At 60.9% G+C, this 56,885-nt stretch carries 54 protein-coding genes (1 of these 54 cut by a window edge); 32 read left to right on the top strand and 22 right to left on the bottom strand.

Annotated features, from left to right (window positions below; translation table 11 throughout):
- Positions 1-142: 142 nt before the first annotated feature.
- The 3 genes from hpaI to AC1DZE_RS03550 all read right to left on the bottom strand — a co-directional run bounded on the left by hpaI (position 143) and on the right by AC1DZE_RS03550 (position 3,619).
- Complete coding sequence (hpaI, locus tag AC1DZE_RS03540) at positions 143-946, bottom strand: 4-hydroxy-2-oxoheptanedioate aldolase (RefSeq protein WP_477671962.1); 804 nt, start codon at positions 944-946, stop codon at positions 143-145.
- A 74-nt stretch (positions 947-1,020) separates the two neighbouring features.
- A complete protein-coding gene (locus AC1DZE_RS03545) occupies positions 1,021-2,574 on the bottom strand; it encodes a UxaA family hydrolase (protein ID WP_477668461.1) in 1,554 nt (517 codons plus the stop codon).
- A 28-nt stretch (positions 2,575-2,602) separates the two neighbouring features.
- On the bottom strand, positions 2,603-3,619 hold the full coding sequence (locus AC1DZE_RS03550; protein ID WP_477671960.1) for a Bug family tripartite tricarboxylate transporter substrate binding protein: 1,017 nt from the start codon (positions 3,617-3,619) through the stop codon (positions 2,603-2,605).
- Positions 3,620-3,779: 160 nt separating this feature from the next.
- Between AC1DZE_RS03550 and AC1DZE_RS03555 the strand changes: the two genes are divergently transcribed.
- Entirely contained in the window at positions 3,780-4,763 is a 984-nt protein-coding gene (locus tag AC1DZE_RS03555) for a LysR substrate-binding domain-containing protein (protein WP_477671959.1), read from the top strand.
- A gap of 114 nt (positions 4,764-4,877) precedes the next feature.
- On the opposite strand, the gene AC1DZE_RS03560 is transcribed toward AC1DZE_RS03555, so the two are convergent.
- From AC1DZE_RS03560 to AC1DZE_RS03625, 14 genes are all read right to left on the bottom strand, one after another.
- Positions 4,878-5,675, bottom strand: coding sequence for an enoyl-CoA hydratase (locus AC1DZE_RS03560; protein ID WP_477668464.1), 798 nt, complete (start codon positions 5,673-5,675; stop codon positions 4,878-4,880).
- Positions 5,676-5,732: 57 nt separating this feature from the next.
- Positions 5,733-6,557 (bottom strand): acyl-CoA thioesterase, encoded by an 825-nt coding sequence (locus AC1DZE_RS03565; RefSeq protein ID WP_477671958.1) that lies wholly within the window; start codon positions 6,555-6,557, stop codon positions 5,733-5,735.
- A gap of 28 nt (positions 6,558-6,585) precedes the next feature.
- Positions 6,586-7,464 carry an alpha/beta hydrolase family protein gene (locus AC1DZE_RS03570; protein ID WP_477668466.1) on the bottom strand — a complete coding sequence of 293 codons (879 nt, stop codon included), beginning with the start codon at positions 7,462-7,464 and terminating at the stop codon, positions 6,586-6,588.
- Between the two features lie 43 nt (positions 7,465-7,507).
- Positions 7,508-8,365 carry an alpha/beta hydrolase family protein gene (locus AC1DZE_RS03575; RefSeq protein WP_477671957.1) on the bottom strand — a complete coding sequence of 286 codons (858 nt, stop codon included), beginning with the start codon at positions 8,363-8,365 and terminating at the stop codon, positions 7,508-7,510.
- Positions 8,366-8,455: 90 nt separating this feature from the next.
- Positions 8,456-9,655, bottom strand: a complete 1,200-nt coding sequence (locus AC1DZE_RS03580; protein WP_477668468.1) for an acetyl-CoA C-acyltransferase — start codon at positions 9,653-9,655, stop codon at positions 8,456-8,458.
- A 23-nt stretch (positions 9,656-9,678) separates the two neighbouring features.
- Positions 9,679-10,185, bottom strand: coding sequence for a DUF4442 domain-containing protein (locus tag AC1DZE_RS03585; RefSeq protein WP_477671956.1), 507 nt, complete (start codon positions 10,183-10,185; stop codon positions 9,679-9,681).
- 17 nt (positions 10,186-10,202) lie between these two features.
- On the bottom strand, positions 10,203-12,617 hold the full coding sequence (locus tag AC1DZE_RS03590) for a 3-hydroxyacyl-CoA dehydrogenase/enoyl-CoA hydratase family protein (protein ID WP_477671955.1): 2,415 nt from the start codon (positions 12,615-12,617) through the stop codon (positions 10,203-10,205).
- Between the two features lie 2 nt (positions 12,618-12,619).
- The gene (locus AC1DZE_RS03595) at positions 12,620-13,504 is read right to left on the bottom strand and encodes an alpha/beta hydrolase family protein (protein WP_477671954.1); all 885 of its coding nucleotides are present in this window, start codon (positions 13,502-13,504) and stop codon (positions 12,620-12,622) included.
- 24 nt (positions 13,505-13,528) lie between these two features.
- On the bottom strand, positions 13,529-13,963 hold the full coding sequence (locus AC1DZE_RS03600; RefSeq protein ID WP_477699781.1) for a DUF2147 domain-containing protein: 435 nt from the start codon (positions 13,961-13,963) through the stop codon (positions 13,529-13,531).
- Positions 13,964-13,992: 29 nt separating this feature from the next.
- On the bottom strand, positions 13,993-15,789 hold the full coding sequence (locus tag AC1DZE_RS03605) for an acyl-CoA dehydrogenase C-terminal domain-containing protein (protein WP_477699782.1): 1,797 nt from the start codon (positions 15,787-15,789) through the stop codon (positions 13,993-13,995).
- Between the two features lie 16 nt (positions 15,790-15,805).
- Positions 15,806-16,525 carry a TetR/AcrR family transcriptional regulator gene (locus AC1DZE_RS03610; protein WP_477648938.1) on the bottom strand — a complete coding sequence of 240 codons (720 nt, stop codon included), beginning with the start codon at positions 16,523-16,525 and terminating at the stop codon, positions 15,806-15,808.
- A gap of 253 nt (positions 16,526-16,778) precedes the next feature.
- Positions 16,779-17,627 carry a fumarylacetoacetate hydrolase family protein gene (locus tag AC1DZE_RS03615; RefSeq protein ID WP_477668474.1) on the bottom strand — a complete coding sequence of 283 codons (849 nt, stop codon included), beginning with the start codon at positions 17,625-17,627 and terminating at the stop codon, positions 16,779-16,781.
- Between the two features lie 23 nt (positions 17,628-17,650).
- Complete coding sequence (locus AC1DZE_RS03620; protein WP_477668475.1) at positions 17,651-18,397, bottom strand: SDR family NAD(P)-dependent oxidoreductase; 747 nt, start codon at positions 18,395-18,397, stop codon at positions 17,651-17,653.
- Positions 18,394-19,128: an SDR family oxidoreductase gene (locus tag AC1DZE_RS03625; RefSeq protein ID WP_477668476.1), complete on the bottom strand. Its 735-nt coding sequence runs from the start codon at positions 19,126-19,128 to the stop codon at positions 18,394-18,396. The genes AC1DZE_RS03620 and AC1DZE_RS03625 overlap by 4 nt, the downstream gene beginning before the upstream one ends.
- A 123-nt stretch (positions 19,129-19,251) precedes the next feature.
- Between AC1DZE_RS03625 and AC1DZE_RS03630 the strand changes: the two genes are divergently transcribed.
- The 11 genes from AC1DZE_RS03630 (at position 19,252) to manD (ending at position 30,909) form a co-directional block, all read left to right on the top strand.
- Complete coding sequence (locus AC1DZE_RS03630; RefSeq protein WP_477668477.1) at positions 19,252-20,001, top strand: FadR/GntR family transcriptional regulator; 750 nt, start codon at positions 19,252-19,254, stop codon at positions 19,999-20,001.
- Positions 20,002-20,074: 73 nt separating this feature from the next.
- Positions 20,075-21,040 carry a tripartite tricarboxylate transporter substrate binding protein gene (locus tag AC1DZE_RS03635; RefSeq protein WP_477668478.1) on the top strand — a complete coding sequence of 322 codons (966 nt, stop codon included), beginning with the start codon at positions 20,075-20,077 and terminating at the stop codon, positions 21,038-21,040.
- 254 nt (positions 21,041-21,294) lie between these two features.
- Positions 21,295-22,293, top strand: a complete 999-nt coding sequence (locus AC1DZE_RS03640; protein ID WP_477699783.1) for a sialic acid TRAP transporter substrate-binding protein SiaP — start codon at positions 21,295-21,297, stop codon at positions 22,291-22,293.
- Between the two features lie 78 nt (positions 22,294-22,371).
- Positions 22,372-22,947 (top strand): TRAP transporter small permease, encoded by a 576-nt coding sequence (locus tag AC1DZE_RS03645; RefSeq protein WP_477668480.1) that lies wholly within the window; start codon positions 22,372-22,374, stop codon positions 22,945-22,947.
- Positions 22,948-24,342 (top strand): TRAP transporter large permease, encoded by a 1,395-nt coding sequence (locus AC1DZE_RS03650; RefSeq protein WP_477648930.1) that lies wholly within the window; start codon positions 22,948-22,950, stop codon positions 24,340-24,342.
- 99 nt (positions 24,343-24,441) lie between these two features.
- Complete coding sequence (locus AC1DZE_RS03655; RefSeq protein ID WP_477668481.1) at positions 24,442-24,840, top strand: hypothetical protein; 399 nt, start codon at positions 24,442-24,444, stop codon at positions 24,838-24,840.
- Between the two features lie 10 nt (positions 24,841-24,850).
- A complete protein-coding gene (locus tag AC1DZE_RS03660; RefSeq protein ID WP_477668482.1) occupies positions 24,851-26,377 on the top strand; it encodes a UxaA family hydrolase in 1,527 nt (508 codons plus the stop codon).
- 11 nt (positions 26,378-26,388) lie between these two features.
- Entirely contained in the window at positions 26,389-27,450 is a 1,062-nt protein-coding gene (locus tag AC1DZE_RS03665) for a malate/lactate/ureidoglycolate dehydrogenase (protein WP_477668483.1), read from the top strand.
- An 87-nt stretch (positions 27,451-27,537) separates the two neighbouring features.
- Entirely contained in the window at positions 27,538-28,284 is a 747-nt protein-coding gene (locus AC1DZE_RS03670) for an SDR family NAD(P)-dependent oxidoreductase (RefSeq protein ID WP_477668484.1), read from the top strand.
- 7 nt (positions 28,285-28,291) lie between these two features.
- The gene (locus AC1DZE_RS03675; RefSeq protein ID WP_477672194.1) at positions 28,292-29,692 is read left to right on the top strand and encodes a mannitol dehydrogenase family protein; all 1,401 of its coding nucleotides are present in this window, start codon (positions 28,292-28,294) and stop codon (positions 29,690-29,692) included.
- Between the two features lie 5 nt (positions 29,693-29,697).
- Positions 29,698-30,909 carry a D-mannonate dehydratase ManD gene (manD, locus tag AC1DZE_RS03680; RefSeq protein WP_477672193.1) on the top strand — a complete coding sequence of 404 codons (1,212 nt, stop codon included), beginning with the start codon at positions 29,698-29,700 and terminating at the stop codon, positions 30,907-30,909.
- A gap of 137 nt (positions 30,910-31,046) precedes the next feature.
- Here the strand turns inward: manD and slmA are convergent, their stop codons facing one another.
- From slmA to AC1DZE_RS03705, 5 genes are all read right to left on the bottom strand, one after another.
- Positions 31,047-31,691 (bottom strand): nucleoid occlusion factor SlmA, encoded by a 645-nt coding sequence (gene slmA / locus AC1DZE_RS03685; protein WP_477668486.1) that lies wholly within the window; start codon positions 31,689-31,691, stop codon positions 31,047-31,049.
- A gap of 162 nt (positions 31,692-31,853) precedes the next feature.
- Complete coding sequence (locus AC1DZE_RS03690; protein WP_477672196.1) at positions 31,854-33,311, bottom strand: ATP-binding protein; 1,458 nt, start codon at positions 33,309-33,311, stop codon at positions 31,854-31,856.
- A gap of 107 nt (positions 33,312-33,418) precedes the next feature.
- Complete coding sequence (locus AC1DZE_RS03695) at positions 33,419-34,123, bottom strand: response regulator (RefSeq protein ID WP_477672192.1); 705 nt, start codon at positions 34,121-34,123, stop codon at positions 33,419-33,421.
- 289 nt (positions 34,124-34,412) lie between these two features.
- A complete protein-coding gene (gene argB / locus AC1DZE_RS03700; protein ID WP_477672191.1) occupies positions 34,413-35,324 on the bottom strand; it encodes an acetylglutamate kinase in 912 nt (303 codons plus the stop codon).
- A gap of 107 nt (positions 35,325-35,431) precedes the next feature.
- On the bottom strand, positions 35,432-36,535 hold the full coding sequence (locus tag AC1DZE_RS03705) for an MraY family glycosyltransferase (RefSeq protein ID WP_477668488.1): 1,104 nt from the start codon (positions 36,533-36,535) through the stop codon (positions 35,432-35,434).
- Positions 36,536-36,715: 180 nt separating this feature from the next.
- On the opposite strand from AC1DZE_RS03705, the gene AC1DZE_RS03710 reads away from it, so the two are divergent.
- The 20 genes from AC1DZE_RS03710 to AC1DZE_RS03805 form a co-directional block, all read left to right on the top strand.
- Positions 36,716-37,078: a MarR family EPS-associated transcriptional regulator gene (locus tag AC1DZE_RS03710; RefSeq protein ID WP_457281197.1), complete on the top strand. Its 363-nt coding sequence runs from the start codon at positions 36,716-36,718 to the stop codon at positions 37,076-37,078.
- Positions 37,071-38,495, top strand: coding sequence for a mannose-1-phosphate guanylyltransferase/mannose-6-phosphate isomerase (locus AC1DZE_RS03715; protein ID WP_477672471.1), 1,425 nt, complete (start codon positions 37,071-37,073; stop codon positions 38,493-38,495). The genes AC1DZE_RS03710 and AC1DZE_RS03715 overlap by 8 nt, the downstream gene beginning before the upstream one ends.
- A gap of 3 nt (positions 38,496-38,498) precedes the next feature.
- Positions 38,499-39,584, top strand: a complete 1,086-nt coding sequence (gene gmd / locus AC1DZE_RS03720; RefSeq protein WP_457281199.1) for a GDP-mannose 4,6-dehydratase — start codon at positions 38,499-38,501, stop codon at positions 39,582-39,584.
- Positions 39,585-39,586: 2 nt separating this feature from the next.
- Positions 39,587-40,519: a GDP-L-fucose synthase family protein gene (locus AC1DZE_RS03725; RefSeq protein WP_477672470.1), complete on the top strand. Its 933-nt coding sequence runs from the start codon at positions 39,587-39,589 to the stop codon at positions 40,517-40,519.
- A complete protein-coding gene (locus tag AC1DZE_RS03730) occupies positions 40,516-41,682 on the top strand; it encodes a DegT/DnrJ/EryC1/StrS family aminotransferase (protein ID WP_477672469.1) in 1,167 nt (388 codons plus the stop codon). Before AC1DZE_RS03725 ends, AC1DZE_RS03730 begins: the two co-directional genes overlap by 4 nt.
- Before the next feature lie 15 nt (positions 41,683-41,697).
- The gene (locus AC1DZE_RS03735; RefSeq protein WP_477672468.1) at positions 41,698-42,372 is read left to right on the top strand and encodes an FkbM family methyltransferase; all 675 of its coding nucleotides are present in this window, start codon (positions 41,698-41,700) and stop codon (positions 42,370-42,372) included.
- 152 nt (positions 42,373-42,524) lie between these two features.
- Entirely contained in the window at positions 42,525-43,298 is a 774-nt protein-coding gene (gene rfbF / locus AC1DZE_RS03740; protein ID WP_477668495.1) for a glucose-1-phosphate cytidylyltransferase, read from the top strand.
- A complete protein-coding gene (rfbG, locus tag AC1DZE_RS03745; protein WP_477672467.1) occupies positions 43,295-44,371 on the top strand; it encodes a CDP-glucose 4,6-dehydratase in 1,077 nt (358 codons plus the stop codon). The genes rfbF and rfbG overlap by 4 nt, the downstream gene beginning before the upstream one ends.
- Before the next feature lie 54 nt (positions 44,372-44,425).
- Positions 44,426-45,259 carry an NAD-dependent epimerase/dehydratase family protein gene (locus AC1DZE_RS03750; protein ID WP_477672466.1) on the top strand — a complete coding sequence of 278 codons (834 nt, stop codon included), beginning with the start codon at positions 44,426-44,428 and terminating at the stop codon, positions 45,257-45,259.
- 74 nt (positions 45,260-45,333) lie between these two features.
- Positions 45,334-46,656 carry a lipopolysaccharide biosynthesis protein RfbH gene (rfbH, locus tag AC1DZE_RS03755; protein ID WP_477699784.1) on the top strand — a complete coding sequence of 441 codons (1,323 nt, stop codon included), beginning with the start codon at positions 45,334-45,336 and terminating at the stop codon, positions 46,654-46,656.
- A gap of 8 nt (positions 46,657-46,664) precedes the next feature.
- Complete coding sequence (locus tag AC1DZE_RS03760; RefSeq protein WP_477699785.1) at positions 46,665-47,711, top strand: NAD-dependent epimerase/dehydratase family protein; 1,047 nt, start codon at positions 46,665-46,667, stop codon at positions 47,709-47,711.
- Positions 47,708-48,514, top strand: coding sequence for a transketolase (locus AC1DZE_RS03765; protein ID WP_477668500.1), 807 nt, complete (start codon positions 47,708-47,710; stop codon positions 48,512-48,514). Before AC1DZE_RS03760 ends, AC1DZE_RS03765 begins: the two co-directional genes overlap by 4 nt.
- Positions 48,511-49,434, top strand: a complete 924-nt coding sequence (locus AC1DZE_RS03770) for a transketolase family protein (protein ID WP_477668501.1) — start codon at positions 48,511-48,513, stop codon at positions 49,432-49,434. Before AC1DZE_RS03765 ends, AC1DZE_RS03770 begins: the two co-directional genes overlap by 4 nt.
- 3 nt (positions 49,435-49,437) lie before the next feature.
- On the top strand, positions 49,438-51,246 hold the full coding sequence (locus AC1DZE_RS03775; protein WP_477699786.1) for an ABC transporter ATP-binding protein: 1,809 nt from the start codon (positions 49,438-49,440) through the stop codon (positions 51,244-51,246).
- Positions 51,243-51,803: a dTDP-4-dehydrorhamnose 3,5-epimerase gene (rfbC, locus tag AC1DZE_RS03780; protein ID WP_477668503.1), complete on the top strand. Its 561-nt coding sequence runs from the start codon at positions 51,243-51,245 to the stop codon at positions 51,801-51,803. Before AC1DZE_RS03775 ends, rfbC begins: the two co-directional genes overlap by 4 nt.
- Entirely contained in the window at positions 51,800-53,026 is a 1,227-nt protein-coding gene (locus tag AC1DZE_RS03785; protein ID WP_477699787.1) for a methyltransferase domain-containing protein, read from the top strand. The genes rfbC and AC1DZE_RS03785 overlap by 4 nt, the downstream gene beginning before the upstream one ends.
- A 125-nt stretch (positions 53,027-53,151) precedes the next feature.
- Entirely contained in the window at positions 53,152-54,231 is a 1,080-nt protein-coding gene (locus AC1DZE_RS03790) for an FkbM family methyltransferase (RefSeq protein WP_477699788.1), read from the top strand.
- Complete coding sequence (locus tag AC1DZE_RS03795; RefSeq protein WP_477699789.1) at positions 54,228-55,055, top strand: NAD-dependent epimerase/dehydratase family protein; 828 nt, start codon at positions 54,228-54,230, stop codon at positions 55,053-55,055. Before AC1DZE_RS03790 ends, AC1DZE_RS03795 begins: the two co-directional genes overlap by 4 nt.
- The gene (locus AC1DZE_RS03800; RefSeq protein ID WP_477668507.1) at positions 55,052-55,879 is read left to right on the top strand and encodes a cephalosporin hydroxylase family protein; all 828 of its coding nucleotides are present in this window, start codon (positions 55,052-55,054) and stop codon (positions 55,877-55,879) included. Before AC1DZE_RS03795 ends, AC1DZE_RS03800 begins: the two co-directional genes overlap by 4 nt.
- Before the next feature lie 42 nt (positions 55,880-55,921).
- Positions 55,922-56,885 carry the 5' portion of a TIGR00180 family glycosyltransferase gene (locus AC1DZE_RS03805; RefSeq protein ID WP_477699790.1) on the top strand. Its footprint extends 254 nt past the window's final position, so 964 of the gene's 1,218 nt are visible here — the first part of the coding sequence; its start codon is at positions 55,922-55,924; the stop codon falls past the right edge of the window.

A 56,885-nucleotide genomic window follows, 5' to 3' on the forward strand; every position in this document is an offset into this window, starting at 1 on the left:
TGAGCATCAAGGAATCTTGGCGCAGGTCGGCGCAATCGCTATCTTTTTGATAGCTTATTGCGCTTGATTCACACCGGCAGAACTCCGTTTTTACTTAAAGAAACTGCGGATTTTCCGGATCACCTGTTCCAGCAGATTGGCGTCAGTAGGCAGCGCCAGGTGCTGCTGCCTGTGCGCCACCAGATGGAACAAGGTCCGAAGCCAGGCGCCTGACGGCGTTGGCATAGACCAGGACGTCAACGCCGGTCGCCACAAAGGTGCAGCCCAGCGCCAGGTAGCGCCTGGCGAGCGCCGGATCCGAAGTCAGCGTACCGGCCGCCTTGCCCGAAGCGATGATGGTTTTCATGGCCCGCTCGATCGCCGCCTGCACTTCGGGGTGGCCCGGCTTGCCGCGAAAGCCCATGGAAGCGGCCAGGTCGGCTGGGCCGATGAACACGCCATCGACTCCGTCCACGGCGCAAATTTCCTGCAGGTTGTCCAGAGCGGCGACGGTTTCCGCCTGCACCATCAGGCAGACCTCGCTGTCGGCCTTGTCGAGGTAGTCGGTGCGTGCGCTCCAACGCGAAGCGCGCCCCACAGCACTGCCGACGCCGCGGATGCCCAAGGGTGGATACCGTGTGGCGTTGACGATGGCCTGTGCCTGCTCGGCGGTGTCGATCATGGGGATCAGCAGGTTCTGCGCGCCGATATCGAGCAATTGCTTGATCAGCGGCACATCACCGGCCACCGCACGCACCACGGGCTGCGAGCGGTAGGGCGCAACAGCCTGGAGCGCGGCCAGCGTGCTGCGCAGATCATTGGGCGCATGTTCGCCGTCGATCAGCAGCCAATCGAATCCGGCCGTGGCGCTGACTTCTGCAAGGTAGGGGTCAGCCATGGAAAGCCACAAACCGATTTGCTGCTGGCCGCGAGCAAGCGCTGCCTTGAACGGATTGCCTGGAGTCATGAACTCATCCTTGAAAGAGTTGAAGGTCGAGAAGGCGCAGTGTTGCATACCCCGGCCTGTTAAGTTGGCAGGCCCTAGCTCACGATGCCCAGATGCCAGGGCACGAATTCGTGGTCGCCCAGGCCCAGCGCCTCGCTTTTGGTGGGCTCGCCCGAAGCGTGGCGCAGGATCTGTTCGAAAATCCGTTGCCCCATCTGCGCAACGTCAAGTTCGCCGTCGAGGATGGCGCCGCAATTGATGTCCATGTCTTCTTCAAGGCGCTTGAACATCGGCGTGTTGCTGGCCAGCTTGATGGTGGGCGCGGGCTTGGAGCCGAACATCGAGCCGCGGCCGGTGGTGAAGCAGATCAGGTTGGCGCCGCTGGCGATCTGGCCGGTGGATGCCACCGGGTCATAGCCGGGGGAGTCCATGAAGACAAAGCCGTTCTGGGTGATCGGTTCGGCATATTCGTAGACGGCCTGCAGCGGCGTGGTACCGCCTTTCATGGCCGAACCCAGCGACTTCTCGAAAATGTTGGCAAGTCCTCCCGCCTGGTTGCCATGCCCGACCACGCCGTTGAACTGCGCGTTCTGGCCCGCCGTGTACTTTTCCCACCAGGCCAGCCGGTCCAGCAGCTTCTGCCCCACTTCGGGCGTGACGGCGCGGCGGGTCAGCATGTATTCGACGCCGTGAATTTCAGGCGTCTCGGACAGGATGGCGGTACCGCCGTGGCGTACCAGCACATCCATGGCCGCGCCGAGGGCCGGGTTGGCCGTGATACCCGAAAAGCCGTCCGAGCCGCCGCACTCAAGCCCGATCTTCAAATGACTGGCGGGAACTGCCTGACGCCGGGCGGCATCCGCTTCTGGCAGCATTTCATAAATAGCGGCGATACCAGCCTCTATCGTGGCACGGGTGCCGCCGATCTCCTGCATCACCATCGTGCGCATGAGCTTGCTGGTCTCCAGGCCTTGCGACTCCACCAGCGACGAGACCTGGTTGCGCTCGCAGCCCAGGCCGACGATCAACACACCGGCCAGATTGGGATGGCGCGCGTAGCCGGCCAGAGTGCGGCGCAGCACATCAAAATGCTCGCTGGGGGAAGACATGCCGCAACCGCTGGTTTGCGCAAAGGCGGCCACGCCGTCCACATGGGGAAAAGCTGCCAGCCGTTCGGGGGTGAAGTGGGCGGCAATATTTTTGATGACAGTAGCGGAACAGTTGACCGAAGACAGGATGCCAATGAAATTGCGGGTGCCCACGCGGCCGTCCGGGCGCACAAAGCCCATGAAAGTGGCGCGCTCGGCTTGCGGCACATAGTCCACCGGCCGAACGTCCCGGCCGAAAGCCGGGTCGCGTTCAAAGTCCACCAGTGCCATGTTGTGCGAATGCACGTAGTCACCCGCCTCGATGTCGCGCGCAGCCACGCCGATCACCGTGTCGTACTTCAGGATGCGCTCGCCCTCCGCAATGCGGCGGGCCGCGATCTTGTGCCCGGCGGGCACCTGCGCGCGCGCGCGTGCGCTGATTTCGGGCAACTCCTGGCCCAGCGACAGCACGGTTTTGGCGACCAGCACGTTGTCGTTGGCATGCAGGCGGATCAAGGGGCTGACGGCAAGGGAAGTGATGAAAGGGGCGGTAACGGTCATGGTTCAGTTCAGCGTTCGGGCCAAGGTTCTAGCTCTTCATCAGCTCCCTGAGCTTGAGCTTGTCGATCAGGGCTGTTTCTTTCTGGTACATGCCAGCGACGTACTTCTCGTAGTCAGGCCCGTCCAGGTAAAGCACCGGCGCATCGATCCTGTCGGCCACCTGCTTGAATTCGGGGCTGGCCACGGCCACACGGAAGGCCTCGCGCAGCTTCATCGCAATGGCCGGGTCCAGGCCCTTGGGTGCACCGATGCCGTTGGGTGCATCCACCACGACGTTGTAGCCCAGCTCCTTGAGCGTGGGCGCATCCTTGAACCGCGAGGCGCGGCGCTCGCCCCAGGTGGCCAGCAGCCTGAGCTTGCCCGCCTCGACATGCGGCGCCCAGGAGCTGGAATCAGCCAGCAGGTCCACATGCCCGCCGAGCACGGCCTGTAATGCCTCGGCGCCGCCCTTGTAGGGAACATGATTGAACTGGATGCCGGCGGCAAGCGCGAACTCTTCCATGCCCACATGCGTGGCGCCGCCGACGCCCGCATGGGCATAGGTCACCTTGCCGGGATTGGCCTTGGCAAAAGCCACCAGTTCCTGCAGCGACTTGAAGCGCGATTCAGCGGGGGCAGCAATACCGAAAGTCTGGCCCGAGGTTCGGGCCAGATAGGTCAGGTCCTTGAGCGGGTCCAGCTGCAGCGTGCCCAGCTGCGAAAAACGTGTGACGGAAATAGGGATCTGGCCGATGGTGTAGCCGTCGGGTCTGGCGGAGGCCATGGCCTTGGTGCCGATCATGCCGGAAGCGCCCACCTTGTTTTCCACCGCAATGGCCTGGCCCAGCACGCGCGAGGCGACCTGGCACAGGGCGCGCATGGACTGGTCGGCAGTGCCGCCGGCAGGCCACGGGCAGATAAAGGTAATGGGCCGCTCGGGGTAGCCCTGGGCCAAGGCGCACAAAGGTTTTACCAACGCTGCAGCACCGGCCACGGCGCTGCCGATCAGCAGGCTGCGGCGCCTGGCGTTAAACGAAAAAGGGGAAACCTGGGGGGAAGTCTTCATGGGGTTTGTCTGCCTCTGGGTGAATGTGTTGCTGCTGCATTGGTGGCAACCGTGGCGGCTGCGTGACTGCATTTCTTGTTGCCCCGATTCTTGCCATGTTCTTCATAACAATCCAATCGAATAATGGAATTGCTTCATAGCCTTTGGGTTAACATGATTCATGACCCAGATTGACCGTGTCCTGCGTTCCAACATCAAGCTGCGCCACCTGCAACTGGTAGTGGCGCTGGACCAGTTCCGCCACCTGGGCCGAACCGCCGAGTTCCTGTCGGTCAGCCAGCCCGCCGTGTCGAAAATGCTGGCCGAAGTCGAAAGCATGCTTGGGCTGGCCCTCTTTGACCGCTCCACCCGCGGCACCGAACCGACCTCCAGCGGCGAGGCCATCGTCCGGTTTGCCCGTTCGGTGCTGGCCGAGTACGAGCGCACGCGCGATGAAATCTCCGCCGTGGCCAGCGGCGCGGCGGGACGCACCCGCGTGGGTTCGATGGTGGCGGCGATGCCGGTGCTGCTGGCCGGCGCCGTCAAACTGCTCAAGCAGCGCTCGACCCTTGCGACGGTGCTGGTGGAAGAAGGCGACCTGACGCGGCTTTTACCCCGGCTTCGCATGGGCGAACTGGACCTGTTCGTCGGCCGCCTGGAGCCCGGTTATGCCGCCCCCGATCTGGTGACGGAGGCCCTGTTCGACGAGCCCATGGTGGTGGTGGTCAAGCGTGGCCACGCACTCGCGCGCAAGAAAAATCCAGGCTGGAGCGATCTGGCCGGCATACCCTGCGTGCTGCCCCCGCCCTGGGCATCGCTGCGCGTGAAGATCGAACAGACCTTCTTTCGCCATGGTCTGAATCCGCCCACCGACATCATCGAAACATCGTCTTTCCTGGCGCTTAGCACCTTTGCGCAACAGCGTGACGCGGCCGGCTTCCTGGCGCGCTCGGTCGGCTTGCACTTCCAGCGGGAAGGCCTGCTGGATGTCCTGCCTATCGAGGTTCCGATTGAACTCCCGCCTGTCGGACTCATCACCGTGCGGGGACGGCGGCTGACACCCAGCAGTGAGCAATTGATGGACTGTCTGCGCCTGACGGCGGAGTCCGCCCGGCAGCCTGCTCTGCGACCCAAGGGCCGCAAACCCGCGGCACACAAGCGGTGAAGCGCGGCGTAAGCCGGAGCTGAGTGCTCTTCTTCCGGTCCCGGAAAAAACCGGGCGGCGCTTTTAGCGAAAGCTGCCGGCCCGCTACGCGGCCCCGTCCTTCGGACGCAGACTTCAGACTGCGCTGAAGTCTGGCCGGCGCTTTTCCATAAAGGCGGTGAAGGCTTCGCGCGCAGCGGGTTCGCCCAGCATGCGGCCAAAGCTCGCACCCTCTTCGGCCATCCGCTCGGCCACCACGGTGGCGTTGCCTTTTTTCATGAGGCGCTTGGTTTCCATCAGCGCGCTGAGCGGTTTGGCGACCAGCTTTTGCGCCTGCCGCTGGGCCAGCGCATTGGCTTCGGCGGGCGGCACGATGCGGTTGATCAGCCCGATTTCCAGTGCGGTCTCGGCCATGAAGGGTTCGCCTAGCAGCAGTGCCTCGGCGGCGCGCGGGTAACCCATGAGCTGCGGCACCAGAAAGCTCGACGCAGCTTCAGGACACAGGCCCAGGTTGACGAAAGGCATGGAAAATGCGGCGTTGTCGCCCGCATAGACCAGGTCGCAATGCAGCAGCAGCGTGGTGCCTATGCCGACTGCGGGTCCGCACACAGCGGCTATCAGCGGTTTGGGAAAGCTGCTGATGCCGCGCAGGAAACGGAAGACCGGCGAATCGGGCGTTGAAGGCGGCTTGTTCAGGAAATCGCCGATATCGTTACCGGCGGAAAAAATCGTTTCATGCCCCTGGATCACCACCACACGCACGGCTGCATCGTGGTGGGCCGACTCCAGTGCGTCGGCCATGGCGCCATACATGGCGGAGGTGATGGAATTTTTTTTGTCCACACGGTTGAGCGTGATGGTCATCACGCCCGCGTCGACGTGGCTCAGGATTTCGGGAATGCTGCCGGTGGAAATAGGGGTGGGAGTGTTCATGTGTTTTCCGTTAAGACGCAAGTGTAGGGGCCAGCCATGCATGCTGCCCCCGCGGGCCTATTCTTTGTAATAAACAACCTGCGTACTGGTAGCCAGCAGTACGCCCGCTTCGCTCCACAGCTGCGCGGTCTGGTCAAAGAAACCATTGCGAAAGGCCTGGGCCCTGGCTTGCCCCAGCAAATAGCCTTCACCGCATTCAGCCAATTGCCGGCCGTCGGCGTGGAAGTACGTGGTGATCGACACCGTACCGGCGGGTACACGCGTGGCACGGCGCAGCCAGACCCGCGGATAGAACACGTCTGACATGGCCGCCAGCGCCGGGAAATCGAGCGGCCGCGGCGGGTCGTCGCGCACCCACAGCTGCGTGAGGCTTTCATCGCCGCTGCCGTCCCAAACCTGCGGTATGGCGCCGCGCACCGGCCGCATGTCGTAGCGATTCGTCCATGCGGAGGTCGAAAACCGCAGCCTGCCTGAAGCGTCGGCCAGCGTGACCGCGGGCATGGGTGTGTCGTTGGCACTCCAGGTCTCGCGGCGCGCAGCCGTAACGGCTGTGGCGGTCATCACAGCGCCTCCGGCATCGCCGTCCTGCGACAACTCCACCAGCCAATGCTGGGTGGAACGGTTGGTGCGAGCCGGCCTGGCCGTGACGGTGAACGGGCCTTCTGCCATGGCCGCTGCGTAGTTCACAGTCAGCGCCACCGGCTCGCCCAGCAGGGCCGGGTGCAACAGGATGGCACGCAAGGCTGTGGCCGCTGTGGTTCCGCCGAACGGCCCCACCATGTTCCAGTATGCGGGGCTGCTGTGACCCAGCCAGGTGTGGGGCCTGTCGCTGCCGGCGGCTTCCAGCCTGAGCGCGTCGTCAAAAGAATGCGTGCTTGTCATGTCGGCAGGTGTGATGGAGCTTTCCGGTTCAAACCGGGGCTTTGGCGGCACCGGTCATGCCGTCGATGATCTGCTGGGCACGGGGCCACAAGGTCTGGTTGAACTGTTCCCGGAAGAAGCCAAAATGCCCGATGCGCCTGACCTTGAGATCTGCCGGCGCGATGCGTTCAAAGCTGCGCGGTGCATTGCTGTACAGGTTGATGAGGTTTTGCGTGCCGCGCCAGGTCATCAGCTCGTCATCTGTCATGGACAGCGCGGTCACCGGAAAACTGACCCGCCCATAACTCAGCCGCGCGCTTTCTCCCTCGGCCCCCACGCTGTAGTGCGGATCCAGGCACCACTTGCGCCACTGCAGCATCACGCCGGCTGGCAGGTCGCCAACTTTCTTTAACCTGCGCCCGGGGAAATAACCACAAAGGCGCGTGGCCAATGGCACCAGCACATACCAGAAGTACAAAATCAGGCGCCTGAGCTGCGGTGCGTTGTCGCGCCAGTACCCGCTTCCTGCCGCGATGCTGACGAGGCCATCGATCTTGTCCTGATTCTTCAGGAAACCCGGCAGCTGCGCGCCTAGGCTGTGACCCAGCAGGTAAAGCGGTGCATCCGGCAAGGCTGCCTTGGCGGCATCCACCACAGCCTCATAGTCGGCGGCCCAGTCGAGCAGGTCGGCCTTGAAACCACGCAGGCTGCCGCTGGCGGTGTTGGGCAAGGACTCGCCCGAACCCCGGTAGTCAAAAGTGGTGACGCAAAAGCCCTGGGAAGAAAGCCACTGCGCAAACGGTGCGTAATAGTCTTGCCGCACCCCCATGGCGCCACCGATGACCACGCTGGCACGCGCAGGCGAAGAAGGCGCATAAACGCGAGTGGACAGTTGCGCCGTGCCTGAACTGAGGATCTGCATCTGCATCACATGCTCCTGGAAATGGATGAACTGAACTCGGGCACGCGCATCACGCGTGAAGGTGTTGCACCAGTTGGGGCCAGAAGCTGGCACGCAGCTTGTCGCGAAAGTAGCCGAAGTGGCCTATATGCCTGACACCCAGATTTCCCGGGTCAAGGGTCATGCATTGCACCGGTTCACGTCGCGCACCGAACAAGGCCACAAACCGGTCTGACGACCACTGTGAAAAGACCTCGTCATCGCTTGAGTTGAAGTAGGTGATGGGCGTCTGCACGCGTTCAAAACGTTCACGCTGATGGGCTTCACGCGCCAGGTAGTCCGGATGGCGGCACCAGCGCGTCCATTGCCGCATCACACCTGCGGGAATGTTGCCAACCTTGCGCAGTTTCCGGCCCGGGAAATAACCGAACAACGGTACCAGCAAGGGCGCCCAGATCTGCGTGGCGGCAAACAGGCCCCAACGCGGCACCGCTTTGCGCAGGCGCGGCCAGTAACCGCTGCCACTGGCAACCAGCACGGCACGCTGAAAGAAGTGCGTAGTTTCGGAGCTGGCAAACAATTGCCCGCCCAGGCTGTGCCCCAGGTAGTAAAGCGGAAGGTCCGGCACACGTTGCCGCAGGAACCGGGCAGCGGCGCTCACGTCCTGCTGTCCCCAGGTGTCGAAGGTGGCATCGGTGGACGCCACGCGCTCACCGCCGGAGGCAAAAGTGCCGCGGTAATCGAGTGTTAGCACGGTAAAGCCTTGCGTGGCCAGCCAGCGGGCGAAGGGCTCGTAATGTTGCTGGGGCGTGGCCATTGCACCGGCCAGCAGTACACCGCCGCGGGCCTCGCCTCCCGCGAGATCCGCTGCAAACACCGTCGCTGCCAGCGCCCAGGAGTCCTGGGTCAGAACCGTGATTCGCTCCATCTTCTGTCTCCAGTCAGGAAAAGCCCAGTCTGCCCCGCAGCTGCCATAACCGCTGCCGCAAGCGCGACAGTGGGGCCGCCGCCGACGGCCTTACACGCGCTCGAAAATACCCGCAGCGCCCTGACCCATCCCCACGCACATCGTGACCATGCCGTACTTGAGCTGGTGGCGATGCAACGCATGGATCACCGTCGCGGCGCGGATCGCACCGGTCGCGCCCAGGGGATGGCCCAGCGCGATCGCGCCGCCCATGCGGTTGACCTTGCTGGCATCGAGCTTGAGCGTGTTGATGACGGCCAGCGACTGCGCAGCAAAAGCTTCATTCAGTTCGAACCAGTCGATGTCTTCCTGCTTGAGGCCGGCGTAGCGCAAGGCGGCAGGAATGGCTTCGATGGGGCCTATGCCCATGATCTCGGGCGGCACACCCTTGGCGGCGTAGCTCACAAAGCGGGCCAGCGGCTTCAGGCCGAAGTCCTTGACCGCCTTTTCGCTGGCCAGCACCAGCGCACCCGCGCCGTCCGACGTTTGCGAACTGTTGCCGGCGGTGACCGAGCCGCGCGCGGCAAACACCGTCTTGAGTTTGGCCAGGCCTTCGAGCGAGGTGTCGGGGCGCGGGCCTTCGTCCAGGCTCACCGTGCGGGTCTTGGCGACGACTTCACCGGTTTCCAGGTTGGCGGTGCGGTCGGTCACTTCGACGGGCGTGATCTCGTTGGCGAATTCGCCAGCCTGCTGCGCCTTGATGGCCTTGAGGTGCGACTCGAGTGCGAACTGGTCCTGCGCTTCGCGCGAGACTTTCCATTGCTGGGCGACCTTCTCGGCCGTCAGGCCCATGCCATAGGCGATGCCGACGTTCTCGTCGTTCATGAACATACTGGGCGAGAGCGAGGGCGAGTTGCCCGACATGGGCACCATGCTCATACTCTCGGTGCCGGCGGCGATCATCACGTCGGCTTCGCCCACGCGGATGCGGTCGGCCGCCATCTGGATGGCCGACAGGCCGGAGGCGCAAAAACGGTTGACGGTGATGCCGCCCACGCTGGTGGGCAGGCCCGCCAGCACCGCGCCAATGCGTGCCACGTTCAGGCCTTGCGGGCCTTCCGGGATAGCGCAGCCGCAGATGATGTCTTCAATCGCCTTCGGATCCAGCGAAGGCACTTGCGCCAGCGCCGCCTGCAGCGCCTTGACCAGCAGGTCGTCGGGCCGCATGTTGCGGAAATAGCCGCGGCCCGAGCGCCCGATGGGCGTGCGGGTGGCGGCGACGATGTAGGCTTCCTGGACTTGTTTGGCCATGATGGTTTCCTTCAATTTCTCAGTTAACTTTTCCGTGGGCCGGAGGGAATCCAGGCCCAGACAAATTCGCATTCGACCGGGTTGATACCGGCTTCATCGGTCACGATGACCGGCACGGTGACTTCACCCTTGTCGCTCGCCTGCATGGCCGCGCGCTGCTCGTCGCTCAACGTGGCCACGGCGCGCAGAGCGCCAGTGGCGCGCTTCTTGAACGCCATCTTCAGCTCCTTGGCCAGCGGAATGCAGTCGTCGCGCACATTCATGCCCACCACCATGCCGGTGGCGGTTTCGGCCAGCAAGTTCATGGCCGAGGCATGCACGCCGCCTATGTGGTTCTGCACCTTCTTCTCGTTTTTGATGCCGATCTCGACCCGGCCAGTGCCCATCTCAATAAAGTCCAGGCCGGCGGTGCCGGTAAATGGCACAGCGCGACGCAGCACCACGCTGCGGAACCAGCCCCGGGCAAACGCCGGTACTTCCTCAAGCCGCTGCAGCTGCCGCGCCAGACGGTTGGGTTGTTGATCGCTCATGGCGGATTGGTCGGTCATCAGTTACGAACAGGTTTGCCGGTGCTCATCATTCCCATGATTCGCTCCTGGGTTTTGGGGTGCTCCAGCAACGAGCAGAAGGCCTTGCGCTCCAAGGTCATCAAATACTCTTCAGTCACCAGCGTGCCTGCATCCACGTCACCGCCGCAAACCACGTTCGCGATCAGGCTGGCGATGTGGAAGTCGTGCGCGCTGATAAAGCCGCCGTCGCGCATGTTGACCAGCTGGCCCTTGATGGTGGCCAGGCCGCTGCGGCCCACCACCGGGAACTGGCGCTTGTGCGGCGCGCGGTAGCCCGAATTGAACAGTGCGCGCGCTTCGTTCAGCGCGACGAACAGCAGCTCGTCCTTGTTCGGCACGATCACGTCACTGTCGAGCAGATAACCGATCTTGCGGCTTTCGATCGCGCTGGTGCCGACCTTGGCCATGGCCGCGGCGGTAAAGCCTTCGGTCAGGAAGGGCAGGATGTCCTTGTTGGTCGAAGTGCTGGCGTTTTCCGCGGCGCGGCGCGCGATGTAGGTCAGGCCGCCGGCGCCGGGCACCAGACCCACGCCGACTTCGACCAGGCCGATGTAGCTTTCCATCGCAGCCACGCGCTTGGCTGAATACACCGCCATTTCGCAGCCGCCACCCAGCGCCAGGCCGCGAATGGCCGACACCACAGGCACGGCCGCGTAACGCAGCTTGAGCATCACGTTCTGCAGTTCGGCCTCTGCCCCTTCAATCGCCTTGGCGCCGCCCATCATGAAGGCGGGCAGCATGGCCTGCAGGTCGGCGCCTGCGGAGAACATCTCGTCGTTGGACCAGATGACCATGCCCTTGTAGCTTTTCTCGGCCAGGTCCACACCCATCGCCAAACCTTCAGCCACGTCGGGGCTGATGGCATGCATCTTGGTCTTGATGCTGGCGATCAGCACGTCGCCATTCACACCGTCCAGCGTCCAGAGGCGGATCGCGTCGTCTTCATGCAGCGTGGTGCCTGCCGTCTCGAACGCGGGCGCCTTGGCGCCGAGCACGTCTTCGGGGAAGAACTGGCGCTCATAGACCGGCAGCTGGCGGCGCGGGATGAATTTTTTGGCTGAAGCGCTCCACGAACCTTCGGCCGTATGCACGCCACCGGCGTCGGCCACCGGACCCTTGAACACCCAGTCAGGCAGCGGCGCTTTGGACAGCGCCTTGCCGGCGTCAATGTCTTCCTGGATCCAGGTAGCGACCTGCTTCCAGCCGGCTTGCTGCCACAACTCGAAGGGGCCTTGCTTGGAACCAAAACCCCAGCGCATGGCGAAGTCGATGTCGCGTGCGGTTTCGGCAATGCTTTCCAGGTGCACGGCCGCGTAATGGAACTGGTCGCGCAGGATGGCCCAGAGGAAGCGCGCTTCCGCGCCCTCGGCCTCGCGCAAAAGCTTGAGGCGCTCGCCCGCGGGCTTTTTCAGCATTCGGCCCACGACTTCATTGGCCTTGGCGCCGGCGGGCACGTATTCCATGCTCTCGGGGTCCAGGCGCAGGATGTCGCGGCCCTGTTTTTTGTAGAAACCGGCGCCGGTCTTCTGGCCCAGGCTTTTCGATTCAAGCAGCTTGGCCAGCACGGGTGGCGTGCCGTAGACATCGGAAAACGGGTCTTCTACCTTGCCGGGGCCAAGGTTGTCTTGCAGCGTCTTGATGACGTGGGCCATGGTGTCCAGGCCCACCACGTCGGCGGTGCGGAAGGTGCCTGAGCTGGCGCGGCCCAGCTTCTTGCCGGTGAGGTCATCGACCACGTCATAGGTCAGACCGAAAGTTTCGGCCTCCTTGATGGTGGCCAGCATGCTGGCGATACCCACGCGGTTGGCGATGAAGTTGGGCGTATCGTGCGCACGGATCACGCCCTTGCCCAGCGCGCTGGTGACAAAGGCCTCCAGGTCGTCCAGCACCTTGGGTTCGGTGGTCGGCGTGTTGATCAGCTCCACCAGCGTCATGTAGCGCGGCGGGTTGAAGAAATGAATGCCGCAAAAGCGCGGCTTGATGGATTCAGGCAGCGCCTCGCTGAGCTTGGTGATTGACAGGCCCGAGGTGTTGCTGGCCACGATGGCACCTTCGGCAATGAAGGGCGCGATCTTGTGGTACAGGTCGGTCTTCCAGTCCATGCGCTCGGCAATCGCCTCGATGATGAGGTCGCACTCCCTGAGCAGCTCCATGTTCTCTTCGTAGTTGGCCTGCTGGATCAACGCCGCGTCTTCTGGCACGCCCAACGGGGCGGGTTTGAGCTTCTTGAGGCCTTCGACTGCCTTGATGACGATGCCGTTCTTCGGACCTTCCTTGGCGGCGAGGTCGAACAGCACCACCGGCACCTTGACGTTGACCAGGTGGGCGGCGATCTGCGCACCCATAACGCCGGCGCCGAGCACGGCGACTTTTTTGACTTGGAATCGTGACATGGTTAAGACCTTGTGGGAGATGACTGGTTGAAAAATTCGAGCACCGCGCCCCAATAGCGCTGCGGCTCGTCGCGCATGCCGTGGGTGTGGTCGGCGCGTTCGAGGATCAGGCGCTGGATGCGTTCAGGCCGTGAAGCAGCCTTCTGCAAGGCATCGCCGAAATGCACCGGCGTCCAGCGATCGCCCCGGCTGTGGATCAGCAGCACGTCCACGTCGCGCATGTTGGCAAGGTGGTGTACGGGCCGCAGGCGCAGCTCGCCCTGCGGATTGATGCGCCGGCTTATGTTGAGCACCGCATGGGCAACAGGGTAGGCTTTCCAGAAATCGGGCAAGGTGGGCGAGCAGGCTTCGGCCACCACCTTGTCATAGGGAAAATCCGCTTCATCAATGGCGCTCAGCGTATTGATCGCGCCGAAAGATGCCGTTAGCGCATGCACCGGCAGCCCGGCAAAAGCGCCACGCGCCCAGCAGCCCACCGATATCACGTCACCGGGGTAATCGAAGTTGGTCGACGGGCTTTCACCGAAACCGTTGAAGTCGAAAGCCACCACATGAAAGCCTGCGTCCAGCAACGCCTGGGCATGGCCGTGGCGCAACCAGAAGCCCTTGCAAGCGAAACCCATGGGATGGGCACACACCACCACGCCACGCGCCGGTAGCGGCGTGCGCGCGACGATGGCCTCCAGCCAGCTCGTGCTGCGGCTTGCAATCTGTACCCGCTCCCAGCCTTCTTGCGGCACGTCCGCGGGCCAGCGCCAGGGTTTCATGAAGCGGCCGAAAAACGGCTTTTTCAGCAGGTGGTGCCCCCACCAGCGGCGCGCGGCCGGCGGAGTGCTGCCACCGGCACCGAAAGGCAGTGACCGCAAACGGGAAATTGCTTCACCCATGGCTTGCCCGAACTTTCAGCATGTTCATTGCACACGCACCCAGGTTTGGGTGCGGCCAAAAGGCCCGATGGAGCCGCGGACTTCCATCTTCTTGCCACCCTCAATCGGGGTCATCTTGAGGGAGTAGCTTTTGCCGTTGTCCGGGTCAAGAATCTTGCCGCCTTCCCAGACGTCGCCATCGGGTGACTTCTTGGCACCCCGAATGATCTCAAGGCCCAAGCGCGGCTTGTCCTTGCGGTCGTCGGAGCATTCGGTGCAAACGTCGTCGGATTTCGCGCCGGGGGACAGGCGCTTTTCGACTTTGCCGTTCAGCACACCGCCGGCTTCAGCAATGCGGATTTCGACTTTGGGATCGCCGGTTTTTTCATCAAAGCCGCGCCAGAGGCCGACCGGCGTGTTCTGGGCCAGCGCCGGGATAGCCATCAAGCCCAAAACGATCATCAGCAGTTTGCGTTTCATGGTGTCTCCCGTTGATTTGTTCAAAAGACTCAGGCCAGCGCTTCGTCGGTTTCCATCAGCGCCTTGCTGCCCGAGCGTGCGGTGCGCATCAGCGTTGCGGTTTCGGGGAACAGCTTGGCGAAGTAAAAACGTGCGGTCTGCAGTTTGGCTACATAGAACTTGTCGGTGTTGCCCGCGGCGATTTCACGCAGCGCGGTTTGCGCCATCAATGCCCAGAAGTAGCCAAACACCAAGTGGCCGGCCACGCGCAGGTAATCGACGGCGGCAGCGCCCACTTCGTCGGGGTTCTGGAAGCCCTTGAAGCCCAGCTCGGTGGTGAACTTGGTCATCTGGTCGGCCAGATAAGCCAGCGGGTTGATGAACTCGGCCATCTTCTCGTTGACGCCTTCCTCGGCGATCAGCGCGCCGATGACCTTGCCGAATTTCTTCAGCGTGGCGCCGTTGTTGCCCAGTACCTTGCGGCCCAGCAGGTCCAGCGACTGGATGGTGTTGGTGCCTTCGTAAATCATGTTGATGCGGTTGTCGCGCACAAACTGTTCCATGCCCCACTCTTTAATGAAACCGTGGCCGCCGAAGACCTGCATGCAGGCGTTGGTGGAGATGTGGCCGTTGTCGGTCAGGAAGGCTTTGACGATGGGCGTGAGCAGGGCGACGATTTCGCCGGAATCCTTGCGCACTTTTTCGTCGGGGTGGTGCAGTTCCTTGTCGAGCAGCAGCGTGCAGTAAATCGCCAGCGCGCGGCCGCCCTCGGCATAGGCCTTGGCTGTCAGCAGCATCTTGCGCACATCGGGGTGCACGATGATGGGGTCAGCCGGTTTGTCTTTGGCCTTGACGCCGGAGAGCGAACGCATCTGGATGCGGTCTTTGGCGTAGGCCAGCGCATTTTGAAAGGCCACTTCGGTCAGGCCCAGTGACTGGTTGCCCACGCCCAGGCGGGCGGCATTCATCATCACGAACATGGCGGCCAGGCCCTTGTTGGGCGCGCCCACCATGGTGCCGACAGCGTCTTCGAGCACCATCTGCGCGGTGGCGTTGCCGTGGATGCCCATCTTGTGCTCCAGGCCGCCGCAGTAGATGCCGTTGCGCGAACCGAGGGCGCCGTCCTTATTGATGTTGAACTTGGGCACGGCGAAGAGGCTGATGCCCTTGCTGCCTTGGGGCGCGTCAGGCAGGCGGGCCAGCACCAGGTGCACGATGTTGGCGGCCATGTCGTGTTCACCGGCACTGATGAAGATCTTGTTGCCGGTCAGGCGGTAGGTGCCGTCAGGCTGCGGCTCGGCCTTGGTGCGCAACAGGCCCAGGTCGGTGCCGCAATGCGGCTCGGTCAGGCACATGGTGCCCGTCCATTCGCCGCTGGTGAGCTTGGGCAGGTAGAGTTTTTTCTGCTCGTCGGTGCCGTGCGCATGCAGGGCTTCATAGGCGCCGTGCGACAGGCCCGGGTACATGGTCCAGGCCYGGTTGGCCGAGTTGAGCATTTCGTAGAGGCACTGGTTCAGCACAAACGGCAGGCCCTGCCCGCCGTATTCCGGGTCGCAGCTGAGCGCGGCCCAGCCGCCTTCGACGTACTGCGCGTAGGCTTCCTTGAAGCCCTTGGGCGGCGTGACTTCGTGCGTGGTCTTGTCGAGCTTGCAGCCCTCTTCGTCGCCGCTGATATTCAGCGGAAAGGTCACCTCGGCGGCGAACTTGCCGGCTTCTTCGAGTACCGCGTTGATGGTGTCCACGTCAACGTCTGCATGCTTGGGAATGGCCTTGAATTCATCGGTGACCTTGAGCACTTCGTGCATGACGAATTGCATGTCGCGCAGGGGCGGGCTGTACTGGGGCATGGTGGATTCCTTTTGCTTAAACTGGTTTGGAAGGGGATGCCTTGCCGGAAGCTTTCTTCGGCAAGGTGGAAAGGGAGGCGTCGCTGCCATAGCGCGCCAGGATGTTGGCAAAGCCGGTATTGGCGCGGTCCATGGAGCCCGGTGTCTTGAGGAAGCGGGCTTCGTAGTGCAGCGCCAGGATCAGGCCGTGGATTTCAAACGCCATCTGGTGCTCATCAGCGTCAGCATGCAGGTGACCGGCCTCTTTGGCCTGCACCACGGCGCGGTACATGGCCGCCAGCCAGGTGCGAACCGAGCCCGCCAGCGCGTCGCGCACCGGGCCGGGCCTGTCGTCAAATTCAACGGCGCCGCTGATGTACAGGCAGCCCGAATCGATTTCAAGCGAGGTGCGTTTCATCCAGTTATGAAACAGCGCCGCCAGACGAGGCAAGCCGCGCGGCTGCTGCAGGGCAGGGAAGAAAACCTCTTCTTCAAAGCGCACGTGGTATTCACGGATGACGGAGATCTGCAGCTCTTCGCGCGAGCCAAAATGGGCGAACACGCCCGACTTGCTCATGCGCATGACCTCAGCCAGCGCGCCTATGCTCAGGCCTTCCAGCCCGATCTGTGTGGCCAGGCCCAGGGCGGCGTCCACAATGGCGGCCTTGGTCTGCTGGCCTTTTTGCTGGCTTTTGGCCACGGCGCTGCCCGTTGCCGGGGCGCGGGAGGCTTTAGCGGGAAGTTCTGTGATGGCCATGAGGTGCTACAAAATAAAACGAACGGTCGTTCTATTTTGCAACACTTTGATGACCATCAGCAAGCAGGGGTTGTTTAGCCCCTGCTTATAGGGACCCAGTTCTAACGCCAGGGAGGGTAACTACCTAGCCCTTCAGTGACGTAACCCAATGAAGGTATTTCACCAGTGGGGGCCGCGGGTCCGGCTTCGCCGGCCCCAGGCACCGCCCCCTGGAAGGGGGGAGCAGGCTACACGAAGTGAGCCTGAACGGGGGTTACTTTTTATACGCCACCACCACCTGGTGCTGCTCACCCAGGCCTTCGATGCCCAGGGAGATTTTGTCGCCCTTCTTCAGGTACACAGGCGGCTTCATGCCCAGGCCCACGCCGGGCGGTGTGCCTGTGGTGATGACGTCGCCGGGCTCCAGCGTCATGAACTGGCTGACGTAGCTGACGATCTTGGCGACGCTGAAGATCATGGTCTTGGTGTTGCCTTTTTGAACGCGCTTGCCGTTCACCTCCAGCCACAGGCCCAGTTTTTGCGGGTTGGGCACTTCGTCACGCGTGACCAGCCAGGGGCCGAGCGGGCCGAAGGTGTCGCAACCTTTGCCCTTGTCCCAGGTGCCGCCGCGCTCAATCTGGAACTCGCGCTCGCTCACGTCGTTGATGGTGCAGTAGCCGGCCACGTAGTCGAGCGCCTCCTTTTGCGACACGTAACGCGCGGTCTTGCCGATGATCACGCCAAGCTCGACTTCCCAGTCGGTCTTGACCGAGCCCTTGGGCAGCATGATGGGATCGTTCGGGCCCTGGATGCAGCTGGTGGCCTTCATGAAAACCACCGGCTCGGCGGGAATCGGCAAGCCCGATTCGGCCGCATGGTCGGCGTAGTTCAGGCCGATGGCGATGAACTTGGGCACGCCATTGACCGGGCTGCCGTAGCGCGGCGAGCCTTTGACCAGCGGCAGCTTGTCGGCCTTGAGCTTGCGCAGTTTGGCAATCGCCGCATCGCCAAGCTGATCCGGGCCGATGTCCTTGATGACAGCGCTCAGGTCGCGCAGCTTGCCATTGGCATCAATAAGGCCGGGCTTTTCCTTGCCGGGGTTGCCATAGCGAACGAGTTTCATGGTTTTTCCTTCTGGTTAATGATTCAGTATGTAGAACGTCCGCCCGACAGATCGAAAACGGCGCCGGTTGAGAACGAGCAATCTTCAGTGCACAGCCAGCCAACCATGGCGGCTACCTCATCAGGCGTTCCGAAGCGGCCCATGGGGATTTTAGAAAGCATGAACTGTATGAACTCGGGCGTCATCTGCTCAAAAATCGGCGTTTTCACCGCGGCCGGTGTGATGCAATTGACGCGTACACCGGTATCGGCGAGTTCCTTGCCGAGGGATTTTGTCAGGGCGATCACCGCGGCCTTGCTCGCGCTGTAGGCGCTGGCATTCGGGTTGCCCTCCTTGCCGGCCACCGAGGCAATATTGACGATGCGGCCATAGTTGCGCGCACGCATGTGCGGCACGAGTTCACGGCAGCAGAAGAACAGGCCGTTGAGGTTGACCTGCTGCACCTGCATCCATTGCTCGGGCGGGTAGTCCCACAGCTTGACGTTGGGGCCGGTGATGCCGGCCGAGTTGACAAGCGCATCGATGGCCGGGTTATGCGCAACGGTTTGCTGGACCGCGTCCACCACGCTGGCATGGCTGGCCACATCGACGGCCACGGTATGCACCCCGGCGCCCAGCGCGCCCCTGGCCGCGGCCAGTGCCTCGGGGTTGATGTCCCACAGCGTCACCGTGCCGCCCGACGCCAGCATGCGCTGAGCCACGGCAAAACCCAGGCCGACCGCACCACCGGTGATGACCGCATGGCGCCCTTTCAGGTCCAGCTGGTTCATATGGTGATGCCGCCGTCCACGTTGTAGGCCTGGCCGGTCACGAAAGCAGCCTCGTCGCTGGCCAGAAAGACCACCAGCGGCGCAATTTCATGTGCCTGGGCCAGGCGCCCGAGCGGCTGGCGTGCGATGAAGGCCTTGCGGGCCGCCACGGGATCCTCGTTGGCATTGATACGGTCCTGCAGCGAAGGCGTGTCTACCGTACCAGGGCAAATTGCATTGCAGCGCACGCCATCGGCCACAAAGTCGGCCGCGACGCTTTTGGTGAGGCCAATCACGGCCGCCTTGGTGGTGCCATACACAAACCGGTTGGGCAGGCCTTTGATGCTGCTGCAGACGCTGGCCATGTTGACAATGCTGCCGCCCTTTTTTGCCTGCATGCCGGGCAGCACGGCCTGGATCATCCAGAACTGGGCCCGCACGTTGAGGTTGAAGGCGAACTCAAGGTCGGCATCGGTGGCCTGCAGGGCTGTGCCCCCGTGGACAAAACCGGCGCAGTTAAAAAGAATGTCCATGGGCGGCAGGCCACCTACCAGTTTCTGGATCGCCGCCTTGTCCAGCACGTCCAGGGGCAGCGCCGTGATGTTGGCCGCCCCTTTGTAGCTTTCCAGCAGCTCGGGCTTCAGGTCGGTGGCCCAGACCTGCGCGCCTTCGGCCGCCAGCGCCAGCGCAGTGGCATGGCCGATTCCCTGGCCGGCTGCGGTCACCAGCGCTTTTTTTCCTTCAAGTCTCATCTTCACTCCTACAGGGTTTTGCCGGATGTTGTCCCGGGGGTTTCATGGGATTATCAATTGGTCTTACCACTTGTCCAATTCTGGCTAACCCTTAAAGCCCCCACCTTTTCATCCTTTTCCCCCATGCCCCTGCAAACTGTCGAACCGCAACGCCTTTACCGCCAGATCGCCGAGCAGTTGCGCACGCTGATCTCGGCCGGCGAATGGGCCGTGGGCGCACGTCTCCCCGCCGAGCGCGACCTGGCACGGCAGTTGGGCGTGAGCCGGCCTTCGGTGCGCGAAGCGCTGATCGCGATGGAGGTCGAAGGCTGGGTCGAAGTACGCACCGGCTCGGGTGTCTATGTTCTGGACCGAAGCAAGCCCGCCAGCCACGACGGCAATGGAAGTGGCCGGGCCGCGCAGATCTCGCCGGACGAATGGGGTCCTCTTGAATTGATACGCGCCCGCCGCGTGGTGGAAGGCGAAGTCGCCGCCATGGCCGCGACCCAGGCCAAGCGCAAACACATAGACGCGATGGACAAGGCCATCGCCAGCATGCAGTTTGACGCTGACCGCGGCGTGCTGCCGCTGGAAGGCGACCGCGCTTTTCATACCGCCGTCGTCGAGTCTTGCGGCAACGTGGTGCTGATTGAAACCATCCAGCGCTTCTGGGACTCGCGCCGCGGCCCGTTGTTCGAGCGGCTGGGCGGGCATTTTGAAACCGTTGAATCGTGGCGCTCGGCGATTGCCGAGCATCAGGCCATTTTTGATGCGGTGCGCAACCATGAACCGGATGCCGCGCGTGCAGCCATGCATGCACACATGGACCAGTCGCACAAGCGTTTCAGCGTGAGCTGGAGCCGGACCAAAAACCAGGAGGTGCAGAAGAAATGACTCGTCACGATTTCTTTCAGCACCCACCTCACCCCGGATTTCCCTTCCAACTAAAAACGAAAGCGAGACAAGCATGAAGTTTCTGACACCGCGCAAATTGCTGGCGACAGCCCTCCTGGCGCTCACCAGCCTCTGCGGCAACAGCTGGGCGCAGGCCTACCCGAACAAGCCCATTGAAGTGATGGTGGCCTTCCAGCCTGGCGGCGGCACGGACTCGCTGGCGCGCGCCTATGCCGAAGCCGCCAAAAAATACACCACGCAATCGCTGGTGGTCTACAACAAACCCGGCGCCAGCGGCGCTATTGGCCTGGCCGACGTGGTCAACGCCAAGCCCGACGGCTACAAGATTGCCATGCTGTTTGTGGAGGTAACCATCCTGCCGCACATGGGCATCACCAAGATCACGCAGGACGACTTCATCCCGATTGCCCGCCTGAATGCCGACCCGGCTGCCATCACCGTGAAAGCGGACTCGCCCTACAACACGATTGAAGAGTTCCTCGCCGCCGCCAAAAAGACCGGCAGCGACGTGAAGGTCGGCAACGCCGGCAATGGCTCGATCTGGCACCTGGCGGCCGCCTCGCTGGAAGAAAAAACCGGCGCCAGGTTCAACCACATCCCCTACCAGGGCGCCGGCCCCGCCGTGCTGGCCCTGCTGGGTGGTCATGTGGACGCGGTAGGTGTGAGCCCGGCTGAGGTTGCCGTGCATGTGGCGGCCGGCAAGCTGAAGATTTTGGGTGTGATGGCCGACCAGCGCGTCAAGGGTTTTGAGAACGTGCCCACCCTCAAGGAACGCAACATCGACCTGTCCATCGGCACCTGGCGCGGCCTGGGCGTGGCCAAAGGCACACCGCCTGAAGTCGTGGAAACCATCCGGACTTTCAGCAAGAAGGCGGCCGAAGAGCCCATCATGCGCGAAGTGATGGACAAGCTGAACCTGGGCTACGCCTATGCCGACGGCCCCGCCTTCAAGGCGCAAATGGTGCGCGACAACGACAACTTCAAACAACTCGTGACCAAGCTCAACCTGAAGAACTGAGCAATGAGCCTGTTCAATGTCTAAACGAGGCCGCGCAAGCACCTTCTCGGGATGGGATGCAAGGCGCGGTGCGACGCCCATAGCCCGGCTATGGGCTAGCGCCGCAACGACGCAGACCGCCCGAGAAGGCATTTGCCCAACGCGGCCTCGTTTAGACATTGAACGGGCTCTTAGACCCCAGGCTTCACGACGGTGCGCGCTGGCGCGCATCGTCGATTTCCTTTCTGCCAGCAACCACCCTTCGAGGAGACAACATGAACGCATTCAATACAAAAAGATTCGCTATCAAAACCATAGCTGCTTGCGCCCTACTGGCAGGCACTGTGGGCTTTTCCGGCATCGCATCGGCGCAGACCAAGCTGAAATGGGCGCACGTCTACGAAACCTCCGAGGCCTACCACAAGTGGTCGGTCTGGGCAGCCGACGAAATCAAGAAACGCACCAGCGGCCGCTACGAGATTCAGGTGTTCCCGGCTTCCACGCTGGGCAAGGAAAGCGACATCAACCAGGGCCTGCAGCTGGGCACCGTCGACATCATCATCTCGGGCGCATCGTTTGCGGCCCGAAGCTTTCCGCGGATCGGCGTGGCCTACTACCCCTACACCTTCCGCGACCCGGAGCACCTGCTGAAATACGCGAAGAGCGATGTCTTCAAGGAACTGACCGAAGGCTACAAACAGAAGACCGGCGTGCAAACCGTCGCCGTCACCTACTACGGCGCGCGCCACTCCACCAGCAACAAGCCCTTCAAGACCTGTGAAGAGATGAAGGGCCTGAAAATGCGGGTGCCCGACGTGCCGGCCTACATGGCCCTGCCTCGCGCCTGCGGCGCCAACCCGACGCCGATCGCCTTTGCCGAGGTTTACCTGGCGCTGCAAAACGGCACGGTCGATGCACAGGAGAACCCGCTGCCCACCATCGAGGCCAAGAAGTTCTATGAGGTCCAGAAGAACATCATCCTGACCGGCCACATCCTCGATTCGCTGGTCACGCAGATCGGCCCCCACGTCTGGACCAAGCTCAGCGATGCCGACAAGAAAGTCTTCACGGATATGATGCAGGAAGCGGCCGCCAAAGCCACGGCCGACATCCAGAAGCGGGAAGGCGAGCTGGTGGATGAGTTCAAGAAAAAAGGCATCAACCTGATCACGGTCAACAAGGACGAGTTCCGCGATCACATCGTCAAGGCCGTGGACATGGCGTCAATGGGCTACGACAAGAAGGATTGGGACCGCATCCAGGCCATCAAGTAAGTCTTGCCCATCCGGCCAAGGCTTCCCGCCCTTTCCTCCGTCGGAGGGAAGGGCCTCATTACCCGCTACTCCACCATCATGACTTCCATTCCCGACATTGACGCCTTGCCCAAGGTCATGGGCGACGACGGCGAGTTCCACGCCACGGATGAAGCAGTTGACCTGTCCGGCACGCCCGTTGAAGCCTGGGCGGCGCTGTTTTTCTTCTGGGCACTGGGCCTGACGGTTTTCTACCAGTTCTTCACGCGTTATGTAATGAACGATTCCGCCGCCTGGACGGAAGAAATCGCACGCTACCTGCTGATTGCCACGGTATTCGTCGGCGCCGCCATCGGCGTGGCCAAGAACAACCATATCCAGGTCGACTTCTTCTACCGCTTCATGCCCACCTGGCTGGCCCGGGCCATGGCCCTGCTGACCGATGTGCTGCGCATCGCCTTCCTGGGCGCCATGGTCGTGCTGACCTGGCAAATGATGGACAAGATGGGCAACTACAAGATGACCATCATCGACCTGCCGATGAACCTTGTGTACGGCGTCTGCCTGGTGGGGTTTGCGGCCATGGCCGTGCGCTCGATCTGGGTCATGCGCATCCACCTGCAGCGCGGCTACAGCGTGCTGGAACGCCCTGAATCCACGATGGAGGACCGCTGAATGTTGAAGGTTATTTTTCTCTTCCTGATGAGCGGTGGCCTGCCGGTGGCCATGGCCATGGCCGGGGCGTCGCTGGTCTACATCCTGTTCACCAACAGCTCGCCGCCCTTTGTGGTGGTTCACCGCATGGTCAGCGGCATCGACAGCTTTCCGCTGCTGGCCGTGCCGTTCTTCATCCTGGCCGGCAACCTGATGAACAACGCAGGTATCACCAACCGCATCTACAACTACGCACTGGCGCTGGTCGGCTGGATGAAGGGCGGGCTGGGCCACGTCAACGTCGTCGGCTCAGTGGTGTTTGCCGGCATGAGCGGCACCGCCATTGCCGACGCCGCCGGCCTCGGCACCATCGAGATCAAGGCCATGAAGGACCACGGCTACAGCACCGAGTTTGCCGTGGGCGTGACGGCGGCCTCGGCCACGCTGGGCCCCATCATTCCGCCCAGCCTGCCCTTTGTGATCTACGGCATGATGGCCAATGTCAGCGTCGGCGCGCTATTCCTGGCGGGCATCCTGCCGGGGGTCATGATGGCCATCCTGATGATGCTGACAGTGGCCTACTTCGCACACAAGAACGGCTGGGGCGCCGATGTTCCCTTCGCATGGAGCCGCCTGAACAAGGCGCTGGTGGAGACCGCCGTGGTCGTCGGCTGGCCGCTGCTGCTGTGGCTGCTGATCGGCAAACTGAACTTTCCGCCGCAGATCACGGTGGCCGTCGCACTGGCGGCATTGTTTGCGGCCGACAAGGCCTTCAATTTTCAGGCCGTGTTGCCCATCATGACGCCCGTGCTGCTGATAGGTGGCATGACCACCGGCATCTTCACCCCCACGGAAGGCGCGATTGCCGCCTGCGTCTGGGCGCTGATCCTCGGGTTTGCCTGGTACCGCACGCTGACCTTCAAGAGCTTTGTGAAGGTCTGCCTTGATACGGTCGAGACCACCTCCACCGTGCTGTTCATTGTGGCCGCGGCATCGATCTTCGGCTGGATGCTCACCGCCACCGGCGTGACCACCGACATTGCCAAATGGGTGCTGGACTTCACCAAGGAGGCCTGGGTCTTCCTGCTGCTGGCCAATTTGCTGATGCTGTTTGTGGGCTGCTTCCTGGAGCCGACCGCAGCCATCACGATTCTGGTGCCAATCCTGGTGCCGATTGCCACGCAGCTGGGTGTGGACCCGATCCACTTCGGGCTGGTGATGGTGCTCAATTTGATGATCGGCCTGCTGCATCCGCCCATGGGCATGGTGCTGTTTGTGCTGGCCCGCGTGGCCAAACTTTCCGTGGAACGGACCACCATCGCCATCCTGCCCTGGCTGTTCCCGCTGCTGGGCAGCCTGGTCATCATCACCTATTTCCCCAAATTGGTACTCTGGTTGCCGAAGATGTTTTACTGAAAGTGAAACAATCACCCTGAGACGCCTTCGAGGGGGCACCAACTGCGGCCCGGCGAAGCCGGTTCCGCGATGGCCCCCCGATAAACACAGAAGTATTAAATGGCTTTCGTAACAGAACTGATTTCTGTAGAGGATCAACAACTAATTGGGCACGATCAGATGCGAGACCCGATTGGGCGTCCCCTGCGGCCATATAAGTGGACCATTGATCGCGGTCGAGAGATGTTTTTTCTGCAGACTTATCGCGGTGGCGAAGATACTCATCATTTGATGTGGTTCATCTTCGGTGTGAAGGGGGTCAGGTTGTCACTACAACTTAGCTGTAAAACCCACATCAAAGATGGGAAAGAGTTTTACCCTTGGGAATTAGCCCACCCTGTTGATTTCCCGAATGACCTTCAAATGTCCCGTGAAAAAGTGATTGAGGCTATCAAAGAAGCCATAGCCTCCTTCACTAACTGGGGGTCTCCAATTAACCAAGTGACGTTCAGCTTCTAACTTCAAACCAATGACACCGTTTATTCGCCTTCACCCCTCCGATGATGTCCTGATTGCCCGAGCCCAGCTGGTGGGCGGCACCGAGGTCGAAAACATCACCGTACGCGGCCTGATTCCTGCCGGCCACAAGATCGCCACGCGCGCGCTGGCCCTGGGTGAGCCCGTGCGGCGCTACAACCAGATCATCGGTTTTGCCAGCAAACCCATCGCGCCCGGCGAGCACGTGCACACGCACAACCTCAACATGGGCCCCGACAAGGGCGACTTTACGCGCGACTACGCATTCGGCGCCGACGTGAAGCCGGCACCAGCCAGGCGCGAGGCGACTTTCATGGGCATCAAGCGGCCGGACGGCCGTGTCGCCACCCGCAATTACATCGGGATTCTCTCGAGCGTCAACTGCTCAGCCACCGCCGCGCGGGCGATTGCCGACCATTTCTCGCGGCAGAACAACCCTGCAGCGCTGAAAGACTTTCCCAACGTCGACGGCGTGGTGGCGTTGACGCATGGCACCGGCTGCGGCATGGACAGCGACGGCCTGGGCCTGCAGATCCTGCAACGCACGCTGACAGGTTACGCCACGCACCCCAACTTCGCGGGCGTGCTGGTGGTGGGCCTGGGCTGCGAGTCAAACCAGATCAATGCCTGGCTGGCCCACGGCAGCCTGCGCGAAGGTGAAACCCTGCGCGTCTTCAGCATCCAGGACACGGGCGGCACGGCCAAGACGGTGGCCAAGGGCATCGCCATGATCAAGGAAATGCTGCCGCAGGCCAATGCCGTCAAGCGCGAACCGTGCAGCGCCGCGCACATCACCATCGGCCTGCAGTGCGGCGGCTCCGACGGCTATTCGGGCATCAGCGCCAACCCGGCGCTCGGCGCGGCGGTGGACTTGCTGGTGGCCCATGGCGGCACAGCCATCCTCAGCGAAACGCCCGAAATTTACGGCGCCGAACATTTGCTCACGCGGCGCGCCGTTCGCCCCGACATCGCCGAAAAGCTGATCTCGCGCATCAAGTGGTGGGAGCACTACACCCAGATCAACGAGGGGGAGATGAACAACAACCCGTCGCCCGGCAACAAGGCCGGCGGCCTGACCACCATCCTGGAAAAGTCGCTGGGTGCGGTGGCCAAGGGCGGCACCTCCAACCTGGAGGCTGTCTATGAATACGCCGAACCCGTGAAGGACCACGGCTTTGTCTACATGGACACGCCGGGCTACGACCCGGTCAGCGCCACCGGCCAGGTGGCTGGCGGCGCCAACATCATCTGCTTTACCACCGGCCGCGGTTCGGCTTACGGCTGCGCGCCCTCGCCTTCGCTCAAGCTCGCCACCAATTCGGCGCTGTGGCATCGGCAGGAAGAGGACATGGACATCAACTGCGGCGAGATTATCGACAGCGGCGTGACGGTGCAGGAGATGGGACAGCGCATTTTCGAGATGGTGCTGGCCACCGCATCGGGCGAACCGAGCAAGAGCGAAAAGCACGGCTACGGGCAAAACGAATTTGTGCCCTGGCAAGTCGGCGCGGTGATGTAAGGGCTTTTCACATGCAAAAAGTGCTTCAAGCCCAATATCTACGGGCGCAAGCAGCTACTATTTTTATAGCAGCCGGCAGCACGGCCGCCGAAGCGGAAAAAATCGCCGCCAACCTGGTCATGGCCAACCTGAGCGGCCATGACTCGCACGGCATCGGCATGCTTCCGCGCTACGTCGATGCCGTACTCGAAGGTGGCCTGACGCCCAACGCCCAGGTCAAAACCCTGCTCGATACCGGCTCGCTGCTCAGCCTGAACGGCCAGCGCGGTTACGGCCAGTCGATCGGCGAGCAGGCGATGGCGCTCGGCATGGTACGTGCCAAAACCCATGGCAGCTGCATCATGGCGCTGGCCGAGTCCCACCATCTGGGGCGCATCGGCCATTTCGCCGAGATGGCCGTGGCCCAGGGGCTGGTGTCGCTGCACTTCGTGAACGTGATGACGCGGCCGGTCGTCGCTGCCTGGGGCGGCGCGGACGGACGCTACGGCACCAATCCCTGCTGTATTGGCATACCGCTGAAGGACCAGCCGCCCTTCATTCTCGATTTCGCGACCAGCCGCGTGGCCCAAGGCAAGATGCGCGTGGCGCACAACCAGGGCAAATCCGTCCAGCCGGGCCTGCTGATCGACGAACACGGCCAGCCCACCACCAACCCCGGCGTGGTGGTGGTGCCGCAGCCGAACGGTTTTTTTGGCGCGCTCATGCCGTTCGGCGAGCACAAGGGCTACGGCCTGGCGGTGGCGTGCGAGCTGCTGGGCGGCGCGCTTACTGGCGGCGGCACCTGGCACCACCCCACAAGCAGCGCACGTGCGGTCTACAACAGCATGCTCACGATCCTGATTGACCCGGGCAAGCTGGGCACCCAATCGGCCCTGGAAATGGAAGCGCTGGCTTTCGTCGAATGGCTGCGCAAAAGCCCGCCGGCCGACGGTGTGGACGCCGTGCAGATTGCCGGTGAACCGGAACGCCGCGCGCGGCTTGAACGCGAACAGGGTGGCATTGAAATGGACGGCGAAACCTGGCGCGAAATCGTCGCAGCCGGCCAGAAGGTCGGCGTAAATGTGCCGGATTGAACGCTGGACGCTATCAAATCAGTAGCTGCTCGCGCAGTCTCTATAAGGTCCAGCGGCCAAAATGATCCTCAATTTCACCGAAAAACCATGACGCCACCGATTCAAGACCAGGTTGCGCTTGTCACTGGCGCCAACGCCGGCATGGGCCTGGCCACGGCGCGTGCCCTGCTGGCCGCCGGCTACAAAGTGGCGGCCACTGACCTCGGCACCGAACGTGTGGCCGCCGAGCTTGCCGCGTATGGTGACCGTTTGGCCTGCTTCACCATGGACGTGAGCGAGCAGGCCCAGGTGCACGCCGCCTGCGACGCCATTGAAGCGCATTTTGGCCGCATCGACGTCTGCGTCAACAACGCCGGCTTCCTGCAATACGCCAACTGCGAACAGACCACGCCGGAGCTCTGGCACAAGACCCTGCGCATCAACCTCGACGGTGTCTTCTACGTCAGCCAGCGTGTGGCGCCCGGGATGAAGGCACGTGGTTTTGGCCGCATCGTGAACGTATCGTCCTATGGCGCCAAAACCGGGGGGCTGTCGCCGCTGCCAGCCTATGCTGCCAGCAAGGGCGGCGTAATCTCGCTGACCTTCAGCTTTGCCCGCGAATACGCCGCGTTCGGCGTGACCTGCAACGCGCTCGCCCCGACCTTTGTGAAGACCCAGATGCTGACCGGGCAGGTCAGTGCCGAGCGGCAAGCCGAGCTGCGCCAGAAGATACCGGTGGGCCGCTTCTGCGAGCTCGAAGAGTTCGCCCACTGCGTGCTGTTCCTGGCCCACCCGATGAGCGGCTTCATCACCGGCGAGGTGCTGGACCTCAACGGCGGCCTGCAGTTTGACTGAGCGCGCGATGCTGAACACCCGCGCTTTGCCGGAAATCGCCACGCGAGGCATCGGCGTCCCCACTTACTCACGCCGCGGCACTGTGGGCGTAGTGCACCTGGGCCTGGGCGCTTTTCACCGTGCGCACCAGGCACTGGTATTCGATTCCCTGCTGCAGCGTGGTGATGCGCGCTGGGGTGTGCTGGGCGTCGCCATGCGCAGCACCGGGCTGGCCGACGCCATGGCCGCGCAGGACGGCCTGTATGCCGTGCAGGTTGCCAGCAGCACCGGTGTGCAGTGGCAGGTCGGCGGCGCCATCTGGCAAACCTGCGTGGCTGCCCGCGAGCCTGCGCGGGTGGTGCAGACACTGGCCGCGCCATCCACGCGCTGGGTCACGCTGACGGTCACTGAAAAGGGCTACGCCCCGGAACTCGCCCAACTGCTGGTGCAGGGCCTGGCGGCGCGCCATGCGGCGGGGCTGCCGGGGTTGACACTCGCTTCCTGCGACAACCTGGCGCACAACGGCCGCAAGTTGCAGGCTTTGTGCATCGATGCCGCGCAAAAAGAAAGCCCGGCACTGGCGCAATGGATCAGCACCGCCTGCGCCTTCCCGAACAGCATGGTGGACCGCATCGTGCCGGCCGCAACCGGCCAGCGCCTGGCCGCTGCCGGGCAGGCGCTCGGCGTGGCTGACCAGGCCGCATTGGGCACCGAAGCCTTCTGGGAATGGGTGATTGAACGCCGCTTTGCCGATCCTGCGGACGGCGAAGTGCTGGCCGCTGCGGGCGTCACGGTGGTGGACGACGTGGCGCCGTTTGAAGAAGCCAAATTGCGCATGCTCAACGGCAGCCACACGGCCATGGCCTGCATGGGCGCGGTAGCGGGCTGGCCTGTCGTCAGCGACTGCATCGCGCAGCCTGCAGTGCATCGCTTCATCCACGGCCTGATGACGCAGGAAATCGGCCCCCAGCTCAGCCGCCCGGACTGGCCCGCCTACCGCGACGCACTGCTGGCACGTTTTGCCAACCCCGAGTTGCAGCACAAGGTGCACCAGATCGCCACCGACAGCTCACAGAAGATTCCATATCGCTGGGTACCTTCGGTGATTGATGCCCTGGCCGCGAACCAGCCCGTGGAACGGCTGGCCTTTGCGGCAGCGGCCTGGATGCGTTATCTGCGCGGCAGCGACGAGCAGGGGCAGCCCTACGCCATGAGCGACCCGATGGCCGAAACGCTGAAAGCTCTCGCGCTTGCCCATTCCGGTGACGCAGCAGCGACAGTGCAAGTCCTGGGTACGCTGCCGGCCATCTGGGGCGAGGCCCTGCCGCAGCAAGTGCACTGGTTGGCCCGCATGACCCACTGGCTGATCCAGATCAACCAGCGCGGCATGCTGGCCGCCCTGGACCAACTTCACTCCCACCCCATCTGAACACCATGAAAATCACCAACGCCCGCGTCATCGTCTGCAGCCCCGGCCGCAATTTCGTTACCCTGAAAATAGAAACCGACGAAGGCCTGACCGGCATCGGCGACGCCACGCTCAACGGGCGCGAGCTGTCTGTCGTGAGCTACCTGACCGAGCATGTCATCCCCTGCCTGATCGGGCGCGATGCGCACCAGATCGAGGACATCTGGCAGTACCTGTACAAGGGCGCTTACTGGCGGCGCGGCCCGGTCACCATGAGCGCGATCGCCGCTGTCGACACCGCCCTCTGGGACATCAAGGCCAAGGCCGCCAACATGCCGCTGTACCAGCTGCTGGGCGGAAAGAGCCGCACCGGCGTGATGGTCTATGGGCATGCCAATGGGAAAGACATTGCGCAGACCGTGGAAGAGGTGTTGCGCTACAAGGAGATGGGCTACCAGGCCATACGCGCGCAGAGCGGTGTGCCGGGCCTGGACAAGGTGTATGGCGTCGGCAAGGGCACGCTGTTTTACGAACCGGCTGATGCTGACCTGCCCAGCGAACACGACTGGAGCAGCGAAAAATACCTGCTGCACACCCCCAAGCTGTTCGACGCCGTGCGTACCGCCGCCGGGCCGGACATTCATTTGCTGCACGATGTGCATCACCGCCTGACACCGATCGAGGCGGGCCGACTGGGCAAATCACTGGAGCCCTATCACCTGTTCTGGATCGAGGACGCGACGCCGGCCGAAAACCAGGAGGCTTTTCGCCTGATCCGCCAGCACACGACTACACCGCTGGCCGTAGGCGAGATTTTCAACACCATCTGGGACTGCAAGGACTTGATCCAGAACCAGCTGATCGACTACATCCGCGCGACGGTGGTGCATGCCGGCGGCATCACCCACCTGCGGCGCATTGCCGACTTTGCGGCGATGTACCAGGTACGCACGGGCTGCCACGGCGCGACCGATTTGTCACCGGTCTGCATGGGCGCAGCGCTGCACTTCGACACCTGGGTGCCCAATTTCGGCGTGCAGGAATACATGCGCCACACCGAGCAGACCGATGAGGTGTTTCCGCACAGCTATCGTTTTGACAAGGGCTTTATGCATTGCGGTGAAACGCCGGGGCATGGCGTGGAGATCGACGAGAAGCTCGCCGCGAAATACCCGTACCAGCGCGCCTACCTGCCGGTGAACCGCCTGCAGCACGACGGGACCCTCTGGAATTGGTAGGGACTGACTTACCCCTATCGGACGCGCACTTCGTGTCGCGCCTTTTCCCCTTCCAGGGGACGGGCACCTGCGGCCGGGCAAAGCCCGTTCCGCGGCCCCCGCTTGAAGAAGAATTAGGCCCCTCTCTTGAGGCGGCGTTAGGCCAGGATCGTCGCGAGGCTGGCTTCGAGGTGTTCCGAGGGTAGGCGCTTGAAGCCGGAGCGGGCAAAGCGCTGCAGGCGGCCGACCATGAAGGCGACGATGACGGAGGCGCGCACCTGGGCGTCGACCGTGGGGGTCGCCGCGCCGCTGGCGGCCGCTGCGTCGCGCAGGCTTTGCTTGAGGCTGGACTCGAGCTTGTCGAAGAACTGGTTCATGCGCTCTTGCAGGCGGTCGTTTTCAAACACCAGCGCATCGCCCACCATCACGCGCGTCATGCCGGGGTTCTTTTCGGCAAACTGCAGAATCATGACCACCAGCTTGCGGGTGCGGGCTGAATGGTCGGGCTCACGTTCCCCAATCTGGTTGATCAGTGTGAAGACGCTTTGCTCGATGAATTCGATCAGGCCTTCGAACATCTGCGCCTTGCTGGCGAAATGGCGGTAAAGGGCGGCTTCGCTCACATCCAGCTTGGCTGCCAGGGCGGACGTCGTGATGCGCTCAGCGCCCGGCTGCTCCAGCATGGTGGCCAGCGCCTGAAGGATCTGGACCCGGCGCTCACCCGGTTTGGGGCGCTTGCGCACCGCAGGCTCGGCTGGCGTGACGTGCGGGCTCAATTCGGATTCAGACGCTAAGTCGGACATAGGCGATGAAGTAGGAAATGTTTCAAAAAACCGGGAATCGTTGCAATTGATTCTCGCACAGCCAGGTGACAGTTCGTCTCTCACCAGGCCCGGGTTTTCGCCCATGAGGCGAAGGCGCAACGTTCTGTTCCGTAACAGCAAGCGCTTACTGTGGTGGGCGAGCTACAAACTCAACCGAACCCGTAATCCGTACGGTCCGGCGGGGCCAGTCCCGGTGTGGTCCAGCTCCAGCTGCGAATGGTGAACCCGCGCGATTTCGCTGGCAATGGCCAGACCCAGGCCATTGCCCTCGCCCGCCGTCCCCTGCACCCGGTAAAAGCGCTGCAGCGCCATGCTGCGCTCGTCCGGGGCTATGCCAGGGCCGTCGTCTTCCACTTCCAGGAAGACGCCCCATCCCCGGTGCTCGGCGGCGGCGCCACCAGGACCCGGCTGTTTTGGCGTATCTGGCGCAGCGAAGCCGGCCGTCGGGCCACAGCGGATCGTGACCGTGCCGCCGGGCGGCGTGTATTTGACGGCGTTGTCCACCAGATTACCCAGCAGCTCGCGCAGCAGCCACTCGTAACCACTGACCTGTGCAGGCTGGGTTTCCAGCCCCAGGTCAATGCCCTTGCGCATGGCGGCATCCAGATGCAGCGGCAGAATGGATTCGCAGAGGTCTTTCAGGTCTACCCGCTGCATCGGCTGGGCGCCGGCGGCCGACGCATCGGCACGCGACAGCGCCAGCAGCTGGTTGGCCAGCTGCGACGTCCGGCGTGTGGCATTGCGCAGCTTGATGATTTTTTCGGCCGGCAAGGTCACCGCCCCGTCCGAGCCCGCGGCCTCAGCCACTTTGGCCGCTTGCGCCCAGGCCTCGACCTGGGCCTGCAGCCCGGCCAGAGGCGTGCGCAGCTGGTGCGCGGCATCAGCCACAAACCGCCGCTGCCCCTCCGCCTGGTCGTTCACCAGGCCAAAAAGGCGGTTCAAGGCACTCACCAGCGGCTGGACCTCGGCTGGCGTAGCCAGCGGGTCGATGGCGCTCAAGTCGCGCGGGTTGCGGCGCTCCACCGCGTCCTTGAGCTCAATCAATGGCTTGAGTGCCCGCGTGACGGCCCAGTTGACGGCAAAACCTGCCGCCACGACCAGGATCAGGTTCGGCAGCAGCACCTTGAACAGCACGGAGCGCACCCATTGCTGGCGCGGGTCGGATCCATCCGCCAGCTGGACGATCAGCTCACCCACTGCAGTCTTCATGCGCTGGGCGGCAATCCGGTAGGTCACGCCGTTGTATTCGATGCTGTGGAATTCCGGCTCGTGCGTGGCCGGCAACAGTTCGGGAATCCAGGGCTCACCAGCCAGAAAGTCCCCTTCCGCATCAGCAAGGCGAAATCCGGCGAAGCCAGGCCGGCCCTTGAGGAAATCATCCACGGCGGGAGCCATCAGCAGCACCGGCGCACTTTCCGGGGTGGCGCCCGGCGCCACAACCGAATCGGCCAGCAGGGGAATCAGCCGGAGCAACTGCTGATCTTTTTGCAGGGCGACATCGCCGGCCGTCTGGTAGTCAAAATAAATGCTCACCAGCGCAAAAGTCCCCAGCGGGAAAAGCAGCAGCAGGAGAAGCCGGCGCTGCAGGCCGGACTTCATGGCGGCAGGCACGAACGCGTTGCCGCCCGTGCGCGCAGCCAACGTACGCAGGCGGTTTTTCAGGCGAACGGCCCAGGACTGGCCGAAAGGGTTCATGCCTGCGCTGCCTATTCAGCGCCAGCGCTGGGCGGCATCCCCGGGGAAACTTCCACCAGCTCCAGCCGATAGCCAAAGCCGCGAATGGAACGTACGGCTATGCCGTGCGGCTCCAGCTTGCCGCGCAAACGCGAGATATACACCTCAATGGCATTGGGCGTGATCTCCTTGTCCCAACCGGTCATGGCCTGCAGCAGCTTGTCTTTGCTGGCCGGCTTGGGCGCGTGGATCAGCAAATACTCCATCACCGTCCATTCGCGCGGTCCGAGCTCAATCAGCTGGCCGTTGGCGCGGGCCTCGCGGTTGGCTGTGTCCAGCTCCAGCGCCCCAAAACTCAGTGTGGCGCTGGTGGCGGCCTGGGAGCGGCGCAGCAGCGCGCGCAGGCGCGCCAGCAACTCGGGCAGCTCAAACGGCTTGACCATGTAGTCATCTGCTCCCAGGTCCAGCCCCTGGACACGGTCCTGCAGCGCGTCGCGGGCCGTCAGGATGAGCACCGGCATGGCCATTCCGCCGCGGCGCAGGCGGCGCGTCAGTTCCAGCCCGTCAATGCGCGGCAGCCCGATGTCGATGATCGCCGCATCAAAGGTCTCGCCCTGCAGTACTTCCTCCGCGCGCTCGGCACTGCCGACCCAGTCAACGGCGTAGCCGGCGTCACTGAGCCCCAGCTTGATGCCGCTGGCCACCATCACGTCGTCTTCAACCAACAGGAGTCGCATAACGAATTGTCCGTTTCGTCATCAATGCCAATTGACCCCGCCTGAGGAGCGTCAATTCAGGAAAAAGCCGGTGCCGCTGCCTGATTTGGTTTTTGGTCTTGTTTTGGCCCGGTATCGGCTGCCAGTCTGCCAGACCGGCACTGTCGCCACCCTGACGGCAAAGGAAATACCCATATTTGCTATATTTTTTATAGCTGCTTACGCACACCCCATATGCCCTGGCGACCAATTTCATCAAAATCAGGGCGCCGCCCATCCGGACAGCCTTGGGCAGCCAGGAACGCCTGGATCAGTGCGAGCGGATCATGGTCCCGTAGGCCTGATCGGTCAGGATTTCCAGCAGCATGGCATGCGGCACCCGCCCATCGATGATGTGGACGGAATTCACGCCGCTTTTGGCCGCGTCCAGCGCGCCTTCGATTTTGGGCAGCATGCCGCCGGAAATCGTTCCGTCGGCAAACAGCTCGTCGATTTCGCGGGCGCTCAGGTCAGTCAGCAGCTCCCCGGCCTTGTTCAGTACGCCGGGGGTATTGGTGAGCAGCACCAGTTTCTCGGCCTTCAGCACGGTGGCCAGCTTGCCCGCCACCACGTCTGCATTGATGTTGTAGCTCTCGTTTTCCTCGCCAAACCCGATCGGGCTGATCACCGGAATGAAAGCGTCGTCCTGCAGCGCCTTGACCACGCTCGGGTCAATACTGACGATGTCACCCACAAAGCCGATGTCGTGCTCCTTCGTCGGGTCATCCTTGTCGACCATCTTGAGCTTTTGCGCACGGATCAGGCCGCCATCGCGGCCCGTCAGGCCCACGGCCTTGCCACCGGCCTGGTTGATCAGCCCGACGATGTCCTGCTGCACCTGGCCGGCCAGCACCCATTCCACGACTTCCATGGTCTCTTCATCAGTGACGCGCATGCCCTGGATGAAATGCCCCTTTTTGCCCAGGCGGTTCAGCGCCGCCTCAATTTGCGGGCCGCCGCCGTGCACCACCACCGGATTCATGCCCACCAGCTTGAGCAGCACCACGTCCTCCGCAAAATCAGCCTGCAGGGCCGGGTCCGTCATGGCGTTGCCGCCATATTTGATGACCATGGTCTTGCCGTGAAACTTGCGGATGTAGGGCAGCGCCTGGGCCAGGATCTCGGCCTTGTCGCGTGGGCCTACATGGGAGAGGTCTGGGTCGTTGGCGGTATGGGTGGTCATTCGCGGGGCCTTGTCAGGGTGAAACAGGGAACAGGAACACAGGGAGCAGGTATTGCCGGGAAATATTGCCCGAATTGTGCCGCATCGCTGCGGCCAGCGTGCCGGCCTCAGCGACGCAGCCAGCGCGGAACCTTGAAACGGATGATCGCGATATAAAAACCGACATACGTCAACACAAACAGCGCGCAAAACATCATGAGGATCGAAGTCTCACGCCAGAACAGCACTGCCGGCACCACAGTCAGCAAGGTAAAGCTCCAGAGATAAGGTGACGTCCGGTTGTTGCGCATCAACATGCGCCGCGACTCGTCATCGTGGAACACACCACGCACCAGGCGGCGGTAGATCAGCTGATGGAAATGCAGCGCATCAGCCACCCCGGGCGATCCGCCGCGCGCCAGCTTTCGGTAGATCGAAAAAACAGTCTCCCAGACCGGATAAATGATCAACAGCATCGGAAACCACGGCGAAACCATCTGGTGGCGCTGCACCAGCAGTATGCAGGCGAGCGCGATCACAACACCCCAGAGATAGGCACCCCCATCCCCCGCAAAAATCAGGCCACGGGGGTAATTCCACATGAGAAAACCCATGGTCGCACCTGCCAGGCAGACAACGATGGCAGCCAGCTGACGGTCACCAAGCTGAAGCGCGACATAGGCGATTGCCAGGCAGATGAGCGACGCGACGGTACCCGCCAGGCCGTTGTAGCCATCAATGATATTGAACGCGTGCGGCAAGCCGCAGAACGCGAAAAAAGCCAAGGCAACGCCGACCCAGGGAAATGACAGCAGCAGCATGTCGATTCCTGGCACACCGAGCCGCGGTAACGCCAGCCCGAACAGGCTGCACGCCAGCGCTGCGGACAGGCCCGTCAGCAACAGGCGGTAACGCACCGTCAGCCGCTGCGTGAGATCTTCATAAACGCCGCCCAGCACGGCTGGCAGCAGGACCACCACCAATTGCAGGGCGGTATGCCAGCTCATGGGCACATTTACCCGGCTGGCGGTTGTTTCAGCTATCACGCCGGCAAGCAAGCCAGCCAATAAGCCCAGCAGTATCCCGATGCCGCCGACGCGCGGTATGTTTCCCGCATGGAACCGCTGCGGTTTGCTCACGTCGTATCGGCTGGCATGCTCACGCGCCATGCGGATAACCAGCATGGAGGCGATTAGCGACACCGTGAAACTCAGACAAACCAGAAATACCATGGGGCCCCCGCTTTATTTGCCGCAATTATCAGCGCATACCCCGGCCCGCCTCCTTGCAGTTTCCTCACAGTCCTGCCAGGACCTGCCGCAACGGTGTAAATAATCCCTCACGCCGGTGTTCTACCCATGCGGCAGCAGTGGTAATATCCTGTTCACTCATTGAACAGCTGAATCATCCATTTGCTGAATTCTTCACTTCAGGAAGAAAACCACCTGCGGGTACTGCGCCTGCTGGAGGCCAATCCTCATATGAACCAGCGCGATCTCGCCAATGCGCTGGGCGTTAGCTTGGGCAAAACCAACTATTGCCTGAAAGCGCTGCTCGACAAGGGCTTCATCAAGATGCAAAGCTTCAGCCGCAGCGAAAAAAAGCTGGCTTACGCCTATCTGTTGACGCCGAACGGCATTTCCGAGAAGGCCGGCCTGACCTTGCGCTTTCTCGAACGCAAGTTGGCGGAGTACGAAAACCTCAAGGTTGAAATCGAAAACCTCAAAGTCGAAGTCACCCAGGCAAAAACCAGCACTGATCACAACCATGACTGAAACCGTCACCATCACGCCTGTCATCCTCTGCGGCGGCGCAGGCACACGGCTTTGGCCGCTGTCGCGGAAAAGCTTCCCGAAACAGTTCGTCCCGCTGATCGGCGGTAAAAGCCTGCTGCAGCTGACCCTGGAGCGGGTGGCACACGTCAACGGAGACAGCGCAACCGCGCCCGATGTGATCTGTGTCGCCTCGGAAGAACACCGATTCCTCGTCAGCGAAGCCATGCAGGCAGCACGCGTCAAGGGCCGGATTGTGCTGGAGCCCACCGGGCGCAACACGGCGCCTGCGATGGCGCTCGCGGCGCTGCTCGCCAAACCCGGTCAAGTCCTGCTGTTTTGCCCTTCGGATCACCATATTCCCGATGTTGTGGCCTTTTCAGCCATGGTGGGCCAGGGCCTGGCGGCGGCGCTGAGCGGTGAGATCGTCACTTTTGGCGTGGTGCCGGCTTTTCCGGCAACTGCCTACGGTTATATCCAGCAAGGCGCGGCACGCGGCGACGGTAGCGCCAAAGTCGCGCGTTTTATTGAAAAACCCGACGCAGAAAAAGCCCAGGCACTGATATTGCAGGGTGACACGCTCTGGAACGCCGGTATCTTCCTGACGCGCGCCGACACACTGATCGCGGCCCTGGAACAACACGCGCCCGACATTCTGCAAGGCTGCCGGCTGGCTGTGTCAGCGGTCGGAGAGGACCAGCAGTTCGTGCGGCCCGACGCAGCGGCATTCGGTGCTGTGCGCGCCGAAAGTATCGACTACGCAGTGCTCGAGCGCCACGGCGCTGTCGCTGTCGTGCCATTTGCGGGAGCCTGGAGTGACGTCGGCAGCTGGAATGCCGTCGCCGGGCTCACGGCGCCGGACGACGACGGCAATCGCATCGACGGCAACGGCATGGCGCTGCACAGCAAACGCACCTATATTCACGCGCCGCATCGCACCGTGGTGACACTTGGCACCGAGGACCTTCTGGTGATTGACACGCCCGACGCGTTGCTTGTCGCCGCGAGCAGCCACGTGGAGCAGGTCAAGAGCGTGGTTTCCCAGCTCGAAACGCGCCAAAGCCCGGAAGCGAGTCTGCACCGCAAGGTAGCGAGGCCCTGGGGCTGGTATGACAGCATTGACCGCGGCGCCCGATTCCAGGTCAAGCGCATCATGGTCAAGCCCGGCGCGTCGTTGAGCCTGCAAAAACACCATCATCGGGCCGAACACTGGATCGTGGTTTCCGGCACCGCGCTGGTCACCAAAGGCGAGGCCACCTTTCTCCTCACTGAAAACCAGTCCACTTACATTCCGATCGGCGAAACTCACCGCCTGGAAAATCCAGGAAAAACCGATCTGGAAATGATCGAAGTCCAGTCCGGCAGCTATCTGGGCGAGGACGATATCGTGCGATTTACCGACAACTATGGCAGGGCATAAACAATGAAAACAGCACTCATCACCGGCATCACCGGCCAGGACGGTTCCTACCTGGCGGAGTTTCTGCTGAACAAGGGCTATATCGTGCACGGCATCAAGCGCCGCACGTCGCTCTTCAATACGGATCGCATCGACCACTTGTTCCAGGACCCGCACGAAGCCAACCAGCGCTTTGTGCTGCACCACGGCGACATGACCGACTCGTCGAGCCTGACCCGCATCATCCAGCAAACCCAGCCGGACGAAATCTACAACCTCGCGGCGCAAAGCCATGTCGCCGTGAGTTTTGAAGAGCCGGAGTACACAGCCAACAGCGACGGCCTGGGCGCCTTGCGGGTCCTTGAAGCAATGCGCATTCTCGGACTTGAGAAGACCACACGCTTCTACCAGGCTTCGACTTCCGAACTCTATGGCTTGGTGCAGGAAATCCCGCAAAAAGAAACTACGCCGTTCTACCCCCGCAGCCCTTACGCGGTCGCCAAGCTCTACGCCTACTGGATCACAATCAACTACCGGGAAGCCTACGGCATCTACGCCTGCAACGGCATCCTGTTCAACCACGAAAGCCCGGTCCGCGGCGAAACCTTTGTGACGCGCAAGATCACACGCGCACTCGCCCGCATCAAGCTGGGCATCCAGGACTGCCTCTATCTGGGCAACATGGATGCCAAACGGGACTGGGGCCACGCCAAGGACTATGTCGAAATGCAATGGCTCATGCTTCAGCAGGACAAACCCGAAGACTTCGTGATTGCCACCGGTGTGCAATACAGCGTGCGTGATTTCGTCGAGGCGACTGCCCGGGAATACGGCATGCAGATCCGCTGGGAAGGCCACGACGAGAACGAGAAAGGCTATGACGCTGCCACCGGCAAATGCATCGTGTCGGTCGATCCGCGTTACTTCCGTCCGACCGAGGTTGAAACGCTGCTCGGTGATGCGACCAAGGCACGCGAAAAACTCGGCTGGGTTCCGAAAATCAGCTTCGCAGAACTGGTTGCCGAAATGGCCAAAGTCGACATGACACAGGCCGAGTTCGATTTGCAGGTCAAGGCACACGGCCACAAGGCCTTGCGCAACCAGGGCTAAACGTGGCCAAACCCCGTGTTTTCCTGACCGGCGGCGGCGGCATGGTCGGCCGCAATATCCTCGAGCACCCGCTCGCGGGCAACTGGGATTTTGTCGCGCCTGGCAGTCGGGAACTGAACCTGGCCGACTTCGAGGCGACGCGCCGCTTCGTCGCAGATGTCCGGCCCGATGCTGTAATTCACTGCGCCGGACTGGTCGGCGGCATTCAGGCGAATATCGCGCACCCTGTCGATTTTCTCGTGGTGAACGTAGACCTCGGTCGCAATGTGATCATGGCGGCGCGCGAGGCCGGCGTTACCAGGCTGCTGAACCTCGCGAGCTCCTGCATGTACCCACGCGAAGCGCAGAACCCGCTCGGCGAGGAATTGATTCTGCGCGGCGAACTAGAGCCGACCAACGAGGGCTATGCGATCGCCAAGATCTTCGCAACCCGGCTGTGCGAATACATCACCCGCGAAACACCGGTCAATCAGTACAAGACGCTGATTCCGTGCAACCTGTACGGCCGGCACGACAAATTCGACCCGAAGCACTCCCACCTGATCCCTGCGATCATCCACAAGGTCCATCAGGCCAAGGCTGGTGGCCTGCCGAGCGTCGAGATATGGGGTGACGGCACGGCACGCCGCGAGTTCATGTATGCAGGTGATCTGGCCGACGCCGTGCTGCATGCGCTGTCCGATTTCGACAAGCTACCGGGGCTGCTCAATGTCGGCCTCGGCCACGACCACAGCATCAACGACTACTACCGTGCTGCCGCCGAAGTCGTTGGCTGGAGCGGCGAGTTTGTACATGACACAAGCAAGCCGGTCGGCATGAAGCAAAAACTTGTCGACATTGAGAGGCAGCGCACCTGGGGTTGGCGAGCGTCGACGTTGTTGAATCAAGGCATTGAAAAAACTTATCAATTTTATTTGCAGGATAGCCAAGCATGAGCCACAAATACCCTCTCGCCACCGCCACCTGGGACCAGGCTGAATACGCTGCACTGCAAGAGGTCATCACCTCAGGCATGTTCACCATGGGCCCCAAGGTGTTCGAATTCGAAAAACAATTCGCAAGCTACCTCGGTGCCAAGCATTGCGTGATGGTGAATTCCGGTTCGTCGGCCAACCTGTTAATGGTCGCGGCGCTTTTTTATTCCAAGAACGACGCGATTGCACTCAAGCCGGGCGACGAAGTGATCGTTCCCGCCGTGTCCTGGAGCACAACCTATTACCCGCTATACCAGTACGGCCTGAAGATCAAATTCGTTGATATCGATCTCGAAACCTTGAACTACGACCTCGATGCACTGGAAAAGGCCGTCACCGGTAACACCCGCCTGATCATGGCCGTCAACCTGCTCGGCAATCCGAACAACTTCGCGCGCATCAAATCCATCATCGGCGACAAGAAGATCTCGCTGATCGAAGACAACTGCGAGTCGCTCGGCGCAACCTTCGAAGGCAAGCAAGCCGGCACTTTCGGCCTGATGGGCAGCTACAGCTCGTTCTTTTCACATCACATCTCGACGATGGAAGGTGGCCTGATCAGCACCGACGACGAGGAGTTGCACCACATTTTGCTGTCGCTGCGCGCGCACGGCTGGACCCGCAACCTTCCGAAGTTCAACCGTGTCTGTGGCGAAAAAAGCGACGATCCGTTCAAAGAGTCGTTCCGGTTCGTCCTGCCCGGCTACAACGTACGGCCACTCGAAATGTCAGGTGCACTTGGCATCGAGCAGGTCAAAAAATTGCCAATGCTCGTCGCCGAACGGCGAAAAAATGCGGCGCTGCTGCAATCGGTCATGCGCGATCATCCTACAGTGCTGATCCAGAAGGAGATTGGCAATAGCAGCTGGTTCGGTTTCAGCCTCGTGATCCGGCCCGGCGTGAACCTCACGCGCGAAGCACTGGTCACCAAGCTCAATGAGCTTGGGTTCGAAGTGCGCCCTATCGTTGCCGGCAATTTCGCCAAGAATGAAGTGGTCAAATATTTCAACTCGGAAGTCTCCGGTGAGCTGAAGAACGCCGAGCATATCGACAGTAACGGCTTGTTTGTTGGCAACCATCACTACTCGATTGCCGACGCAGTCACAACGCTCAAAAACCTCTAACGCATGAGAACACCAATGTCATTGGTTTCCAAAATCAAAACCCGCCTGGGGCTGATGTACCGCCGCCACATCAAACGGGAGCCATTCTTGATTGAAGTTGAACGTTGGTTCAGCGACCGGGGGGATGAGACCTTGCGCCTGAACTACCCACTGAATGCGCAAAGTATCGTTTTCGATATTGGAGGATACCTGGGCGATTTCGCCGCCGAAATCCACAAACGCTACGGCTGCACCGTCTATATTTTTGAGCCCGTTGCGGAGTTTCATCGGCAGTGCGTAGCACGCTTTCTGGGTAATCCAAAAATCGTCTGTTTGAACTATGGACTGTCTTCCAGCGACGGATTCTTCAATATTGGCCTGGCCGACAACGCATCAAGCTTCGATTCACCGCATGCGACCGGCGCCGTTCAGCGGGTGGAAGTCAGGTCGGTGGTCAATTGCATCAAAGAACTGGAAATTGTGCAAATCGATTTGATGAAGATCAATATCGAGGGCGGCGAGTTTGATGTGATTCCTGCGTTGATCACCTCTGGAGACATTAGTCGGATTCGCCACCTGCAAGTCCAGTTCCACAATTTCATAGACAAAGCCGTATCCCGTCGTGAGCTCATTCGCAACGATCTGGCACAAACCCACGACGAAGCCTGGAACTACGAGTTCGTCTGGGAAAGCTGGAGCCGAAAGGATTGAACCTTGTGTGATCTTCAAATCTTGTGCCACTCAGAGTGGCCGTCCCTGCAAGCTGGAGGCCCTTCGCACGGTCCGTCTGTCTTGAGCGTTTTTTTTGCAAACGACGTCACTTCCACGACAGCGCCTTTGGATAACCGAACCCAAGGAAAAACATGAAAGCAGTCATTCTTGCCGGCGGTCTGGGAACGCGCATTTCCGAGGAAACATCTTCGCGGCCGAAACCCATGATCGAGATCGGCGGCAAACCCATTCTCTGGCACATCCTGAAGATTTATTCCGCCCATGGCGTGAACGATTTCGTGATTTGCTGCGGCTACAAGGGCTACATGATCAAGGAGTACTTCGCGAATTACTTCCTGCACATGTCCGACGTGACATTTGACATGAGCAAGAACAGCATGGAAGTGCATCAGCGCAGCGCTGAACCCTGGCGCGTTACCCTGATCGACACCGGCGAAGACACCATGACCGGTGGGCGGCTCGGCCGGGTCGCTTCGTATGTCAAGGACGAAGAAGCCTTCTGCTTCACCTACGGCGACGGTGTCGGCGATGTCGACATTACCGCGCTGCTCGCGTTTCATAAGGCGCAAGGCGTCAAGGCGACCCTGACCGCAACCTTGCCGCCAGGACGGTTCGGCGCGCTTGACTTCGAGGGCGACAAGGTGCGCAGCTTCAAGGAAAAGCCCAAGGGCGACGGTGGCATGATTAACGGCGGCTTTTTTGTGCTGTCGCCAGCCGTTCTCGACTACCTCGACGGCGACAATTGCACCTGGGAGCGGCAGCCGCTCGAGTCGCTTGCTGACGAAGGGCAACTCGCAGCGTTCCAGCATGGCGGCTTCTGGCAGCCAATGGACACTCTTCGAGACAAGAATTACCTTGAGGAACTCTGGGCCTCAGGCAAGGCTCCCTGGAAGGTGTGGAAATGACGCCCGAATTCTGGCGCGGCAAGCGTGTCTTTCTGACCGGTCATACCGGCTTCAAGGGGAGCTGGCTGTCCTTGTGGCTACAGCGCCTGGGCGCCGAAGTCACTGGCTATTCACTGGCGCCGCCGACCGAGCCAAGCCTGTTTGAGGCGGCTCGCGTTGCCGACGGCATGACATCGTTGCACGGTGACGTGCGCGACCTCGTCGCGCTACGCGAGGCAATGCGTCTGGCCGCCCCGCAGATCGTGATCCACATGGCGGCACAGTCGCTGGTGCGTCACTCGTACGTTGAACCCGTCGAAACCTACGCGGTCAATGTGATGGGAACCGTGAACCTGCTTGAAGCCGTGCGCCACACGCCTGGCGTCAAGGCCGTCGTCAACATAACGACCGACAAATGCTACGAGAACAGGGAATGGCTCTGGGGCTACCGTGAGAACGAGCCGATGGGTGGGCATGACCCCTATAGCAACAGCAAGGGTTGCGCTGAACTTGTCAGCGCGTCCTATCGGGCATCGTTCTTCAGCGCGCAGACCCATGCCCAGCATGGCGTTGCGCTGGCCACAGCGCGCGCCGGCAATGTCATTGGCGGCGGTGACTGGGCCAAGGATCGCCTGATTCCCGACATTCTTGCTGCGTTCGAACAGGGCCGGGTCGTCGATATCCGCAACCCGAACGCCATACGTCCCTGGCAGCACGTGCTTGAACCGCTGCGCGGCTACCTGACGCTCGCCGAACGTCTTTACGACAACGGTCCCGCCTGCGCCGAGGCCTGGAATTTTGGCCCGAAAGATGAAGACGCGCGGCCGGTCGGCGTGATCGTAAGCTGCATGGCCGAACTCTGGGGCGGCAACGCACGTTGGAAGATTGATGCAACCGAGCAGCCTCACGAAGCCAACTACCTCAAGCTCGACATTTCCAAAGCAGTCGGTCGGCTGAGCTGGCGTCCATTACTCAATCTCGAGACGGCCCTGAACATGATTGTCGTCTGGGCCCGGCGGCGCGGTGAAGGCGCGGACATCCGCGAAACCACTCTGGCGCAAATCGACCATTATCAAACAATGATCCGGCACTGATCGAACGATGCGAAATCTCAAAACCAACATGCGATGTCAGGAAGCGCAAATCCGATGATTTTTATCCTGGGAGCCCGGGGTCGTCTTGGCCACGCTATACACGCCTCGCAAGACCCGGCCCGCGTCGAAGCGCCCGATCATTCCATTTACTCGGAGTGGTGGCGCGACGACGGCGCTGATGAGGCCGCGCGCTTTTTCGAAAGCCGGCACGCCGCCGAAGACAGCGTGGTCTACGTTGCCACAGGCATCATTGATCCTGGTCGCCCACATGACGAGCACGAACGCATCAATTTTTCACTGGCGAAAAATGTGGTTCAGGGTGCAACACGAACCGGGGCGCGAGTCATTACCTTCGGTACGGTCATGGAAAAAGTGGTCGACGACAAAGGGCTTAATCCCTACTATTGGAGTAAAACGAAACTAGGTCGTTTTGTCGAGGAATTTTGCGCGACGAGCCGGCTCGGCTTGCACATACGCCTGCATACCTTGTTTGGGGGGCGGGCGCCGGACCCCTTCATGTTTCTCGGTCAAATCCTGCAAGCCATCGACAAAAACGCCGAATTCAGGATGACGCCCGGCATGCAGTTACGGGAGTACCATCATATTGATGACGAAGTTGCGGCAATCTTCCGGCTCGCAGATTCGCACGCCAGCGGCTCGGTCGAGCTAAGCCATGGCATGCCGGTCATGCTGAAAAACCTGGCCACCTACATTTTTGAGGCGCAAGATCGTCTCGATCTGCTGAAAATCGGCGCCTTGCCCGGACCAGTCAACGACAACTATGAATTTTTGTTCGAGCGTACGCCGGCGCTGGACGGCCTGAATTTCCGCGACACGCTGCCAGCGGTTGTAGATTACCTCGCGCAAGTCAAAGAAGGTGCTCGCTGAAGTCGGTTCCACTGACCTGCGATCGTTGATCAGCTCCGCCTTAATACAACATCAGAACCGGCAGATTTCAAGTTATGCAAAACGCCAAAACCCAAGCCCTTCGCGAGCAAATCTCCGCGCTGGTAGAACAGTACGCTGCAGTCGCACTGGCCCCCGAGTCTTTTCTGCCCGGTGTGAGCGTGGTGCCGCCGTCCGGCAAATTACTCGATGCCGCTGAACTCAAGAACATGGTTGAGGCGTCTCTCGACGGCTGGCTCACGACCGGGCGCTTCAACGCCGCATTTGAGAAAAAACTCGCTGCATTCATTGGCGTCAAGCACCTCATCACAGTCAACTCGGGCTCGTCGGCGAACCTCGTGGCATTCAGCACCTTGACCTCGCCGAAGCTCGGCGAGCGTGCGATCAAGCGTGGCGATGAAGTCATTGGCGTGGCCGCGGGTTTTCCGACTACCGTCAACCCCATCATCCAGTTCGGCGCGGTGCCTGTGTTTGTTGATGTTGACCGCCTCACACACAACATTGATGCGAGCAAGATAGAGGCCGCTATCGGTCCCAAGACCAAGGCCATCATGCTGGCGCATTCGCTTGGTAACGCCTTCAACCTCGACGCTGTGACCGCACTATGCAAGAAGTACAAGCTCTGGCTGGTAGAAGACTGCTGCGATGCACTCGGTACCACCTACCGGGGCCAGATGGTAGGCACCTTCGGCGACATTGCCACGTTGAGCTTTTATCCGGCCCACCACATCACAATGGGCGAAGGCGGCGCGGTCTTCACCAACAATGACGAACTCAAAGTCATCGCCGAAAGCTTCCGCGATTGGGGCCGCGACTGCTATTGCCCGCCCGGCAAGGACAACACCTGCGGTAAACGTTTCTGCTGGAAGCTCGGTGAACTGCCCGAAGGTTACGACCATAAATACACCTACAGCCACCTCGGCTACAACCTCAAGATCACCGATATGCAGGCGGCCTGCGGTTTGGCGCAACTCGACAAGGCTCCGCAGTTCATCCAGGCGCGCAAGGACAACTTCGCGTTTCTCAAGGAGCGCCTGAAGGCCTGCGAGGAATTCGTCAACCTGCCCGAGCCGACTGAGCACTCTGATCCGTCATGGTTTGGCTTCCCGATCACGCTGAAAGAAAATTGCCCGGTCACCCGGCTCGATCTGCTGACCTACCTCGACCAGAACAAGGTCGGCACGCGGCTGCTGTTCGCCGGCAACCTGACGCGCCAGCCCTACATGAGCGACTGCAACTACCGCATCAGCGGTGATCTGACCAACACCGACAACGTGATGAACAACACATTCTGGATCGGCGTACAGCCCTCGCTGACGCCGGCGATGCTTGAATTCGCCGCACGCAAGATTGAGACCTATCTCGGCGTGAATTTCTAAAAACCATCATGCAAGCTGCCTTCCCTGCCGATGATCTGGATCTGGTGTTGTCTCTGACACCGGAGTTCTGGTCACGCTTTGGCGGGGCCAGGCTGTTCATGACAGGTGGCACCGGTTTCATCGGCAGCTGGCTGCTGCAGTCGCTGCAGCGGGCGAACGACACGCTCGGCAGCCGTCTTGAACTCATTGTGCTGAGCCGCGATCCCGAACGTGCACAGAAAGAGTCACCGCACATGTTCAACCGCCGCGACACCCGGCTGGTCGCGGGGAACATGCTCAACTTCACCGTGCCGGCCGGCAAGCTTGACCTGATGGTTCACGCAGCCGCTGACGTCGGAGATCCGCACCGGGCGGCCGACCCGCTGGCGGTATTTGATTCGATCATGCAGGGAACGCGGCGCGCACTTGACCTCGCCGACGCAAGCGGTGCATCGCGCTTTTTGCTGACGTCGAGCGGCGCGATCTATGGCATCCAACCTGCTTCAATCCAACGAATGCCGGAGACCCATGCATGCGCGCCCGATCTGCTGCAACCGGCTGCCGCGTACGGCAACGGCAAACGCGCGGCCGAATGGCTCGCGTGCACCTATGCCGCGCAGTTCGGGCTTGGTGCCTGCATCGCACGCATTTACGCGTTGATAGGCCCGGGCCTCCCGCTGAATGGACCGTTCGCAGCCGGGAATTTCATCCGCGATGCGCTCGCTGGACGGCCCATTGAAGTCAGGGGTGACGGCCGGCCTCTGCGATCATTTTTGTACATGGCCGATCTCTGCGTCTGGCTATTGCGCATTTTGGGTACCGGCAAGCCAGGCCAAGCCTATAACGTGGGCTCGGAAAGCGCGGTAAGTATCGCCGAGCTCGCGCAGCATATCGTTCGAGCCTCGGGGGCCATGCTTGACGTGAATATCGAAGCATTGCCTACCGCCGAACCGGCGCCACGCTACCTGCCCGACACACGCAAGGCGCGGGAGGAACTCGGCCTTGCGGAATTCACGGGGCTTGACGCGGCGCTGCTCAAAACATTCAACTGGAGTCGTTCATCGATCACATCATGAACAAATTCAACGCCACTCGCATCCGAAGAACTGTCCTGGATATGGCCTATTCCGGCGCGACCGTGCATATCGGCTGCGCATTTTCGATCGTCGAACTGCTCGCCGTGCTTTACCGGAGTCATCTCAGGTTCGATCCTGCGAATCCCGAATCACCCGATCGGGACTACATGGTGCTCAGCAAAGGCCACGGCGTGATGGCGCAGTACGCCTGCCTGCACGAAATCGGATGGCTTGACGACGGCGACATCAGCCAATACTTCAAGGACGGCAGCCGGCTCAAGGGATTGGCCGACGCACATATTCCCGGCGTCGAAGCAACGGCCGGCTCTTTGGGGCACGGGCTTTCGGTAGCAACAGGCCTGGCCATGGGTGCAAAGCTCAGCCAGACAGATCAGATCTGCTATGCGCTGGTCGGGGATGGTGAACTCAACGAAGGCGCGATCTGGGAGGCAGCGCTGTTCGCCACGCATTTCAAGCTCGACAACCTCGTCGTGATCGTCGACAAAAACGGCTTCCAGGCAATGGGCACCACCGACGAGGTCATTGCACTCGGCAACATCGAGGAGAAATTCCGCGCCTTCGGTTTCGACGCAGTCACCATTGACGGCCATGATGAAGCCGCTATTGACGCGGCCTACCGCGACGCGCGCGCCGGCCGCAACGGAAAGCCGAAAGCAATCGTCGCGACCAGCATCAAGGGCAAGGGCGTCTCGTTCATGGAGCACAACAACGTCTGGCACTACACACGGCTGACCGCCGAGACCCACGCGGCCGCGATCGCCGAGCTCGGAGGCACAGCATGAGAAACGCATTCTCCGACGCGCTGGTCGCTGCCGCGCTGGCCGACCCTAAAGTGCTGCTTCTCACGGGCGACCATGGCTATGCCCTGTTCGACGCTTTTCGCAAGGCCAGGCCGAACCAATACATCAATTGCGGCATTGCTGAGCAAAATATGGTGGGGGTGGCGGCGGGTCTGGCTAAAGCCGGTTTCAAACCCATCGTTTATGGCCTCGCGGCATTTGTACCGATGCGTGTGCTTGAGCAGATCAAGATCGACGTCTGCTACGAAAACCTGCCTGTGATCCTGATAGGTGACGGCGCCGGGCTCGTTTACAGCCATCTCGGCAGCAGCCACCAGTGCACCGAGGACATCGCCTGCACGCGCGCGGTACCGGCATTGACCGTGTTGTCTCCAGCTGACCGCTTTGAAATGACCGCGACCATGCAGCTTGCACTGCGGCTCGAATCACCGGTCTATATGCGCGTCGGCAAAAGTGATCGTGGCGACGTGCACGACGGTCCAGTCAAACTGCAAGCTGGCGGCATGCTACCGGTGAGTCCGAGAGGGAAGCGCATCGCCCTGCTCGCAACCGGATCCATGGTGAAGACCGCACTCGAACTCATCAAGCAGGGCCTCGACGCAGAAGCCTGGAGCGTGCCGTCGATCAAACCGCTGGATCGCGAGTGCCTGCATTCGATTATCGACCGGGTCGACGCCATCGTGACCTTGGAGGAACATTCGGTCATGGGCGGACTAGGTGCCTGCATCACCGAAGAAGTTACCGCCTACCGGCCGCTGCCGGTCTGCCGCATTGGCATCAAGGACCGCTTCTCGTCGCTCTGCGGCACCTGGGATTACCTGCTGCATGAGCATGGGCTCGACCTTCCGAGCGTGCGACAAAGCGTCGAGGCCTTTCTCGCTGGCAAGCCGTCCAAACACTGAGTTATGACCTTGAAGCAGGAACTCCCACAACTGTTGCGTCGGCTCTGGCTGCATTTGAGCCTGCGGCGTCGGCGCCAGTTCGCGGGTTTGCTGGCCCTGACGCTGGTCAGTGCGTTCGCCGAGGTGATGAGTTTGGGCGCCGTACTGCCTTTTCTCGCGGTCCTGACCGCACCGGAGCGGCTGTTCGCCTACCCACTCGTCACCCAGGTCGCACAGGCATGGGGTATCGCTTCAGCACAAGGATTAATCCTGCCGCTGACGATTATTTTTGCGGCAGCAGCGCTTCTGGCCGGGGCCTTGCGCATGTTGCTACTCTGGGCTGGCATGCGCCTGGGCCTGACCAGCGGTTCCGATCTCAGCACCGAACTCTATCGGCGCACCCTCTACCAGCCCTATCAGGTACATGTCTCGCGCAACAGCAGTGAGGTCATCGCCGGCATCACGCAAAAGGTCAACAGCATAGCTTTCGGGGTGCTGCAACCGGTACTTGTGCTGCTGAGCTCGGTCGTCCTGCTCGCGTCCGTTGTTGCCGTTCTTGTCGTCATCGACCCATTTGCCGCAACCGTCGCCGCGCTGGGCTTTGGCGCCAGCTACACCATCATTGCCGCCATAACCAGGCGCCGGCTCCGGCAAAACAGCGAGCTGGTGGCACGCGAGCAGACGCAGGTCGTCAAGGCGCTGCAAGAAGGCCTCGGTGGCATCCGCGATGTGCTGTTAGACAATGCGCAACCGCTGTATTGCGAGATCTACCGCAAGGCCGATCATCCGCTGCGCCGCGCCCAAAGCGACAGCCAATTCATCAATATCAGCCCGCGCTACGCGATGGAAGCGGTTGGCATGGTGCTGATCGCGGCGCTGGCTTATGCACTCAGTCAGCAAAACGGCGGCGTTGCGGGCGCATTACCGGTGCTCGGCGCACTCGCACTCGGCGCGCAGCGCCTGCTCCCGGCCTTGCAACAAAGTTTCGGGGCCTGGGCCACGATCGTGAGCTGTCAGGCCTCGCTCGCCGAAACGCTGGCGCTGCTCGACCAGCCGCTCCCACCCGAAGCATTCCAGCCACCGGCTGCACCGCTGGATTTCAAAAACCATATTCATTTTGACCAGGTGCGCTTTCGCTATTCGGACACAACGCCGTGGGTGCTTGATGGTCTCGATCTGACAATCACCAAGGGAACTCGCGTCGGTTTTGTCGGTAGCACGGGTAGCGGGAAAAGTACAACACTCGACCTCATGATGGGCTTGTTGCTTCCAACCGAGGGACAACTGCTGGTGGATGGCAAACCGGTCAGTGGCGACCATCTGCGTGCCTGGCAGCGCACCATCGCCCATGTACCGCAGAGCATCTATCTGGCCGACACCAGTCTCGCTGAAAACATCGCCTTTGGCGTGCCAAGGCAGTTGATCGATATGTCGCGTGTCCGCGAAGCCGCGCAACAGGCACAGATTGCCGAATTTATCGAAAGCCGTACCGGCGGCTACAACGCGCATGTCGGTGAACGCGGCATCCAGTTATCAGGCGGTCAACGCCAGCGAATCGGCATCGCGCGAGCCCTCTACAAAAAGGCCAGCGTGCTGATATTCGACGAAGCGACAAGTGCCCTCGACAACGCGACCGAGCAATCGGTCATGACTGCGATTGACGGGCTGGATCGCGGCCTCACGATCCTTCTTATCGCACACCGCCTGACGACCGTCATGAATTGTGACGTCATCATTGAACTCGAACACGGAAAGGTCGCTTCGCAAGGCAGCTACGACGAGCTGCTGACACACAGCGCGAGCTTCCGACAACTCGCGCAGGCTTCTCCATGAGCACGATGACCATCCACAACACCACCCTGCCTGATGTGCTGGTGGTTGAAACCACACGATTCTCGGACCTGCGGGGCGCCTTCAGCCGCCTCTTCTGCGAGCGTGAGCTTGCCGAGGTAACCGGAGAGCGTCGCATCTTGCAGATCAATCACTCGCGCACACTGTCAAAAGGTGCGATTCGCGGTTTGCACTACCAGCGCCCACCACACGCCGAAATGAAGCTCATACGCTGCATCCGGGGCAAGGTGTGGGATGTCGCGGTCGATCTGAGGCAAGGCTCACCGACTTTTTTACACTGGCATGCCGAGGAACTCACACCTGAAAATGGCCGCATGCTGGTCGTTCCCGAGGGCTGTGCACACGGCTTTCAGGTGCTCGAGGAAAACAGCGAGATGTTGTATCTGCATACCGCCTTTTACAAACCTGAAGCCGAAGGCGGCCTTGCCTATAACGACCCTAAACTGGCTATCACCTGGCCGCTTCCCGCGACCGATGTCTCGGAAGGTGATCGTGGCCGCCAGCACATTAATCACGATTTCACAGGACTTGCCGCATGAACTGCCGCCATTGCAACACTCCCCTGCAGCATGTATTCCTCGATTTGGGGTTTGCGCCGCCCTCCAATGCATATCTGACCAAGGCGCAGCTTACGCAGCCCGAGGTTCACCTCCCGCTGAAACTGTTTGTCTGTGACCACTGCTGGCTGGTGCAAACCGAGGACTTCACGCAAGCCAACGAGCTGTTCCGCTATGACTATGCGTACTACTCGTCGACCTCGATCAGTTGGCTCGATCACGCCGCACGCTACACCACAGCGATCACCAAACGCTTCGGACTCGGTTCCGAGAGTTTCGTGATTGAAGTTGCCTCCAATGACGGTTATCTGCTTCGCAACTTTCTGCCGCCGGGAATCCCCTGCCTCGGCATCGAACCCACAGAAGGTACAGCCAAGGCCGCAGAGAATCTCGGCATTCCGGTACTACGCGAGTTTTTCGGTGATACGTTGGCCAAACGCCTGGCAGCTGAAGGCAAACAGGCCGATCTCATCATCGGTAACAACGTCTATGCGCACGTACCGGACATCAACGACTTCACACGTGGCCTCAAGTCGGTGCTCAAGCCGACTGGTGTGATCACGCTCGAATTCCCGCACCTTATGCAACTGATCGAGCACAACCAGTTCGATACGGTCTACCACGAACATTTTTCCTACTTGTCACTGCAAAGCGTCAGCCGTATCTTCGACCAGGCCGGCCTGCGTGTGTGGGACGTCGAAGAACTCAGCACCCATGGCGGCAGCCTGCGCGTCTACGGTTGCCACCGCGAGGACACACGCGAGAGTACCGGCGCGGTCGCGCGTATTCTCGAAGACGAACAGCGCCACGGTCTCCGTGACTTGAACACGTATCTGAATTTTCAGCCGAAGGCCGATCGGGTCAAAAACAAGTTACTTACCTTTCTGATCGAGCAAAAGAACGCCGGCAAAAAGGTCGCGGCCTACGGCGCGGCTGCCAAGGGAAATACCCTGTTGAACTATGCGGGTGTCAAGCCAGACCTGCTGGCATATGTTTGCGACGCCGCTCCATCCAAGCAGGGCAAATACCTGCCTGGCAATCACATTCCAATCCTCCCACCATCGGCAATGGCCGAACACCGCCCGGACGTGGTGGTTATCCTGCCTTGGAATATCGCTGCCGAAGTCATGCAACAGCAAGCCCACGTGCGAACTTGGGGCGGCAATTTTGTGGTTGCGGTTCCCGAACTGAAAATCATGGCGTGAATTAAGCATGCTTCAACCACTCGATCCAGTTCGCAATTCACACTGAAAATTAGTACCTTAATGCGTGCGTAGCGCGTCAACACCGATTCGGCTTTTGCCAAAATCTTTCGTCTCTGGAGAAAACAATGTCAAACGACCCTCGTGACCTAAACGGTCAAAAATTACAACGAGCACTTTCGACGCTTGGACGCGATGCCTTTTTGCGCAGACGTCTGATTGACTGGTTGAAGGAAGCAGAAAAAACCTTCGACTATCAAGGTTCGGTTCGCGATGACATTACGGGCCCGATTATCGATGCGCTTCACACCGAAGATGACCGATATGAAAAGACACTGCAGGATGGAACACGCTTTGAGTTTCTCTACCGAACAAAAATTGCGAGGGATTTCATGCTTTCGGAGCGGGAAAATCCTACTCATGTCTGGGAACCTCAAACGACAAGATTACTGCAACACCTGTCCGCCCACAGCGACGGCGATGTTCTGATAGGTGGCGCATATTTTGGCGATCATGCCATTTTATTGGCTCGCCAACTGCAGAAAGAAGACCGTCAGGTTCATTGTTTTGAGCCCAGTCCCGAGCAATCAGGAATGCTCGCAAGAAATGTTGCGCTAAATGATCTGAACAACTTGGTCATTAATCGCAAGGGACTGTGGGATGTCAGCAGCCAGCGGCTTCGTCTTGAAGGCTTCGACTCGTTCGCCAATTCGGTCGTTGCGGACACTGCCGAAGATAGTTTTGAAACGGTACGAATTGACGACTATTGCGCCGCAATGCAACGCCGACTCGGCGTCATCATGCTCGATATTGAGGGCGCGGAGTTTCGTGCGCTGCTAGGAGCTGAAAAAACACTCCTGAATAACCACCCGAGCATCGTTTTTGAAGTTCACCGGGACTATGTGGACTGGTCAAACGGCTTACTAAATGCACCAGTTTGTAAATTGTTGAGCGCAGCGGGCTATCAGCTTTTTGCGGTGCGCGATTTCCACAATAACCACGAAGTCGGGGAGCTTTGTATCGAACTCATTCCGGCCGAGGCCGTTTACCTCGAGGGCCCACCGCATGGCTTCAACATGCTGGCCGTAGCAAATACGCAACTCATATCTGGCCCCCTTTTCAAGCAGGTAAAGAACGTGAGCCCCAAGTTACTCCGTCATAAATCACCTGAACTACATCATCCCTTGGATGGGTTTCCTGGCGAATGAAATTCACAGTGTTTGGTGGCGCCGGGTTTGTCGGCCGTCACTTGGTCACTCATCTGCGTGAGCGCGGTTACGAAGTAACCGCGCCGGTGCGCGGCGCGCTAGTCCATAGCGGGGAGAACCTCGGCCACGTGATTTATGCGATCGGCCTGACAGCCAACTTTCGCAGTCGACCACATGACACCGTCGAAGCGCATGTTGGTTTACTCTCAACATTGCTCCAGTCGAGCCGCTTCGATTCGTGGCTATACCTCTCAAGCACTCGGGTCTACGCGAGCTTGGCGCCAACTGACAGCGCGAAAGAAGATGCGAAAATCTCGATCGCACCGTCGGCCGACAGCCTGTATGACCTCAGTAAGCTTCTCGGTGAAGCCCTGTGTCTTACGCAGGCTTCGCCGGCCGTGCGGGTGGCAAGGCTATCCAATGTCTATGGCCCTGGGCAAGGTAAAGCTACATTCCTGGCGTCGGTGATCCGTGAACTGCGCGAGACCAATAGCGTCACGATCCATGAAAGTCCGACCTCCTGCAAAGATTACGTCGACATCGACGATGTCGTACCGTTGCTCGAAAATATCGCGATTAGCGGCCGGCAGCGCCTCTACAACGTAGCTAGCGGGCAATCCGTATGTCACGCCGAACTGGCACGCGAGCTGGCGGCGCTGACGGGCGCACATATCTCCTTCGCACCAGGCGCGCCCGAGCGCATTTTCCCGACCGTCGACATAGCGGCGGTAACTACCGAGTTCCACTACCTGCCCATGAAGCTGAAAGATCGGCTCTCAGGCTTGTTGTCCACCTATCCCATCCAACACGGAGTACCACTGTGAGCGCCACACCCAACGATCCAATCGCGGCTTTCGAAGCTGAGAAATTCAGCACCATCGCCAGCTATCCCGCCAACAAATCATGGCAATCACTGTCGTCGCAATGGATGGCGGAAGCTTTCCGCGGCCGCTATATGTATAACTTTTCATGGCAGGGCCGACCCATTATCCAGACCCCGGTCGATATGGTCGCGACGCAAGAACTGATCTGGCAGGTCAAGCCGGATCTGATTATCGAAACAGGCATCGCGCATGGCGGCTCATTGCTCATGAGCGCCGCAATGCTGGCGTTGATTGATTACTGCGAAGCCGTCGAAAGCGGCTCCACGCTCGACCCGAAAGCCACATCGCGCCACGTGCTCGGACTCGACATCGATATCCGCAAGCACAATCGCGATGCAATAGAAGCACACCCGATGGCGCACCGCATCCAGATGCTCGAGGGCTCATCGACTGATGAAAAAATCATCGAACAGGTGCACGCGATCGCGAAAAAGCACCGAAAAGTCATGGTATTTCTCGATTCAAACCATACGCACGAGCACGTATTGGCAGAACTCGAAGCCTACGCACCTTTGACAAGTGCGGGCAGTTATTGCTGCGTGTTCGACACGATTGTCGAGGATCTGCCGAACGATATGTTCCCTGATCGCCCCTGGGCACATGGCAACAACCCGAAGACCGCGGTATGGGAATACCTCAAGCGACTGAAAGAACAAGGCCGCCAAGCCGTCGATGGTGGAAAGCTCGTATTTGAAATCGACAAGGCCATCGAGAACAAATTGCTTTTGACGGTGGCTCCAGACGGCTATCTCAAGCGCATCTGATGCCTTTTTTCGGAGAAATTCGTTTCCAGACGTTTGAAAACCATGGCCAATCCCACTCTCGATAGCTGGTTTGCCCACTCGCTGCGAAAAAGCGCTAACGAAGAAAACCCTTCTTTTGCCACGCTTTCGCTGCTGACAGTGGTCATACCTTGCTATGCAAGACAGGATTTCCTGTTGCGACAGTGTGTGTATTGGCACGGCAGTGGTGCGAGCGTGGTGATCGTCGACGGCTCACCGCAACCACTGGATGGCATCTCGCGGCAGACGCTGGATGGCCTTAGCGATGTAATTTATCTACATGCTGCAATCAGCATGTCTGACCGTCTAAAAATGGCGTCCAAACATATCCGCACGCCGTACGCGACCTTGCTCGGGGACGACGAATTTTTTCTGTTCAGCGGACTTTGCAGCGCAATTCTTGCACTTGAACGCGACGCTTCACTGAGCGCCTGCATAGCGCAGTCGCTGGCGTTTCATACCATGCAGGACGGGACTGCCTGCAGTTACGGCCACGGTTACCCGCATTGGCGTTACACGGTCCGGCAGGACGAGATTGAACAGCGGCTGCAGACTGCAATGTCGGACTATACGGCCGCGACCTGCTACGCCGTCTTGCGCGCGCCAGTCTGGTGCAAATCCTGGGGGCAGCTTGAAAACTGGTCGTCACCCTATGTGAGCGAGATGCAGCAAGGAATCACTACCTATATCTGGGGAAAACTTACGACGGTCGACGAGGTGTACTGGATGCGCTCCAGCGAAAACCGGTCTATCACGAGCACAGACTTCAATCGCGGTCTGTCGTTTCGCGACTGGTGGTCGTCTGCTCAATTTGAGCCGGAGCACGAGCGGTTTTTCGCGATACTCACCCGTGAGCTCAAAAGCGCCATTACCGTTGACGACGCGCGCGCGCGTGCCGTAGTGCGCGAGGCGGTCGAGACATTTATCAGGCATCTCGATGATCTCGACCGTGATACCAGGCAGGCGCTGACAGGTCCAGGCGCGGTAT

The sequence above is a fragment of the Polaromonas sp. P1_F1 genome, from assembly GCF_056405795.1.

Coding starts and splice junctions, on each gene's coding strand:
- AC1DZE_RS03690 (WP_477672196.1), bottom strand. CDS start 33,311: ATGAAGTCCGGCCTGCAGCGCCGGCTTCTCCTGCTGCTGCTTTTCCCG.
- AC1DZE_RS03790 (WP_477699788.1), top strand. CDS start 53,152: ATGTCAAACGACCCTCGTGACCTAAACGGTCAAAAATTACAACGAGCA.
- AC1DZE_RS03575 (WP_477671957.1), bottom strand. CDS start 8,365: ATGGAGCGAATCACGGTTCTGACCCAGGACTCCTGGGCGCTGGCAGCG.
- AC1DZE_RS03650 (WP_477648930.1), top strand. CDS start 22,948: ATGTTGAAGGTTATTTTTCTCTTCCTGATGAGCGGTGGCCTGCCGGTG.
- AC1DZE_RS03655 (WP_477668481.1), top strand. CDS start 24,442: ATGGCTTTCGTAACAGAACTGATTTCTGTAGAGGATCAACAACTAATT.
- AC1DZE_RS03565 (WP_477671958.1), bottom strand. CDS start 6,557: ATGACAAGCACGCATTCTTTTGACGACGCGCTCAGGCTGGAAGCCGCC.
- AC1DZE_RS03715 (WP_477672471.1), top strand. CDS start 37,071: ATGACTGAAACCGTCACCATCACGCCTGTCATCCTCTGCGGCGGCGCA.
- AC1DZE_RS03730 (WP_477672469.1), top strand. CDS start 40,516: ATGAGCCACAAATACCCTCTCGCCACCGCCACCTGGGACCAGGCTGAA.
- AC1DZE_RS03570 (WP_477668466.1), bottom strand. CDS start 7,464: ATGCAGATGCAGATCCTCAGTTCAGGCACGGCGCAACTGTCCACTCGC.
- rfbC (WP_477668503.1), top strand. CDS start 51,243: ATGAGCACGATGACCATCCACAACACCACCCTGCCTGATGTGCTGGTG.
- AC1DZE_RS03695 (WP_477672192.1), bottom strand. CDS start 34,123: ATGCGACTCCTGTTGGTTGAAGACGACGTGATGGTGGCCAGCGGCATC.
- AC1DZE_RS03760 (WP_477699785.1), top strand. CDS start 46,665: ATGCAAGCTGCCTTCCCTGCCGATGATCTGGATCTGGTGTTGTCTCTG.
- argB (WP_477672191.1), bottom strand. CDS start 35,324: ATGACCACCCATACCGCCAACGACCCAGACCTCTCCCATGTAGGCCCA.
- AC1DZE_RS03630 (WP_477668477.1), top strand. CDS start 19,252: ATGCCCCTGCAAACTGTCGAACCGCAACGCCTTTACCGCCAGATCGCC.
- AC1DZE_RS03635 (WP_477668478.1), top strand. CDS start 20,075: ATGAAGTTTCTGACACCGCGCAAATTGCTGGCGACAGCCCTCCTGGCG.
- rfbF (WP_477668495.1), top strand. CDS start 42,525: ATGAAAGCAGTCATTCTTGCCGGCGGTCTGGGAACGCGCATTTCCGAG.
- AC1DZE_RS03590 (WP_477671955.1), bottom strand. CDS start 12,617: ATGTCACGATTCCAAGTCAAAAAAGTCGCCGTGCTCGGCGCCGGCGTT.
- manD (WP_477672193.1), top strand. CDS start 29,698: ATGAAAATCACCAACGCCCGCGTCATCGTCTGCAGCCCCGGCCGCAAT.
- AC1DZE_RS03770 (WP_477668501.1), top strand. CDS start 48,511: ATGAGAAACGCATTCTCCGACGCGCTGGTCGCTGCCGCGCTGGCCGAC.
- AC1DZE_RS03735 (WP_477672468.1), top strand. CDS start 41,698: ATGTCATTGGTTTCCAAAATCAAAACCCGCCTGGGGCTGATGTACCGC.
- AC1DZE_RS03615 (WP_477668474.1), bottom strand. CDS start 17,627: ATGAAACTCGTTCGCTATGGCAACCCCGGCAAGGAAAAGCCCGGCCTT.
- AC1DZE_RS03705 (WP_477668488.1), bottom strand. CDS start 36,535: ATGGTATTTCTGGTTTGTCTGAGTTTCACGGTGTCGCTAATCGCCTCC.
- AC1DZE_RS03795 (WP_477699789.1), top strand. CDS start 54,228: ATGAAATTCACAGTGTTTGGTGGCGCCGGGTTTGTCGGCCGTCACTTG.
- AC1DZE_RS03665 (WP_477668483.1), top strand. CDS start 26,389: ATGCAAAAAGTGCTTCAAGCCCAATATCTACGGGCGCAAGCAGCTACT.
- AC1DZE_RS03545 (WP_477668461.1), bottom strand. CDS start 2,574: ATGACCGTTACCGCCCCTTTCATCACTTCCCTTGCCGTCAGCCCCTTG.
- AC1DZE_RS03675 (WP_477672194.1), top strand. CDS start 28,292: ATGCTGAACACCCGCGCTTTGCCGGAAATCGCCACGCGAGGCATCGGC.
- AC1DZE_RS03625 (WP_477668476.1), bottom strand. CDS start 19,128: ATGAGACTTGAAGGAAAAAAAGCGCTGGTGACCGCAGCCGGCCAGGGA.
- AC1DZE_RS03595 (WP_477671954.1), bottom strand. CDS start 13,504: ATGGGTGAAGCAATTTCCCGTTTGCGGTCACTGCCTTTCGGTGCCGGT.
- AC1DZE_RS03560 (WP_477668464.1), bottom strand. CDS start 5,675: ATGAACACTCCCACCCCTATTTCCACCGGCAGCATTCCCGAAATCCTG.
- AC1DZE_RS03785 (WP_477699787.1), top strand. CDS start 51,800: ATGAACTGCCGCCATTGCAACACTCCCCTGCAGCATGTATTCCTCGAT.
- AC1DZE_RS03620 (WP_477668475.1), bottom strand. CDS start 18,397: ATGAACCAGCTGGACCTGAAAGGGCGCCATGCGGTCATCACCGGTGGT.
- AC1DZE_RS03750 (WP_477672466.1), top strand. CDS start 44,426: ATGATTTTTATCCTGGGAGCCCGGGGTCGTCTTGGCCACGCTATACAC.
- AC1DZE_RS03645 (WP_477668480.1), top strand. CDS start 22,372: ATGACTTCCATTCCCGACATTGACGCCTTGCCCAAGGTCATGGGCGAC.
- gmd (WP_457281199.1), top strand. CDS start 38,499: ATGAAAACAGCACTCATCACCGGCATCACCGGCCAGGACGGTTCCTAC.
- AC1DZE_RS03555 (WP_477671959.1), top strand. CDS start 3,780: ATGACCCAGATTGACCGTGTCCTGCGTTCCAACATCAAGCTGCGCCAC.
- AC1DZE_RS03660 (WP_477668482.1), top strand. CDS start 24,851: ATGACACCGTTTATTCGCCTTCACCCCTCCGATGATGTCCTGATTGCC.
- hpaI (WP_477671962.1), bottom strand. CDS start 946: ATGACTCCAGGCAATCCGTTCAAGGCAGCGCTTGCTCGCGGCCAGCAG.
- slmA (WP_477668486.1), bottom strand. CDS start 31,691: ATGTCCGACTTAGCGTCTGAATCCGAATTGAGCCCGCACGTCACGCCA.
- rfbG (WP_477672467.1), top strand. CDS start 43,295: ATGACGCCCGAATTCTGGCGCGGCAAGCGTGTCTTTCTGACCGGTCAT.
- AC1DZE_RS03765 (WP_477668500.1), top strand. CDS start 47,708: ATGAACAAATTCAACGCCACTCGCATCCGAAGAACTGTCCTGGATATG.
- AC1DZE_RS03580 (WP_477668468.1), bottom strand. CDS start 9,655: ATGGCCAAACAAGTCCAGGAAGCCTACATCGTCGCCGCCACCCGCACG.
- AC1DZE_RS03640 (WP_477699783.1), top strand. CDS start 21,295: ATGAACGCATTCAATACAAAAAGATTCGCTATCAAAACCATAGCTGCT.
- AC1DZE_RS03610 (WP_477648938.1), bottom strand. CDS start 16,525: ATGGCCATCACAGAACTTCCCGCTAAAGCCTCCCGCGCCCCGGCAACG.
- AC1DZE_RS03670 (WP_477668484.1), top strand. CDS start 27,538: ATGACGCCACCGATTCAAGACCAGGTTGCGCTTGTCACTGGCGCCAAC.
- AC1DZE_RS03775 (WP_477699786.1), top strand. CDS start 49,438: ATGACCTTGAAGCAGGAACTCCCACAACTGTTGCGTCGGCTCTGGCTG.
- AC1DZE_RS03550 (WP_477671960.1), bottom strand. CDS start 3,619: ATGAAGACTTCCCCCCAGGTTTCCCCTTTTTCGTTTAACGCCAGGCGC.
- rfbH (WP_477699784.1), top strand. CDS start 45,334: ATGCAAAACGCCAAAACCCAAGCCCTTCGCGAGCAAATCTCCGCGCTG.
- AC1DZE_RS03600 (WP_477699781.1), bottom strand. CDS start 13,963: ATGAAACGCAAACTGCTGATGATCGTTTTGGGCTTGATGGCTATCCCG.
- AC1DZE_RS03585 (WP_477671956.1), bottom strand. CDS start 10,185: ATGAGCGATCAACAACCCAACCGTCTGGCGCGGCAGCTGCAGCGGCTT.